Below are 57,050 nucleotides of genomic sequence, written 5' to 3'. Positions count from 1 at the left end.
TCGCCGACGTGCTCGGCGAGGCGCCGCGCTTGCCCGACGGTTCGGACGCGACCGCGCCGCGGGCTTCCGGCACGCTGAAGGCGCATTACGCGCCGCGCACGCCGCTGGCGTTATTGCCTTTCGGCGAGCTGGAGCCTTTGCTTGCCGCGCGGGAAGCCGGCGAGCGCGTGGCCTTGGTGGCGCGTTCGTCGCGCGCCGGACATTGGGTCGATGCCGACGGCGTGCATTTCGTCGCCGCGCCGGAAGATCCGCATGTCTATGCGCGTGAACTGTATGGCCTGCTGAGGGCGCTCGACCGCGCGAACGTCACGCGGATTCTGATCGAGAAGCTGCCGGATACGATCGAGTGGATCGCGGTCAATGACCGGCTAGGGCGCGCGGCTGCGGCGTTTGAAGCGCAGGGATAGCGCTTGCGTGCAGAGCCCGGCTGAATCCAGCCGCGTCTTCCATCATCGCAAAGAAAAACGGCGGATCGCCTGATCCGCCGTCTCGCTTGCTGCGTTGCCTGATTACTTGCCCAACCCCGTCGCCGCGATCTGCTGTTGCACGAATTGCGCGAACAACGCATTGGTGTGCGTGCTCGCGTGGACCGTGTCCGCGAAGATGTAGGTCTGGTCAGCGCCAGCCACCGTGTAAGTCTGCGGCGAGCAGAACAGCGACGAGCCGAACTGCTGGCCGTACTGGGCCGGGGTCAACCCGTTCGTTGCGCTCGGATTGGCGGTGGCGTACGCGGTTGCGTTGGCCTGCATTGCCTTCACGTTACACGCCGTGTCGGTGTTGGCCACCGTGAAGCCCAGCGCCTGATAGTTCGCCAACGTTTGATCGAACCACGTGAACGCATCGATCACGATGACTTTACCCGTACCCAGCAGGCCGAGGGCCGTCAGGTTCTGTACCAACAGGTAGTTATACGCCGCGGTGATCCCGGACAGCAGTGCGGCTGCGCCAGGCGAGCTCGCGTTAGCGGTGACACCGAGCGGTGTATTGCCGATGTCTGGCACCGTCGACACCACCACGTGAGTCGCGCCCGCGGCGACGATTTTCTGGACTTGCGCGGCGAGCTGGCTGGCGGCCGTCGCGATCTGCGGGTTGGCCAACTGCTGCAGATAGCCGACGATGAACGCGACCTGGCCTGCCTGCGAGTTCGGCAGTTTGCCGGCCTGCACGAGCAGCGGGTATTGCGTCTGCAGCGCGGTGCCGAGCGCTTGTAGATTGGCAGTGGTCGAGAACTGGAAGATGTCGTTTGCACCGCCGTTCATCAGCACGAGCTGGTTGCCGTTGAAGCTCGTATTCGTGCTCAGGTAGCTGGCCACCTGCGCCACGACCGGGACGGTCGTAGCGGCCATGCTGTTGGGCGCCCAGCCTATACCTTGAGCATTGACGACGTCAGAGCCGCCCTGCGCGTAGCCGAAGCCGCCCGTTGCCACCAGCGGCTGGCCGAAGCCCCCGAGGAACGCCGGTTTTAACGTGTCGCCGTAGTACTCCGCGACCTTCTGCGTCCACACTTCACCCGGGTTGGTCGTGAAGCGGCCACCGCCGAAGTTGCCCTGGATCACCGGCGAATACGTGCCGGCATCCGACAGGCTGTCGCCGAACGAGACGATCTGCAGCTTGACGCCGCCTGCCGGCGTGCTGCTGGAGTTGTTGTTATTGTCGCTACCACCGCCGCAAGCCGCGAGCAGGGCAAACGCCGTGCTGGCCATGGCGATCTGCGTGACGCGCAGCCAATGCTGTTTCCTCGATGCTGTTTGCTTCATGTTGACTACATCTCCTCGTATGTGTGGCCTTTGCGCCATGTGTTGCAGGCAGCGCCCGCCGCGTCGGCGGCGTGACGCCAGCTTACAGAATCTTCTACGGTCTGCGCGTTGTTTGCATCGCCGCCGTATGGTCTTCATTCACGCGAACGTCACCGCCCGAATGCCTGTTTGCCGCTCCATCCGCTCCATCAGCACCGGCTGAACCGAGCGAGCCGGCCGCCAGTCGCGCGTGATAGTCCGCGGCCCATGCGGGCGGCGCAAACAGCGCGCGCCACTTGTTGCGCCAGCCGCGCACGCTCGCGAAGTCGCGGGCCATCGACGCCCATTCGTGAAACGTCGCCTTCAGTGGGTTGTAAGTGTGAAGCGGTTCGACGATGCCGTACACCGGTGCGTCGCGCAGATCTTCTTCGACGTAGCTGCCGAACAGGCGATCCCAGATCACCAGCACGCCCGCATAGTTGCGATCGATATAGCGGTCGTTGCGCGCATGGTGCACGCGATGAATCGACGGCGTGTTGACCACATATTCGAGCCAGCCGAGCTTGCCGATGGCCTGCGTATGCACGAAAAACTGAAAGCCGAGATTGATCAGCACGATCGCGACGATCTGCTTTGGCGGAAAGCCGAGCACGGCCAGCGGAATCCAGAACAGCCACATGCCCGCGATCGGATACATCAGGCTCTGGCGGAACGCGGTCGAAAAATTCATGCGCTCCGACGAGTGATGCACGACATGCGCGGCCCACAGCCAGCGCACGCGGTGGCTGCAACGGTGAAACACGTAATAGAGCAGATCCTGAGCGACGAACAGCACGACGAACGATACCCAGTTCGCCTGCCACGTGGTGACGCGATAGTGATCGTAGAAGAACGCGTAGACCGGGATGATGGCGAGCCACGCGACTTTGTCCGCGGCCTGCTGCATCAACGCGAGCCCCGCATTGCAGAGCGTGTCGCGCCAGCTATAGATTTGCGCGCCCGGCCGCGTGCGCCTCAGATGCCACGCCTCCCAGCCGATGCATGCGAGAAAGACTGGCGCCATGGCGAGCAGCAGCAATTCGGCATCGAATTGCATGGTGTCTTCCTCCGTGGTCCCTGACCGCCGCGCGCTGCGCGGCGGGTGTTGTCGTTATCGTTCGGGCGGACTGCAACGGGTGCACGGCTCGTGCGTTCCCTATGGCGTTTTACGCGCGCCTCAAACACTGCCCGACAGCGTACACGCTTAGGAACGTTGCGGTGCGCGGCTTCGCTAGAAGGAACCCTCAGTGGGCGCCGCGCTTGTGCGGGTTTTTCCTGGGCTTGCTGGCGCGCGGTTCGGCGACGGAATCGGCAACCTTGGTGAAGCCCTGAGACGGCCCCTGATACACCCATTCGAGCAGCGCGTCGTGCGCGGCGCGCGCGGCTTCCGAATGCGGGTCGTTGATGAGGCTCACGACGATGTAGCTGTTGCCGTCCGCCGAGGCCACATAGCCGGCGATCGCGCGCACGTCGCGCAAGGTGCCGGTCTTGATGTGCGCGTTGCCGCCCGCGCCGTCGTTGGTCAGGCGGTTGCGCATCGTGCCGTCGACACCCGCGATCGGCAACGACTCCACGAACACCTGCGCGAGCGGGCTCGCATTGGCTCGCTGCAGCAGATCGGCGAGCGCGAGCGCGGTTACATGCTCGTCGCGCGACAGGCCCGAACCGTTGTCGAGCGTCAGGGATTCCATGTCGATGCTGTCGCGGCGCAGAAATGCCTTGATCGCGCGCGCGGATTTCGCGGGCGTGGCCGGCGGCTGGTCCTCGGTGGCGCCGATGGTCAGGAACAGATTGCGCGCCATCGTGTTGTTGCTGAACTTGTTGATGTCGCGAACGATGTCCGACAGCACCGGTCCCTGGTGTGTCGCAACCAGCCTGGCGCCGGCGGGCACGGCGCCGTCGCGCGTCGTGCCATTGAACGTGCCGCCGGTTTGCTGCCACAGCGCGAGAAAGCCGCCCGCAAAAAACGCGCTGTGATCGAGCACCGCCACGTTGATCGTGCGCGGGCCGCAGCGCTCCGAATACTCGCCGCTGAACGAGGCCACGACCTTGCCGTTCGGCTGTGGCGTGACGGTGGGCGACACGGTGGCCGCGTCCCCGCGGCACGGGCCGTTCACGGCGTGCATCTGATTGTCGATCTGCAACTGGCTGAGCGCCGGCAGCACGTCGATCGCCACGCTGCCGTCGGGCGACGGCGTCAGCGTGAACGACAGCGATTTGAACGCGTACAGCAGCGGATCGGGGCCGACGTTGTACGGCGCGGTGCTGTCGTCGTCGAACGGCGGCAGGTCGCGCGTGGAAGGGTCGAAATAGCGCTTGTCGAGCACCAGCGCGCCGTCGATGCCGGTGATGCCCGCCTTGTGGATTTTCTGCACCAGGTCGATCAGCTCTTCAGGCACGAGCTTCGGATCGCCCGTGCCCTGAATGTAGAGATTGCCGTGCAGCACGCCGTTGGCGTCGATGGTGCCGTCCGCGTAGGCGCTCGTGCGCCAGCGGTAGTCGGGCCCGAGAATCGACAGGCCCGAGTAGGTGGTGACGAGCTTCATCGTCGAGGCGGGCATCATCGGCTTGACGGCGTTCAGCGCGACGATCGGCGTGCGGTCGCCGACTTTCTCCACTACCACGCTGATCGACGACAGGGGCACGTGCGCGCGCTGCAAGCCCACCATCACCGGTTGCGGCAATACAGTGGTGACGTTGACCGCCGGATGCTTGGCCTTGAGGCGAGCCTGCGCGGCGAGCGGCAGCGATGCGCCGCAGCCGAGTGCGGCACAGGCGAGCAGCCAGGCGGCCGCACGCGGAGCGAACCGGCGAGGCAGGGAAGTGGCGCAATGCGGGGAGGCGGGAGATGAGCGTGAGCGCGACGGGAGCTGGGACAGCCTGCGTGCGAGAGAAGACAGAAAAGCGTGCGTCATGAACGGGCGAAAAAGCAAAATATCAGGGCGTGGGGCACGCTTCGCGCGAAATCCCGCGAACGGACGCGGCAATTCAGGCGACACCGGCACAGCGCGCTGCGGGCGGACCGATCCGGCCCGGCGCCGGCCGCGCGACGCAAAGCGCTCATTGTAGAGACATGCCGCGAGGCTGCGGTGGAAAAAGCGCCACGCGGCGCGCACGACGGGGGCGGGCGCTAGAATGCGGCATCATCGAACGTTTTGGAATGAAGAACCATGCGCATCTTGCTAGTCGAAGACGACCGGATGATCGCGGAAGGCGTGCGCAAGGCGCTGCGCGGCGAAGGCTTCGCGGTCGACTGGGTGGAAGACGGCGAAGCGGCGCTCAGCGCGGCGTCCAGCCAGCCTTACGATCTCGTGCTGCTCGACCTCGGCCTGCCCAAGCGCGACGGTCTCGACGTGCTGCGCACGCTGCGCGCGCGCAGTCTCGCGATGCCGGTGCTGATCCTCACCGCGCGCGATGCGGTGGCCGATCGCGTCAAGGGCCTCGACGCCGGCGCTGACGATTACCTTGTCAAGCCTTTCGATCTCGACGAACTCGGCGCCCGCATGCGCGCGCTGATCCGGCGTCAATCCGGACGCAGCGACTCGACCATCCGCCTCGGCAACCTGACGCTCGACCCCGCGTCGCACCAGGTCACGCTCGACGGCTCGCCGGTCGCCTTGTCGGCGCGCGAATTCGCGCTGCTCGAGGCGCTGCTCGCGCGGCCGGGCGCGGTGCTCTCGAAGAGCCAGCTCGAAGAAAAAATGTACGGCTGGGGCGAGGAGATCGGCAGCAATACCGTCGAGGTCTACATTCACGCGCTGCGCAAGAAGCTCGGCGCCGATCTGATCCGCAACGTGCGCGGCCTCGGCTACATGATCGCGAAGGACGCCTGAGCCAATGCGTTCGATTCGCCGTCAATTGCTGGTCTGGCTGCTGGCGCTGGTGCTGCTCGGCGTCGGTATCGCGGGTTGGCTGATCTACCGGCAAGCGCTTGCCGAAGCCAACGAACTCTTCGATTACCAGTTGGAACAGATCGCCGCGGCGCTGCCGTCGGAACCGTTCTCGCAGGTGCTCGGTTCGCGCGATACCGGCGACGAGGGCATCGTGCTGCAGATCTGGAATCGCAACGGCGTGCTGATGTACTACTCGCGTCCGCGTGCGCCGCTCGCGCCGCGTGCCGAAATCGGCTTTTCCACGGAGCACACCGAGCGCGGCGACTGGCGTGTGTATGGCGCGATCGTCGGCGATAACGTGGTGCAGCTCGCGCAGCCGGTGTCCGTGCGCAACCGCCTCGCGGCGAATGTCGCGCTGCGCACGCTGTGGCCGCTGATCGTGCTGCTGCCGCTGATGGGGCTGGCGGTGTGGGTGATCGTCGGACGCGGGCTGAGGCCGTTGCGGCGCGTGACCAGTGCGCTCGACACGCGTCATCCCGAGGCGCTCGATCCGCTGCCGGACCAGCGCCTGCCGCTCGAAGTGCAGCCGCTCGTGCGCGCGCTGAACGGTCTGCTCGAACGGCTCGCCACCGCGCTCGATATTCAGAAAGCCTTTGTCGCCGACGCCGCGCACGAGTTGCGCACGCCGCTCGCCGCCGTGCAGATTCAGGCGCAACTGGTGGCGCGCGCGAAAGACGAAGCCGGCCGCGGCGAAGCGCTCGCCGATCTGCAAGCGGGGGTGACGCGCGCCACGCGCCTCGCCGAACAGCTGCTCGCGCTCGCGCGCTCCGAACCGGACGGTCTCGCCGCCACCGACATGATCGATCTGCGCGCGCTGCTGCAGGATTGCGTGGTCGCTTATACGCCGCTTGCGGTGAATCGCGGCGTCGATCTCGGCATCGAGGCGACGGAAGCCGCTAGCGTCACCGGCGACGCGGAAGCGCTGCGCGTGCTGTTCAACAACCTCGTGGACAACGCAACCAAATACACGCCGCGCGGCGGACGCGTGGATGTCGCCCTGCATGTCGAGGAAGGGCGCCCGGTGGTGCGCATCGCCGACAGCGGCCCGGGGATCGACCCGGCCGAGCGCGATCGCGTGTTCGATCGTTTCTATCGCGTGGGCGCCGGTGCGAATCGCGCGCGCACCGACGTGGCGGGCAGCGGCCTCGGCCTCGCGATCGTACGCCGCATTGCCATGCAACATCATGCTAGCGTGTCGCTCGACGAGTCGCCGGCGGGCGGCTTGCAGGTCAACGTGCGCTTCTGAAGGAAGGTAAGGTTTTCTGTTCGCAAAGTGGCTTAAACGAGGCTTAACGGGCCCAAGCAGGGCTCGAAAATTGGGGAAAAGCGATCTGTCGCTGCTTAAGACTCTTTTAAGCGATGCCACGTACGCTTCGAGACATCCAAAGTCTCTTTCTCCCAGTCAGGAGTACACGATGAACGCGAAAACCTTGTCCCGCAGCGCTGTTGCAATAGCGGTCGCCGTGGCGCTCTCCGCCGGCTACGTGGCGGGGCATCGCGACGTGCCCACGCCGCAGGTGATCACGCAGGCGCAAGCCGCCGCGTTAATGCCCGCGGAAGCCGCCGCCAAAACCGGCATTCCCGATTTCTCCGGCCTCGTCGAAACCTACGGCCCGGCCGTCGTCAACATCAGCGCGAAGCACGTCGTCAAGCAGACGGCGCTCCGAGGTAACCCCGGCAACGGCGGCGGCAGCCAGTTGCCGATCGACCCGAGCGATCCGTTCTACCAGTTCTACAAGCACTTCTTCGGCGGCATGCCCGGCATGCAGGGCGGCGACGGCGGCGACTCGCCCGATCAGCCGAGCGCGAGCCTGGGCTCGGGATTCATCGTCAGCAGTGACGGCTACATCCTCACCAATGCGCACGTGGTGGACGGGGCGAACGTCGTGACGGTGAAGCTCACCGACAAGCGTGAATTCAAGGCAAAGGTGGTCGGCGCCGACAAGCAGTCCGACGTCGCCGTGCTGAAGATCGACGCCGGCAACCTGCCGACCGTGAAGATCGGCGATCCGCGTCAAAGCAAGGTCGGTCAGTGGGTGGTCGCGATCGGCTCGCCCTACGGTTTCGACAACACGGTGACCTCGGGCATCATCAGCGCGAAGTCGCGCTCGCTGCCGAACGAAAACTACACACCGTTCATTCAGACCGACGTGCCGGTGAATCCGGGCAACTCGGGCGGGCCGCTCTTCAATCTGCAAGGCGAAGTGATCGGCATCAACTCGATGATCTACTCGCAGACGGGTGGCTTCCAGGGTCTTTCGTTCGCGATCCCGATCAATGAAGCGATCAAGGTCAAGGACGATATCGTCAAGACCGGCCACGTGAGCCGCGGCCGTCTCGGCGTCGCGGTGCAGGGCATGAACCAGACGCTCGCCGACTCGTTCGGCATGAAGACGCCGCAAGGCGCGCTGGTCAGCTCGGTCGATCCGGGCGGCCCGGCCGCCAAGGGCGGTTTGCAGCCGGGCGACGTGATCCTGTCGGTGAACGGCGAAGCGGTCAGCGACTCGTCGGATCTGCCCTCGCAGATCGCGGGTCTCGCGCCGGGCAGCTCGGCCACCGTGCAGGTGTGGCGCGACAAGGCGACCAAGGACCTGAAGGTGACCATCGGCTCGCTGTCGGATGCCAAAGTCGCCGCGGACAAGGCCGATCAGCCGGCCCAGCTGCAAGGCCGTCTCGGCGTGGCGGTGCGCCCGCTGACGCCTGAAGAGAAGAGCGGCGCCTCGGTGTCGCACGGTCTGCTGGTGCAGCAATCGGGCGGCGCGGCGGAAAGCGCCGGCATCCAGCCGGGCGACGTGATTCTGGCGGTCAACGGCCGGCCGGTCACGAGCGTGGATCAGCTCAAGCAGATGATCGCCAGCGCCGGCAACAGCATTGCGCTGCTGATCCAGCGCGACAACGCGCAGATCTTCGTGCCGGTCGATCTCGGCTGACAGGCCGCCGGGCCGGCGCTCCGAGCGGGCGTCCGGCTGATCCGTCCACCTGATCCGCTCAACTATGGCAGTCAAGCTTGCCGGTCCGTTGCACTTACTGCCAACGGACCGGCATTTTTTTTGTCTGTGCGCAGGTTTGGAAATAGGGGGCCGTGCGCCGCATGGTGTGGCGCAGCAGCGATTCTTCAGACGACGTTATCCGCCATCTGGCACGCAGGTTGCGTGTCCTTTGATGGTCCCATCGAAAGCCCCCGGCCGGCAGGGCGAGGCAACTCAGTAAGGAGCGAACCGATGAAAACCCAACGCAATCAACGAAGGATCGCAGCCGTCGCAGTCTGCGCGGCGCTGACGCTTGGTCTCGCGGGCGGCGCGTACGCACAGGAGGCGAGCGGCGTCACCGGCGGCAACACCACCGACCAGACCAGCGCGGGCAATGCGAACGGTGGCGGCCTGCCGCAAATCCAGCAACAGGGTGACGTCTCGTTCGTGTCGGGCGGCGTCGGTCTCGACGAATCGACGGCGCTGCGGCAGGCCGAAAGCCAGTGGCCGTTGTCGCTGCGCTTCACGGGCCCCGGTTCGGACTTTCTCGCCGACATTCACGTGCGCGTGGTCGACGCGCACGACAGCGACGTGCTGAGCGCCACGTCGCGCGGGCCGTACATGCTGGTCAAGCTGCGGCCGGGCCGTTACACGGTGCATGCGCAGTACAAGGATCGCGACCAATCCAGATCGGTGACGATCCCGGCCAAGGGCTCAACCAAGGCCGCTTTTTACTGGAACACGCAGTAAGCGCCGCGCCGTTGCGCGTGCGGTCCCGTGGGTGAGACCGCACGCCGTGCAGGAAGGCCGCGCAATCCATCAGACTTTGGCTGATAATGAAGCCACGGGCGCGCCCCGTGGCTTGACTGTTTGCACGACCGCACACCATCACGGAGCCGTGACATGAGCGATGCCTCCACCCCTCACATAAGCCCTGGCGCAGGCACGGGCGGGCACACTGTCGCGGTCTCGGGCAACCGTCACCGGGTGCGCGTGATACACGGGGGCGTGACCATGGCCGATACTCAGGCAGCGCTCACGCTCACCGAAACCGGCATGCCTGACGTGTTCTATTTTCCGCGCGCGGACGTGAACATGGCCCGGCTCGAACGCTCCCCGCACACTTCGCACTGCCCGTTCAAAGGCGAGGCGTCGTACTTTCATTTGCGCACCGAAGACGGGCTGATCGAAAACGCCGTGTGGAGCTACGAAACGCCGCTCGAGCCGCTCAACAAGATCAAAGGGTATCTCGCGTTTTACGCATCGCGCGTCGACCGCATCGATCAGACGTCCTGATCCCGCTGTCACGCGTTTATCGGGGAGGCTGCCATGGAACTGAACCACGCGTTACGGATTCCGCTTGCGCCGTCCGACGTCTGGGAGGCGTTGCAAGATCTTGCGCTGTTGCGCGCCAGCCTCGACAACTGCGAGTCGTTCACGCGCCTCGCTCACGGCGAATATGCGCTGACCATGACGGTGCCGCTCGGCCCGTTGCGCGCGCATTACGCGGCGCGCGCCCATGTGGCGGGCCAGGATTCCGGGCCCGCCGACGCACAGCGCCGCACCATCAACTTCAAGGCCCGCGCCGAGGGGATCGGCGCATTGCGCGGGCAGATCGAAGTGCGCCTGCGCGCGGACGAGAGCGCGCTTGCCGCGGGCAAGGAGCGCGGCACACGGATTGATTACACGATCTGGGCGACTTCTTCCGGGCCGCTCGCCGAATTGCCGACGCGTCAGCTCGAAAACGCGCTGCGTCATCTGGCCGACGACTTTTTCACCGAATTCGACGCAGTGGTGCGCGCCAAGCATGGCCAGGGCCCGAATCGCGCGCGCAGTTCGGCGGTGCGCCGCCAGCATGTGTTTCTGCGGCCTATCACGCTTGGTGGCATGGCGCGCCGGGTGCGCACGGATCACGGCAGCGCGCTGACCGGTCGTGCGGCGAGCGCGTCGCATGGTGCCGCGCAAGGTGTCTCGCATGGCGTGTCACGTCACGAACCGAGTCCGCACGCCGTGCCGAATTGGGCGTGGGCGGCGATGATCTTTCTGGTAGCGCTGCTGCTGTATGTCGCGCGCTGGATCAGCGAGCACTGATTATTCTGTTTCGTTCCGGCATGGGCCTGACGGTTGTAGCGTCGGCGCGACTACGAAATCCTGGTGACCTGCTACGAAAGGCCGTCGATAAGGTTGGTCAAGCGGTGCGGCTCGCACGCCGTTCCGCCTCGCCGACCACTCTCACACGCCACGAAACTCACGCCGCCACGCGGATGGCGACGTGCGGAACGCTTGCGCGAAATGTTGCCGCAGCGAAGCGGTCGAGCCGAACCCCGCCAGTCCCGCGATCGCTTCCACCGGTTCGTCGGTGCTTTCCAGCAAATGCTGCGCGCGAGCGAGCCGCTGCGCCAGCAGCCATGCGCCGACGGTCGCGCCGGTGGCGAGCCGGAAACGTCGCGTGAACGTGCGGCGGCTCATCAACGCGCGGTCGGCGAGCGTGTCGAGCGTATGCGGTACGTCCAGATTGCCGCTCACCCAATCGAGCAGGCCCGACAGCCGGTCGCCCCGCACATTCGGCGGCATGGGCTGCTGAACAAACTGCGCCTGGCCGCCTTGCCGGTGCGGCGATACCACCAGTCTGCGCGCCACATGGTTGGCCACCTGCGCGCCGCAAATCTTGCGCATCACATGCAGACAGCAATCGAGTCCGGCGGCGGTGCCGGCCGAGGTCAGCACGTTGCCGTCGTCGACATAAAGGACGTCGGGGTCGAGCCGGACGCGCGGATAGCGGCGCGCGAAGTCGTCGGCCCACGCCCAATGGGTCGACGCCGGACGGCCGTCGAGAATGCCGGCCGCGGCCAGCACAAACGCGCCAAGGCACAGCCCGACCAGTTGCGCGCCGCGCGCATGGGCGGCGCGCAGGGCGTCGAGCAGCGCGGCGGGCGGTGTTTCAGCGGGATCGCGCCAACTCGGCACGATGATCGTACCGGCGTCGGCTAGCGCTTCGAGTCCATGCGTGACGGCGATGGAAAAACCCGCGGTGGTGGTTAGCACGCCCGTTTCGGCGGCGCAGACGCGGAAGTCGAATTCCGGCACGCCGCCGCCGCTGCGGTCCTCGCCGAACACCACACATGGCACGGAAAGATGAAACGGACTGATACGGTCGAACGCGACCACTGCGACGACATGGCGGGGTGCAGCGTCGTGCGCGGCGCCGGAGGCGGCGGGTGTTGCCATCAGTCACCTCGTGAAAGCCGATGATGGCCCGATTCTAGCGAATCTTGTCATTCGGGTCGCTGTCGTGGAAATGGCGGGGAGGGAACAATGCAGTCATCGCCGCTGCCCGTGCGGGGCAAATCCGCAGCGGGGCGTGCAGAGCGACGCTATCCCTTGATCCGAACCAGGAGTCTTGCCATGACCACACCGCGCCGTGCGCTGATTGTTATCGATGTGCAAAACGAATACGTGAGCGGCGATTTGCCGATCGAATATCCGGAGGTGCAGAGCTCGCTCGCCAACATCGGCCGCGCGATGGATGCGGCGCGGGCCACCGGCGTGCCGGTGGTGGTCGTGCAGAATTTCGCGCCGGCCGGCTCGCCGCTGTTCGCGCGCGGCAGCGCGGGCGCGGAGTTGCATCCAGTAGTGAGCTCCCGTGCTCACGATCATTACGTGGAGAAATCGCTGCCGAGCGCTTTCACGGACACGGATCTGGCTGACTGGCTGGCCGCGCGCCAGATCGACACGCTGACGGTCACCGGCTACATGACGCACAACTGCGACGCATCGACGATCAACCACGCGGTTCACTCGGGGCTGACGGTGGAATTCCTGCATGACGCGGCAGGCTCGGTGCCGTATGAGAACAGCGCGGGCTTCGCCAGCGCGGAGGACATCCACCGGGTATTCAGCGTGGTGCTGCAGTCGCGCTTCGCGGCGGTGGCGAGCACCGACGCGTGGCTGGCGGCCGTGGCGAGCGGCACGCCGCTGGAACGAGGCAATATCTATGCGTCGAATCAGAAGGCGCGCGCTGCGCGTGCCGCTGCCTGATATATATAGGTGGGGCGGATGCCGCGGCGCGGGCCGCGGCTCGCTAGACGGGCCGCTGAGCGCCGAACGCGCGCTGCGCATGCCCCTTGCGCAGCGCCGGGCTCAGCCTCAGCGCGTCGATCATGCCTTCGACCATCTGCGCGGCGTGCGCGCCGAAATCCGTGGCGTCGGGCAGGAACAGCATGTCGCGCAGCGAGCCGGTGACGAAGGCATGCATCATGGCCGCCGCCAGCTTCGAATCGAGATCGGCGGGCATCTGCCCCTTGGACATGGCATTGCGCAAACCGCCTTCGATCTTCGCGAGTCCTTCGCGCATGTTGGTCTGGTAACGGAGCATGACCGGACCCATTTCCTCGACCAGCTCGCATTTCAGAAACAGAATGTCGAACACGCGCCGGCGACGCGGATCGGTGGCGGTGTCGCGCAGGCAGACCGTGCAGATTTCCATCACGCGCCCGAGCGGATCCGGCTCGTTAGGGTCCAGCGTCGCGGCGATGAGCTCGTCCATAGGCAGCAGCACGCGGTCGAACATTTCCGTAAACAGATCGCTCTTGTGCGCGAAGTGCCAGTAGATCGCACCGCGTGTGACACCCGCGGCCTGCGCGATGTCGGCGAGCGACGTGCGCGAAACCCCCTTCTCGAAAAAGACCCGTTCGGCCGCGTCGAGGATGCTGTTGCGCGTCTCCTGCGCCTCTTCTTTGGTTCTTCTGACCATGTGGAATGACCTGCCCTGATTGTGGGGTTTTCCCGGGTATTTTTAAGTGCGCCCAGTGACATTCTGTCTGCCGTCAGGCAAATGACGAAGCGTTCTTGCGGGCCCCTTCCCCCAAGAGCGATAAATGTACTTTTACATGCATTCATGAATGTATATATAATAGCACCCCAGATCGGATAGCCCAAGCTGTGACGACCGGTTAATATCCGTCACTGTTGCCTTTCAAATCGCTATTTGCGTCGTGCCCGTCGGGCGGCGCCGTGCGGCATCTCCTCCGGTATGGCGCATTTCGCTCCGGTTGCCTGGCAGGTTCGGTTTGCATCCACGGGCATCAGGTCAAGCGTCGCAAGACGCATGTGTGCGCTGTCGTCCCCGGGGTAGGGATGCGCGCACTTTTTCATTCTCAGTCTTTGACAGAGGTCGCTCCATGCGCGTCGAACGGATTCCATTCCGCTTAATCAGTGCCGCGACGGCTGCCGTATTGCTGGCAGCGTGCGGACCAAAACAATCTGCCCCGCCGCAACAAACGCCCGAGGTCGCCATCATCACGGTTCAGCCGACCACGGTGCCGGTCGTCACTGAATTGCCGGGCCGTACCAATGCGTTCCTCGTCGCGCAGGTGCGTGCGCGGGTTGACGGCATCGTGCTGCGCCGCGAATTCGTCGAAGGCAGCCTCGTCAAGGCCGGCCAGCGCCTGTACAAGATCGATCCGGCGCCGTATATCGCCGCGCTGAACAGCGCCAAGGCTTCGCTTGCCAAGGCGCAGGCGAACCTCGCCTCGACCACCGCGCAGGCGAACCGCTACAAGGTGCTGGTCGCGGCCAATGCGGTCAGCAAGCAGGACTACGACAACGCCGTCGCATCGGAAGGACAGGCCGCGGCAGACGTCGCGTCGGGCAAGGCCGCCGTGGATACCGCACAGATCAATCTCGGCTATACCGACGTGATCTCGCCGGTGACCGGCCAGGTCGGCATTTCCCAGGTTACGCCGGGGGCGTACGTGCAGGCGAGCGCGGCCACGCTGATGTCGACGGTTCAGCAACTGGATCCGGTCTACGTGGACCTGACGCAATCGAGTCTCGACGGGCTCAAGCTGCGCCGCCAGATGCAGGAAGGGCGTCTGAAGACGAACGGTCCGGACGCCGCCAAGGTCACGCTGATCCTTGAAGACGGCCGTGCCTATTCGGAGCAGGGCAAGCTGCAGTTCACCGACGTGACGGTCGACCAGGGCACCGGCTCGGTCACGGTTCGCGCGATCTTCCAGAACAAGGACCGCGTGCTGCTGCCGGGCATGTTCGTGCGCGCGCGCATCGACGAAGGCGTGAACGACCGCGCGATCGTCGTGCCGCAAACGGGCATTACGCACGATCCAAAGGGTCAGCCGACCGCGCTCGTCGTCGACGAACACAACAAGGTCACGGTGCGTCAGCTCGTCACCGGGGCGACCTACGGTGCGAACTGGGTGGTCGAGAGCGGCCTGAACCCGGGCGATCGCGTGATCGTGCTCGGTACCGACAAGGTGCGTCCGGGCATGACGGTCAAGACGGTCCCCGCGCCGGCGCCCGCCGCCGACGCGGCGGCTAGCGGTGCACAGGTGGCACAGACTGCCTCTGCTGCATCGGCCGCGCAATAACAGGGAGCCTGCTTCATGGCAAAGTTCTTTATTGATCGCCCGATTTTTGCATGGGTGATCGCCATCATCCTGATGCTTGCGGGTATCGCGTCGGTGTTTACGCTGCCGATCGCGCAATACCCGACCATCGCGCCTCCGGCGGTGCAGATCAGCGCCGTGTACCCGGGTGCGTCGGCGAAGACGGTGGAAGACACCGTCACGCAGGTGATCGAGCAGCAGATGAGTGGTCTCGACCACTTGCTGTACCTGTCGTCCACCTCGGACGACTCCGGTACGGCAACCATCACGCTGACGTTCGCGGCCGGCACGAATCCGGACATCGCCCAGGTGCAGGTGCAGAACAAGCTGCAGCTGGCCACGCCGCTTCTGCCGACCATCGTGCAGCAGCAGGGGATTAACGTCACCAAGTCGAGCAGCAGCTTCCTGCTCGTTCTGGCGTTCAACTCCGAAGACGGCAGCATGAACAAGATCGACCTGGCGAACTACGTCGCGTCGAACGTCAAGGACCCGATCAGCCGTCTCGACGGCGTGGGTACCGTGACGCTGTTCGGCACGCAGTACGCGATGCGGGTCTGGCTCGATGCGACGAAGCTGAACAAGTTCAATCTGACGCCGGTCGATGTCCAGACCGCGCTGCAGGCGCAGAACGTGCAGGTGGCCGGCGGTTCGATCGGCGGTACGCCGTCGGTGCCGGGCCAGATGCTGCAGGCCACGATTACCGAGGCCACGCTGCTGAATACTCCTGAGCAGTTCGGCAACGTGCTGCTGAAGGTGAACACGGACGGCTCGCAGGTGCGTATCAAGGACGTGGGGCGTGTCGAGCTGGGTGGCGAGAACTACAACTTCGACACCCACTACAACGGCAAGCCGACCGCGGGTCTGGGCATTCAGCTCGCGACGGGCGCCAACGCGCTGCAGACGGCGAAGAACGTGAAGGCGAAGATCGACGAACTGTCGAAGTACTTCCCGCACGGCCTCGTCGTGAAGTATCCGTATGACACGACGCCGTTCGTGCGCCTGTCGATCGAAGACGTGGTGAAGACGCTGCTCGAAGGTATCGTGCTCGTGTTCCTCGTGATGTACCTGTTCCTGCAGAACCTCCGCGCGACGTTGATTCCGACGATCGCGGTGCCGGTGGTGCTGCTGGGTACGTTTGCGATCATGAGCGCGGTGGGCTTCTCGATCAACGTGCTGTCGATGTTCGGCTTGGTGCTCGCAATCGGTCTGCTGGTGGACGATGCGATCGTGGTGGTGGAAAACGTCGAGCGGGTGATGGCCGAGGAGGGCTTGTCTCCACGCGACGCCACCCGCAAGGCGATGGACCAGATCACCGGCGCGCTGGTCGGCGTGGCGCTCGTGCTGTCGGCGGTGTTCGTGCCGGTGGCGTTCTCGAGCGGTTCGGTGGGCGCGATTTACCGGCAGTTCTCGCTGACCATCGTGGCGGCCATGGTGCTGTCGGTGCTGGTCGCGTTGATTCTGACGCCGGCGCTGTGCGCGACGATTCTCAAGCCGATTCCGAAGGGCCACCACGAAGAAAAGAAGGGTTTCTTCGGCTGGTTCAACCGGACCTTCGAGTCGAGCCGCGACAAGTATCACTCCGGCGTGCACCACGTGATCAAGCGCTCGGGCCGCTGGCTCATCATCTACCTGGTGGTGATCGTCGCGGTCGGTCTGCTGTTCGTGCGTCTGCCGAAGTCGTTCCTGCCTGACGAAGACCAGGGGATCATGTTCGTGCTGGTGCAAACGCCGGCCGGCTCGACCCAGGAGCGCACGGCGCATGCCCTCTCGGATGTGTCCGACTACGTGCTGAACCAGGAAAAGGACATCGTCGAATCGGCGTTTACGGTGAACGGCTTCAGCTTCGCCGGCCGCGGCCAGAATGCCGGCCTCGTGTTTGTGAAACTGAAGGGCTACGCCGAACGCCAGCACGCGAACCAGAAGGTGCAGGCGCTGATTGGCCGGATGTTCATGCACTTCTCGACGTACAAGGATGCACTGGTGTATCCGGTGAATCCGCCGTCCATTCCGGAACTGGGTACGGCGTCGGGCTTCGACTTCGAGTTGCAGGACCGTAGCGGTCTGGGCCACGCGAAGCTGATGGAAGCGCGCAACATGCTGCTCGGCATGGCATCGAAAGATCCGACGCTGGCTCAGGTGCGTCCGAACGGCCTGAACGATACGCCGCAGTTCAAGGTCTCGATCGACCACGAAAAAGCGGCGGCGCTCGGCCTCTCGCTGGCGGCAGTCGACCAGACGTTCTCGATCGCATGGGCTTCAGTCTATGTGAACAACTTCCTCGATACCGATGGCCGGATCAAGAAAGTGTACGTGCAGGGCGATGCGCCGTTCCGGATGAATCCGGATGACCTCAGCAACTGGTACGTGCGTAACGCTTCGGGTGGGATGACGCCGCTCAACGCGTTCGCGTCGGGCAGCTGGAGCTATGGTTCGCCGAAGCTGGAGCGCTACAACGGTATTTCGGCGGTGGAAATCCAGGGTGCGGCCGCGCCGGGCAAGTCGACCGGTCAGGCGATGTCGGCCATGGAATCTATCGTGGCGAAATTGCCGCCGGGTATCGGTTACGAATGGACGGGCCTGTCGTTGCAGGAGCGCCAGTCCGGTTCGCAGGCGCCGATTCTGTACGGCATCTCGATCCTCGTCGTGTTCCTGTGTCTCGCGGCGCTGTATGAAAGCTGGTCGATTCCGTTCTCGGTGATCATGGTGGTGCCGCTCGGGGTGCTGGGCGCACTGCTGGCCGCTACGCTGCGCGGGCTCGAGAACGACGTGTTCTTCCAGGTGGGTCTGTTGACCACGGTGGGTCTGTCGGCGAAGAACGCGATTCTGATCGTGGAATTCGCCCGCGAGCTGCAGCAGAGCGAAGGGATGGGGCCGATCGAGGCCGCGCTGGAAGCAGCGCGTCTGCGGTTGCGTCCGATCCTGATGACCTCGCTCGCGTTCATTCTCGGCGTGATGCCGCTCGCGATCAGTAACGGCGCGGGTTCGGCCAGCCAGCACGCGATCGGTACGGGCGTGATCGGCGGGATGTTGACGGCGACCTTCCTCGCGATTTTCATGATCCCGATGTTCTTCGTCGTGATCCGCGCGAAATTCGGCGGTGAGAAGGAAGACCCGGATGTGGCGCTCGCACACTACAACGAGCACCATCCGCATGACGGCCAAGGCGGCGGTTCGGCCGGCGCGTCCACGGATGAAGGCTCGGGCAAGGACGGACATTGAGATGCAAAAACATTCTCTGATTGCAGTGGCAGTCGCGTTGTTCGCCGCGGGTTGCACGATGGCGCCGAAGTACGAGCGCCCGGCGCCGCCCGTGACGGCGACCTTCCCGACCGGCGGCGTGTACGACACGCAGCCGGGCGCGACCCAGCCGGACGCCGCCAGCGCACGCAGCGCGAACGGCGTGGCTGCGGCCGACATCGGCTGGCGCGAGTTCTTCGTCGATCCGCGCATGCAGCGGCTGATCGACATCGCGCTGAAGAACAACCGCGATCTGCGCGTGTCGGTGCTGAACATGCAGGCGTCGCAGGCGCAGTACCGGATCGTTCGCGCCGGTCTGCTGCCGACGCTCGACGCCGCGGCTTCGCAAAGCAAATCGCGTACGCCGAAGGACCTGTCGTTCGCTGGCCAGACGATTTCCAACCAGTACTCGGTCGGTCTGAACGCGTCTTGGGAAATCGACTTCTTCGGGCGGATTCAGAGCCTGAAGGATCAGGCGTTGGCGCAGTACCTGGCCACGGCTCAGGCGCGCAAGGCGGCGGAAATCTCGCTGGTCTCGCAGGTGGCGGATCAGTACCTGACGGTGCTCGAACTGGACGATCTGCTGAAGGTCACGCAGAACACGCTGACGACCGCGCAGGAGTCGTACCGGATCACCAAGCTGCAGTTCGACAACGGTACGGGTTCCGAGCTGGATCTGCGCCAGGCGCAGACCGTGGTCGAGCAGGCGCTCGCCAACCTGCAGCAGCAGGCGCGCTTGCGGGCTCAGGCTGAAAACGCGCTGGTGCTGCTGGTGGGCGAGCCGTTGCCGGCCGACTTGCCGCCGGGTCTGACGTTGAGCGACCAGAATCTCCTCACGGATATTCCGGCGGGCCTGCCGTCCGATCTGCTGACGCGTCGTCCGGACATCATGGAGGCCGAGGAGAATCTGCTCGCGGCCAACGCGAATATCGGCGCGGCGCGCGCAGCGTTCTTCCCGAAGGTCTCGCTGACCGGCAACTTCGGCACGCTGAGCCCGACGCTCGGTGGGCTCTTCAAGCCGGGTTCGGCGGCATGGGGCTTCTCGCCGTCGATCACGTTGCCGATTTTTGAAGGCGGCCAGAACAAGGCTAATCTCGATCTCGCCCACATCCAGAAGAACGTCCAGATCGCCACGTATGAAAAGGCGATCCAGACGGCCTTCCGCGAAGTGGCAGACGGCCTCGCGGCACGCGGCACGTACGATCAGCAGATCCAGGCGCTCGAGCGCAATACCTTTGCCGAGCAGCGCCGGCTGGATCTGTCGGATCTGCGTTATAAGAACGGCGTCGACAGCTATTTGTCGGTGCTGACCGCGCAGACCGATCTGTATTTGGCGCAGCAGTCGTTGATTACCGCGCGCATGCAGCGCCTGCAGAACCTGGTCGATTTGTATCAGGCACTCGGCGGCGGCTGGATCGAACACAACGGCGACCAGCCGCGCCCGGCCGACGCACCGGTTGACTACGGCGCGGCGAGTGCGCCGGTGGCGGCTTCGGCAGCCAAGGCGGGTTGAGTCTTGTAGCAGCTGGCGCTTAGGGCGGGTTTCTGTTTCAGGGAAACTTGCCTTGGCACTGCCTCAAAGCCCTTGGGACCGATGGTCCCAAGGGCTTTGTCTTATTTGAGCGAGCCAAAGCGACCCGCCAACAAAAAGCCCCTGTCAGTCGTCGACTGACAGGGGCTTTTTCTGGAACTCAAAAAGTGCCTATCGACAGATCAAGCGATAGGCTTGGGCAGGCAGTGGCATTTGTCCAGCCGCCGCGCCTGCCGAGGCTCGCTCAGTGCAGATCCGCCGAACGCAGCATATTGTCGCCTTGCTGCGACTCATTACCGCCGCGTCCGTCGAAGTCGTGGCCGGCGCTGCGGATTTCGCGGCGTGCCTTCCGCTCGCTCTTCACGCCGTTGAAGATCAGGTTCAGCACGACCGCCGACACCGACGCCGGCAGAATCCCGCTATGCAGCAGCGGCGAGAGCGCCGGCGGCAGTTGCGAGAAGAAGCGGGGCGACACCACCGGCACCAGCCCAAGGCCGATACTGACCGCGACGATGAACAGGTTGTGGTGGTTCTTCACGAAGTCGACTTTCGACAGCACCTTGATGCCGTTCGCCGCGACCATGCCGAACATCACGATACCCGCGCCGCCGAGCACGAAAGCCGGCACCGACGCGACCACTTGTGCCATCTTCGGGAACAGGCCGAGCAGCACCAGGATCACGCCGCCCATCGCGCAGACAAAACGGCTCTTCACACCGGTCACGCCGATCAGGCCGACGTTCTGCGAGAACGAGGTATGCGGGAACGAGTTGAAGATGCCGCCGATCAGCGTGCCGAGGCCGTCAACGCGCAGACCGCGCACCAGTGTCTTCTGATCGACCGGACGATCCACCATGTCGCCGACCGCGAGGAACATGCCGGTCGATTCGATGAACGTGACGAACATCACCGTGACCATTGTCGCGATCGACAGCGGATCGAAGTGCGGCATGCCGAAGTGGAACGGCATGACGAAGCCGACCCACGGTGCGTGCGTGACGCCGTCCATATTGACGCGGCCGAGCGCGAGCGCGATCACGAAGCCCGCGACAATGCCGAGCAGCACCGAGATATTGGCGAGGAAGCCCTTGGCGAACTTGTTGATCAGCAGAATCAGCATCAGCACGAGCAACGAGAGGCCGAGATAGACCGGATTTCCGTAATCCGGATTACCCACGCCGCCGGCCGCCCAGTTGATACCGACTTCCATCAGCGACAAGCCGATCACCGAGATCACCACGCCGATCACGACCGGCGGGAAGAAGCGCAGCAATTTACCGACCGCGGGCGCGAGCAGGATGCCGACCACGCCGGCCGCGATCGTCGAGCCGAAGATGTCGAGAATGCCAAGCGAGGGATTGGTGCCGATCGCCACCATCGGACCGACGGCTGCGAACGTGCAGCCCATGATGACCGGCAGACGGATGCCGAAGATCCACAAACCGAGCGTCTGGATCAGCGTGGCGATACCGCAGGAAAACAGATCGGCGCTGATCAGGAACGCGATCTGGTCTTTCGGCAGCTTGAGCGCCGCGCCGATGATCAGGGGCACTGCGACAGCACCGGCATACATCACCAAAACGTGCTGAATGCCGAGGGTCAGCAACTGGCCCGCGGGCAGTCGCTCGTCGCACGGGTGAACCGTGTTCGCTTGCATATCGTCTCTCTCCACCATCTAGTTTTGGGATGGCTCCAAGTTATAGGGGATGAAATAGTGCAACAAGACCACTGGGGCCTATTCCGGCATTTGCGGTGACGATATGCGCGAGGGTCATTTGAAAGCCAAAATTAAGGTGCATCCCCGGTTGATGGCCGGTAGGTCCCTTGCAGCAGCGATCCGAAGGCGCGCGCCGCGCGAACCCGGCTCATCGAGATATGTGTGAGAATCAATGAGGTGTATCTCGTTTTGCGCATAGTGCTGTTTTGACGTTGCTCGCGGCGTAGGCGGGTTAACCCGCGATTCGGGGTTTTCGGCGTGCGTTCGGACGCGTTCCCCGCATCTCGCTCCGGCGAGGAAAATCTGGCCGCTCCGGCAACTTTCGCGCGCTCGTACGCGTCTCCCAATTTGATGCTTTTTCGTCCATGAGTTTTCTTGGTATAGACCTTGGGACCGGTTCCCTCAAAGTAGCAATCGTCGACGAAAACGGCCACGAGCGAGCGGTGGCGAGCGTCGCGTATGCACTCGACACGCCGCACTCGGGTTGGGCGGAAACGGATGTGCAAACCTGGTGGCACGCGCTGTGCGATGCGGCGGCGCGCTTGCCCGAAGCATTGCGCCGCGACGTGCGGGCGATTGGCTTCTCCGGGCAGATGCACGGTGTCGTGCTGATCGATGCCGCGGGCGAAGCGGTGCGGCCTGCCATGCTGTGGCCCGACACGCGCGCGCTGGGCTTGCTCGACGCTTGGCCCGACCCGCAGCCGAATCCGGTTGCGCCGGGCATGGCCGGTCCGTTGTTGCGCTGGATCGTGCTGCATGAACCGCACTCCGCGAGCCGCACGCGCTGGGCGCTGCAGCCGAAAGACTGGCTGCGCGTCGCGCTCGGCGGCGCGATCGTGACCGATCCTTCCGATGCCTGTGCAACCGCGCTCGCCGATCCCGCCGGTGTGTGGGACACGGCGCTGCTCGAGCGGCTCGAGATCCCGCCTGAGTGGTTCGCGCCATTGGCGCCGTCGTATGCGGCGGGGGGCGTGCTCTCGCAACAGGCGGCGCAAGCACTCGGCTTGCGTGCCGGCATCGTGCTCGCGACCGGCGCCGCCGACACGCCCTGCGCCGCGCTCGGCAGTGGACTGGCGCGCGACGGCGACGCCTTGCTCACTACGGGCACAGGCGGCCAGATCGTCGTGCTTGCCGGGCAGGCGCCCGCGCCGGTGAAGGGGTTGCATCGCTACCGGGCGGCGAGCGATCACTGGTACCGGATGGCGGCGATGCAAAACGTCGGCATAGCACTCGAACGCGCACGCGGGTGGCTGTCGTATGAATGGGCGGAGGCTTATGGAGATGCATTCGGCGAAGCGTTCGGCGACGCGTCCGGCACACCCGCCGCGGCTGCGACCGGTCTCACGTTCCTGCCGTACCTCACCGGCGAGCGCACGCCCTGGCTCAACCCGATGGCGCGCGGCGGCTGGCTGGGTCTCGCGCTCGAGCACACGCGCGGCACGCTGATGCGCGCCGCGTTCGAAGGCGTCGCGTTCTCGCTGCGTGCCGGGCTCGATGCGATTCGCGCGAGCGGCGCGCTGGTGACGTCATTGAAGCTCGCCGGCGGCGGCTCCGTCGACGCGCGCTGGCGGCAGTTGCTCGCCGACGCGCTGAACGTCGAGCTGCATGCGGTCGATTGTCACAATGCGGCGCCGCGTGGCGCGGCTATTCTTGGCGGCCTCGCGAGCGGACACTGGCACGCGCGCGATCTCGCCGCACTCGCGCCGGGCGCGACGCGGGTCGCGGCGCCGCAAGGCGATGCGGCCATCGCCGAACGCTACGCGCGCTTTCTCGATCTGTACGGCCGGGTTGAAACCTGGTTTGCCGAAACACCGCATCAATGATCCTCCCGATGTCCGATTCAGACCATGCCGTGACGCGCTTTGCAATACCATGACGTTTCTCGCCCGCTAAGGTAGAGCTTGGCGTCTTGCGTCGTGGCAGCAATGACAACGCCGGCGCCTTGCGCGACATATCCATCGCCCGCGGCACCGACCCTCAACACGCGCGCGCCGCCATGCATGCCACGGCGACGCGCCTCGCACTGACAGACTCACAGGAGCATTCACGATGAAGACCAAAGCAGCCATCGCATGGAAAGCCGGCGCGCCGTTGACGATCGAAGAAGTCGATCTGGAAGGGCCGCGCGCCGGTGAAGTGCTGATCGAAGTGAAAGCCACGGGCATCTGCCACACCGACTACTACACGCTTTCCGGCGCGGACCCTGAAGGCCTCTTCCCGGCGATTCTCGGCCATGAGGGCGCAGGCGTGATCGTCGATACGGGTCCGGGCGTCGGCACGCTGAAGAAGGGCGATCACGTGATTCCGCTCTACACGCCGGAATGCCGCCAGTGCAAGTTCTGTCTCTCGCGCAAGACCAATCTGTGCCAGGCGATCCGTTCGACGCAAGGCAAAGGGCTGATGCCCGACGCCACCTCGCGTTTCTCGCTGGACGGCAAGCCGCTCTTTCACTACATGGGCACGTCCACGTTTTCGAACTACATCGTCGTGCCGGAAATCGCGGTCGCGAAGGTGCGTGAAGACGCGCCGTTCGACAAGATCTGCTACATCGGCTGCGGCGTGACGACGGGCGTGGGCGCCGTGGTGTATTCGGCCAAGGTCGAGGCCGGCGCGAACGTGGTGGTGTTCGGTCTCGGCGGCATTGGCCTGAATGTGATTCAGGGTGCGAAGATGGTCGGCGCTGACAAGATTATCGGCGTGGATATCAATCCGGGCCGTGTCGAGCTGGCGAAGAAATTCGGCATGACGCACTTCATCAACCCGAACGAAGTGGAGAACGTGGTCGATCACATCGTGCAACTCACCGATGGCGGCGCGGACTATTCCTTCGAATGCGTCGGCAACACGAAGCTGATGCGCCAGGCGCTGGAGTGCACGCACAAGGGCTGGGGCCAGTCGTTCATCATCGGCGTGGCAGCGGCGGGCGAGGAGATCAGCACGCGCCCGTTCCAGCTGGTGACGGGCCGCCAGTGGAAGGGTTCGGCCTTCGGCGGCGCGCGCGGCCGCACGGACGTGCCGAAGATTGTCGACTGGTACATGGAAGGCAAGATCAATATCGACGACCTCATCACGCACCGTCTGCCGCTCGAACGCATCAACGAAGGCTTCGATCTGATGAAGAAGGGCGAGTCGATCCGCTCGGTCGTGCTGTACTGATGCCGCACAACGAGGAGCATGGCGATGCTTGAACTACTGTCGTCGCACGCCTGTCATGGCGGCGAGCAGCGCTTCTACAAGCACGACTCGTCCACCATCGGCCTGCCGATGCGCTTTTCCGTGTATCTGCCGCCGCAAGCCTTGCAGGCCGGCGCGAAAGTGCCCGCGCTGTTCTATCTCGCAGGCCTCACCTGTACGGAAGAAACCTTCGCGATCAAGGCCGGCGCGCAGCGCTTCGCGGCGCAGCACGGCATTGCGCTGATCGCGCCGGACACGAGCCCGCGCGGTGCGGGTGTGCCGGGCGAAAGCGCGGCATGGGACTTCGGCGTGGGCGCGGGTTTTTACGTCGACGCGACGCGCGAGCCGTGGGCGCGGCACTACCGGATGTACTCATACGTGCGCGACGAGCTGCGCGAAACGGTGCTCGCGAATCTGCCGGTGGACGGCGCGCGCCTCGGTATCTTCGGGCATTCAATGGGTGGGCACGGCGCGTTGATGCTGGCGCTGCGCAATCCTTCGATCTACCGGTCGGTGTCGGCGTTCGCGCCGATTGCCGCGCCGATGCGCTGTCCGTGGGGCGAGAAAGCGTTCAGCGGTTATCTGGGCGAGGACCGTGAAGCGTGGAAGCAGTACGACGCGAGCGAGCTGGTGGCGCATGCGTCGCACAAATTCGCTGCGGGGATTCTGGTCGATCAGGGGCTCGCGGATCAGTTCCTCGCGGAGCAGTTGAATCCGGATGTGTTCGAAGCCGCTTGCCGGGTTGCCGAACAGCCGCTCACGCTGCGCCGTCACGCAGGATACGACCACGGCTACTACTTCATCCAGACCTTCATCGAAGATCATCTCGCGCATCACGCGAAGGTGCTGCTCGGCTGAGGTCTGGCAGTCCTGCAGGATGATGGCGGCGGCATGCCGCCATCATCGCTTCAATGCCGCTTCAACAAACTCCCGCCGTACACCACTGCCGAGAGCACGGTGATCCAGAAGCTGGTCGGCCAATCCGTATAGAACGCGAGCGTCAGACCGAGCCACGCCTGCAGCAGCGCAAACGCCGCCGCGAGCACGAGGCCGGTCGACAGCCGCGTGGTCATGTTCTGCGCGGCGGCCGCCGGGCCGACCATCAGTGTGAACACCAGCAGCACGCCGACGATCTGCGTGCACGCCGCCACGGCCAGTGCGGCAATGGCGAGAAACAGCACCGACACGAGACGCAGCGACACGCCCTTGGCTTCGGCCAGTTCCGGCTGCAACGAGGCAAACAGCAGCGGCCGCATGATCGCCGCGAGCGCCAGCAAGCTCACGACGCCCAACGCCGCCAGCACACCGAGCGTCGACGCATTCACGCCGAGCACGTTGCCGAACAGCAGAGCAGTGACCTGGGTCGCGTAGGCGGTGAAGAAGTGCAGAAACAGCAAGCCAAAGCCGAGCGACAGCGAGAGGATCACGCCGATCGCCACATCGCGTCCGGCGAGGCGCTCGCCGAGCGCGCCCATGCCGACGCCGGCCGCCAGCGTGAAGCCGATCATCCCCCAGATCGGCGAGATGCCGATCAGCACCGCGCCGGTCGCGCCGGTGAAGCCGACGTGCGAGAGCGCGTGGCCGGCGAAGGTCTGTCCGCGCATCACCAGAAAGTAGCCCACCACGCCGGACAGCACCGCGACGATCCCCGACGCCGCGAATGCGTTCACCATGAAGTCGTATTCAAACATCGTGCGTGTGTCCGTCGTGCGAGTCGTGCGGGTGTGAGTGGCCATGTGAGTGGCCGTGCGAATGTGAATGACCGTGGCCGCCGTCTTCGTCCTGTTCGTGCTCGTGATCGTGCTTTTCGACTTCGACGCCGCCCGACATCACGAAGATGCGCCCGTTCACGCGCATCACGTCGATCGGCGAACCGTAGAGGCGCGACAGCACCGGCCGCGTAATCACCTCGTCGACGGTGCCGAGCGCCGCCACGCCGCTGCCGAGATACAGCACGCGGTCGAGCGAGTTGAGCAGAGGATTCAGTTCATGCGCCGAAAACAGCACGGCAATGCCGAGCTCCTGCTGCACGCGCCGCACCAGTTCGACGACGCTCTTCTGATGATGCGGGTCGAGGCTGATCAACGGTTCGTCCAGCAGCAGGAGTTTCGGGTTGCCGAGCAGGCATTGCGCGAGCAGCAGCCGCTGACGCTCGCCGCCCGAGAGTTCCGACAACGGCCGCTTCGCCAGTGTGCTGCCGCCCACCAGGTCCAGTACGCGGTCGACCTCCGCACGGGTTGAGGCGCTCGCAAGCGGTAGGCCCCAGTGGTGACCGTCGGCGGCCATGGCGACGAAGTCGCGCCCGCGCACGCGCCGTCCGGCGAGCGCGCTGCGCGTCTGCGGCATATAACCGATCGATGCATGCCCGCGCTCGACCGGCTGCCCCAGCACGCGGATCGCACCGCTCGATGCGGGCACGAGGCCGAGCACCGCGCGCATCAACGTGGTCTTGCCGGCGCCGTTCGGTCCGAGCACGCCGATAAATTCGCCCTGGTTCACCACGAAACCGGCGTCGCGCAGAATCGTGCGGCCGCCGAGCTCTAGCGTGACGTGCTCGAGTTCGAGGACGGGCGCACGATCCGGCGCGCTGCTGCCAGTCTGTGTCATTGAGTTTTCCCTTTCGCGGCGCCGGCATCGCCCGAGGCCAGCGCCGCGGCCAGCGCGTCGAGCTGCGTCAGCATCCACGTCTGATAGGTCTTGCCGGCCGGTTCGGTCTCGGTAACGCTCATGGTCGGCACCTTCGATTGCTGGGCGAGCTTCAACATGCGTTTGGTCAGGGCCTCGGTTGCCTGGCTGTTATAGATCAGAACACGCACCCGCTTCTCGCGCAGATCGCGTTCGAACGCGGCGATATCGGCCGCGCTGGCTTCAGTGTCGTTCATCGTGGCGAGCTGGAAGCGCAGATTGCGCATCGTCAGGCCCACCGCCTCAGACATATAGCCGAACACCGGCTCGGTCGCCGTGACCGGCACGCCCGCGTAGCGGCTGCGCAGCTCGGCCACCTTGGCGTCGACCGGTTTCAGCGAATCGAGAAACTTCGCGAGGTTCGCATCGTACGCCGACTTGTGCGCCGGGTCAGCCGCGGCGAGCGCTTCCCTCACCGCGCGTGCCACCTTCGGCATGGTCGCCGGGTCGTACCAGAGGTGCGGATTATCGCCGCCTTTCTTACCCGTGAGGTCGGCGGCGACGATCGTGACGCGCTGCGTACCCTTCGACGCGGCCAGCAATTTTGCCATCCACGGATCGTAGTCGGCGCCGTTGTAGACCACAAGGCTCGCATGCTGCAACGCGCGCGCCGTCTTCTGGCTGGCTTCGAACAGATGCGGATCCTGATCCGGATTGCTCAGGATGCTCGTTACCTCGACGCGATCACCGCCCAATTGTTGCACCACGTCGCCGTAAAAATTCTCCGCCGCAACCACCGGAATTTTCGCGTCGGCGGCCATCGCGCCTTGGCCGAACGCGAGCACGGCGGCGCTGACGGCGACATATTTCGACAGCCTCAGTGCGCGTCGCGCGGCGTTCAACATCGAGCCGATTCTGTTCATTGTCCTGTCCTGTTGCGGGAGGGTTGGGGCCATCGAGCGGCGAAGGCCTCGAAGTGAAGCGAGGTCGAAATGATATAACGTATCTCGATTTTTTGGCAGCGGTGCGTGCCGCAAGCGGGTCGGCGCTCGTGGATCGATTCGTGCTCGTGCCGTGTGGGGCAGGGCGCCGCCGCATGTGGCCTTCCGCGCTGCAACATCGAAATCTGGTTGCGCGCCTTGACATGACCCGGCTCGTATCCGATCATTCGATCACAAACAGAGCAATTGTTCGCGTGATGAGCGTTCGCTCACCGCGACTCAAAAGTCGGACCGAACCGGAGACAAGCAGTGGCGGCACGATTACAAGACAAGGTGGCCATTCTGACGGGCGCGGCAAGCGGCATCGGCGAAGCCGTGGCGCGCCGCTATCTGGACGAAGGCGCGCGCTGCGTGCTGGTCGACGTAAAACCGGCCGACAGTTTCGGCGACGCGTTGCGCACCACCTACGGCGAGCGCGTGCTGACCGTGAGCGCCGACGTCACGCGCCGCGACGATATCGAGCGCATCGTGGCGAGCACCCTGGCGCGTTTCGGCCAACTCGACATTCTGTTCAACAACGCGGCGCTCTTCGATATGCGCCCGATTCTCGACGAATCCTGGGACGTGTTCGACCGCCTCTTCGCGGTCAATGTGAAGGGCATGTTCTTCCTGATGCAAGCGGCGGCGCGACACATGGTCGAGCAGGGCCGCGGCGGCAAGATCATCAATATGTCATCGCAGGCCGGGCGGCGCGGCGAGGCGCTCGTCTCGCACTACTGCGCGACCAAGGCGGCGGTGCTCAGCTATACGCAATCGGCGGCACTGGCGCTTGCACCGCACAAGATCAACGTGAACGGCATTGCGCCGGGCGTGGTCGATACGCCGATGTGGAATGAAGTCGACGCGCTGTTTGCCCGCTATGAAAACCGGCCGCTTGGCGAGAAGAAACGCCTCGTGGGCGAAGCGGTGCCGCTTGGCCGCATGGGTGTGCCGGACGACTTGACCGGCGCCGCCCTGTTTCTCGCGTCGGCGGATGCCGACTACATCACCGCGCAAACCCTGAACGTCGACGGCGGCAACTGGATGAGCTGAGTCCGCCAGATTCACTGAACTTCATCGTTACTCTTTGTCATTTTCGCAAAACAAACGCAGCACGATATAACGCACGAGAAAAGGAGACAACACATGAAACCCGTCCTCAAATCCGCGCTAAAGGCGGTCAGTGCCGGCGCTGTTGCATGCTTTGCATTGCACGCGTCGGCGGCCACGGTCACGATCGCCACGTTGAACAATCCGGACATGATCGAGCTGAAGAAACTCTCGCCCGAGTTCGAAAAGGCCAATCCGGACATCAAGCTGAACTGGGTGATTCTCGAAGAAAACGTGCTGCGTCAGCGCGCCACGACCGACATCACGACCGGCAGCGGCCAGTTCGACGTGATGACGATCGGCGCGTACGAAACGCCGCAATGGGGCAAACGCGGCTGGCTCACGCCGCTCACCAACCTGCCCGCCGATTACGATCTGAACGACGTCGTCAAGACGGCCCGCGACGGCCTGTCCGCCGGCGGCCAGCTGTATGCGCTGCCGTTTTACGTCGAAAGCTCGATGACGTATTACCGCAAGGATCTGTTCGCGGCCAAGGGCCTGAAGATGCCCGATCAGCCGACCTACGACCAGATCGCCCAATTCGCCGACAAGCTCACCGACAAGGCCAACGGCATCTACGGCATCTGTCTGCGCGGCAAGGCGGGCTGGGGCGAAAACATGGCGTACGGCACGACGGTGGTGAACACCTTCGGCGGCCGCTGGTTCGACGAGAAGTGGAACGCGCAGCTCACCTCGCCGGAATGGAAGAAGGCAATCACGTTCTATGTCGATCTGCTGAAGAAAGACGGCCCTCCGGGGGCGAGCTCGAACGGCTTCAACGAGAACCTCACCCTGATGTCCTCGGGCAAGTGCGGGATGTGGATCGACGCCACGGTGGCCGCCGGCATGCTCTATAACAAGCAGCAGTCGCAAATCGCGGACAAGGTCGGTTTTGCCGCCGCGCCGATCGCGGTCACGCCGAAGGGCTCGCACTGGCTGTGGGCATGGGCGCTGGCGATTCCGAAGTCGTCAAAGCAGGCTGATTCGGCGAAGAAGTTCATCGCGTGGGCCACCTCGAAGCAGTACATCGAACTGGTCGCGAAGGACGAAGGCTGGGCGTCGGTGCCCCCGGGAACGCGTCAATCCACTTACGCGCGTCCTGAATACAAGCAGGCTGCACCGTTCGGCGACTTCGTGCTGAAGGCGATCGAAACGGCGGACCCGGATCATCCGACGCTCAAGCCGGTGCCGTACACCGGTGTGCAGTTCGTCGGGATTCCTGAGTTCCAGTCGTTCGGCACCGTGGTCGGCCAGAGCATCTCCGGCGCGATTGCCGGTCAGATGACGATCGATCAGGCGCTGGCAGCGGGCAACGCCACCGCGGATCGCGCGGTGAAGCAGGCCGGCTATCAGAAGTAGGAGAAGTCAGCCACGTGAGTGACGTGGCACGCGCCGGCTGACGCCCGTCAGCCGGCCCACGCAGCACAGCGGGCCGTTCCCGCCGCGCCTCTTGCCGCGCAGCGTCGTGCCATGTCCCGGCGGCTCTCACGCGGCGACAGCGGCTGGCCCGCGCTTTACCGAACAGGTGGTCAATCATGCGTCCTTTGCGCCTGCCTCTCATGCATGCCCATCCTCAGACTGAAAAAGAACGCGAAATCCGCAAAGCCAATTCCGCCCGCTGGCTAGTCTCGCCATCGGTCGCGATCTTGGTGTTGTGGATGGCGATCCCGCTCGCGATGACGATCTGGTTTTCGTTCTCGCGCTACAACCTGTTGAATCCGGATCTCAAAGGCTTCGCCGGTCTCGACAACTACAAGTTTCTCGCCGGCGATCCGTCGTTCGGCCCTTCGATCGGACACACGCTCGAACTGATCATCTCGGTGCTGGTGATCACGGTGGTGGGCGGCGTGCTGATGGCGATCCTGTTCGACCGCAAGTTCTACGGCCAGGGGATCGCGCGGCTGCTTGCCATTGCGCCGTTCTTCGTGATGCCGACCGTGAGCGCGCTGATCTGGAAGAACATGATCCTGCACCCGGTGTATGGGCTGATCGCGCAGGGCATGCGCGCGCTAGGGATGCAGCCGATCGACTGGTTCGCCGACTACCCGCTCACGGCGGTGATCATGATCGTCGCGTGGCAGTGGCTGCCGTTCGCGTTCCTGATTCTGTTCACCGCGATCCAGTCGCTCGATCAGGAGCAGAAGGAAGCGGCGAAGATCGACGGTGCGGGTCCGTTCTCCATGTTCTTCTACATCACGCTGCCGCACCTGAAACGGGCGATCGCGGTGGTGGTGATGATGGAAACGATTTTCCTGCTGTCGATCTTCGCCGAAATCTACACGACCACGGGCGGCGGTCCCGGCACGGCGACCACCAATCTGTCGTACCTGATCTATTCGCTGGGCCTGCAACAGTTCGACGTGGGGCTCGCATCCGCGGGCGGGATTCTCGCTGTCGTGCTGGCCAACATCGTGTCGTTCTTCCTCGTGCGGATGCTCGCGAAGAACCTGAAAGGGGAGTACGAAAAATGAGCCAGATTGCCTCCACCTCGGCGTCGAGCGCGACGCCCATGACCGTGCCCACCAAGTCGCCTTTCGAAGGCATTCGCCGTGGCATTCCCGGCGTGATCGCCTGGCTGGTTGCACTGCTGCTGTTTTTCCCGATCTTCTGGATGACGATCACGGCATTCAAGACCGAGCAGCAGGCGTACGCGTCGTCGCTCTTTTTTATTCCGACACTCGATAGCTTTCGCGAGGTGTTCGCGCGCAGCAATTACTTTTCGTTCGCGTGGAATTCGATTCTGATCTCCGCGGGCGTCACGGTGCTGTGCCTGATTCTCGCGGTGCCGGCGGCCTATGCGATGGCGTTCTTCCCGACGCGACGCACGCAGAAAGTGCTGCTGTGGATGCTGTCGACCAAGATGATGCCGTCGGTCGGCGTGCTGGTGCCGATCTATCTGCTGTGGAAGAACAGCGGCCTGCTCGATACGGTGTCCGGTCTCGTGATCGTCTACACGCTGATCAATCTGCCGATCGCGGTGTGGATGTCGTTCACGTACTTCGCTGAAATTCCGCGCGACATTCTTGAAGCCGGCCGGATCGACGGTGCGGCGACGTGGCAGGAAATCGTCTATCTGCTGATGCCGATGTCGCTGCCGGGGCTTGCCTCCACCGCGCTGCTGCTCGTGATTCTTTCGTGGAACGAAGCGTTCTGGAGCATCAACCTGTCCAGTTCGAACGCTGCGCCGCTGACGGTGTTCATCGCGTCGTATTCGAGTCCTGAAGGGTTGTTCTGGGCCAAGCTGTCCGCGGCATCGCTGCTGGCGGTGGCGCCGATCCTGATCGTCGGCTGGCTGTCGCAGAAGCAACTGGTGCGCGGCCTCACGTTTGGGGCGGTCAAATGACGGCAGGCACGAGTGCGGCTCAATTCGCGCTGATCTGCGATTGCGACGGCGTGCTGATCGACAGCGAGGCCGTGGCGGCGGGCATGCTGGTGCACGAACTCGAAGCGCGCTGGCCGGGCGTCGAGGTCGAACCGGTGGTGATGCCGCTGCTGGGATTGCGCATCGAGAAGGTGTTGGAAGGCACGGCGGCGCAGCTCGGCAAGACCCTCGCTGCTGAAGACATCGACGCGATTCGCCGCGCAGTCGAGGCGGCGGCGATACAGGCGCCGACGGTCGAGGGTATCGAAACCGCGCTCGCCCAGGTGCCGCTCATCAAAGCGTGTGCGAGCAACAGCTTCCGGCCGTACGTGGAAACCGTGCTGACTCGCACCGGGCTCGTGAGGTTTTTCGGCGACCGCCTGTTCTGCGCCGACGCGGTGCCCAATCCTAAGCCCGCGCCCGATGTTTATCTGGCTGCGGCCAAGGGGCTTGGTCTTGCACCGTCTGCCTGCCTCGTGGTTGAAGACAGCGTCACGGGCGTGACAGCGGCAGCGGCGGCAGGCATGACGGTGCTCGGGTTTATCGGCGGCGGCCACGCGAGCGATGCGCAGATCGACAAGCTGCATGCAGCCGGCGCGCGTCATGTGTTCGACGACATGCAGCAACTGCCGGAGCTGGCCGCGCAATGGACGCTGAGCGCGACGGCGGCCGCGCCGTAAGCAGGCGAACCGGATCAGCTCAACGCAACTCGAGTTCCTGAAGCAACGAACACGCGAACACGCAACACACAGCATTACACGGAGACACATCATGGCAAGCGTAACCCTGCGCAACATCAGAAAGGCCTACGACGACAACGAAGTGATGCGCGACATCAACCTCGATATCGCGGACGGCGAGTTCGTCGTGTTCGTGGGCCCGAGCGGTTGCGGTAAATCCACGCTGATGCGGATGATCGCCGGCCTCGAAGACATCAGCGGCGGCGATCTGACCATCGACGGCATGCGTGTGAACGACGTTGCACCAGCCAAGCGCGGCATCGCGATGGTGTTCCAGTCGTACGCGCTGTATCCGCACATGACGCTGTACGACAACATGGCATTCGGTCTGAAACTCGCCGGCACCAAGAAGCCGGAAATCGACGCGGCAGTGCGCAATGCGGCGAAGATCCTGCACATCGACCATCTGCTCGATCGCAAGCCCAAGCAGCTCTCCGGCGGTCAGCGCCAGCGCGTGGCGATCGGCCGCGCGATCACCCGCAAACCGAAGGTGTTCCTGTTCGACGAGCCGCTGTCGAACCTCGACGCCGCCCTGCGCGTGAAAATGCGCCTCGAATTCGCGCGCCTGCATGACGAGCTGAAGACCACGATGATCTATGTGACGCACGATCAGGTCGAGGCCATGACGCTCGCGGACAAGATCGTCGTGCTGTCCGCGGGCAATCTCGAGCAGGTGGGCAGCCCGACCATGCTGTATCACGCGCCGGCCAACCGCTTCGTCGCCGGCTTTATCGGCTCGCCGAAGATGAACTTCATGGAAGGCGTCGTGCAGTCGGTCACGCGCGACGGCGTCACGGTGCGCTACGAAACCGGCGAGACGCAGCGTGTCGCGGTGGAGCCGGGCACGGTCAAGCAGGGCGACAACGTGACGGTCGGCATTCGCCCCGAGCATCTGCACGTAGGCATGACCGAAGACGGCGTGTCGGCCCGCACCATGGCGGTCGAATCACTTGGCGACGCGGCATACCTATATGCGGAATCGAGCGTTGCGCCGGATGGACTGATCGCGCGGATTCCGCCGCTCGAGCGGCATGCCAAGGGCGATACGCAAAAACTCGGCGCCACCCCGGAACACTGTCACCTGTTCGACAGTGCGGGCAAAGCGTTCCAGCGCAAGATCGTCGAGGTGCTGGCAGCCTGAGGATGGGAGTAAGCGGTGCTCGCGTGAATCGCGAGCCCGCTCAGGCTTCGAGCGCGGCCCGCGCGCAGGACTCGTCGGTGACGAGCCCGGACAGCCAGCCGCCTTTGAGCACCGCGATCAGCGCTTCACGCTTGCGCTGGCCGCCGGCGAACCCGATAGTGGGGCGCCGGGGCGGCGAGTCGAGCGCGATGCTCGTCACGCGCCGGCCGGTCGGCGATTCGACATGGGCGCCGGCGGAATCGATTGGCAGTCCGAGCATTTCCGCCACGGCGCCGTTCTGCATCAACTCATCCACTTCCGCCGATGTAATGAAGCCGTCTTCGTGCAGCGGGCATTGCAGCCCGATATTGCCGATGCCGACGAACGCGACATCGGCCTGCGCCGAGAGCGATTCGACGATCCGGTACAGCCGGTGATTGCACCATTGCGCGCGCTCCGTCTCGCTATCGGCGAGCAGCGGCGCGGGCAGCAGGAAATGCTTGCCGCCGGTCTTCTCCGAAATGTGCAGGGCGACGTCATAGCGGTTCGAGGAGCCGTCCTGGGCGATCGCCCCGACCATCGATACCAACCGATGCTGTGGACGGTCAAGCTGCGCGATCTGATCGACCGCGGCCTTCAGCGTCCGGCCGCTGCTCACGGCGACCACCATCGGTTTCTCTTCGCCGAGATAGCGTTCCATCACCTGCGCGCCGGCCACCGCGAGCTTGCGGTCGACTTCCTCGGAGGTGTCGCTGTCGACCGGCACCACTTCGCACATGCTCAGGCCGTAGCGCTTCGACAGTTGATCGGCGAGCGCGAGGCAGTCGGCCAGCCGATGATCGACTCGCACGCGAATCAGGTTCTTTTCCACCGCGAAGGCAACCAGTCGTTGCGCAACCGGCCGCGACACCTGCAGCTTCTCGGCGATTTCGTTCTGGGTATTGCCGGCGACGTAGTACAGCCAGGCGGCGCGGGTAGCAAGATCTAATTTTTCTGTGGACTTGGGCACGGTGACGGCTCGCTTGAAGTGCGCCGATGATAGCAGCCGGTCCGCGCGCGCTAACTCAAATCCGCGCGGACACCGGCTGCGGTTTGCCGGTCAGGCGAGCGGTTGCCGCGCGGGGTCGAACAGCGGCCGCACGTGGCGATAGAGCGCGCGATAGGCTTCGAGCCGCGCGCGCAGTTCGGCATGGCGGCGCGGGTTCGGTGTGAATTCCTTTTCGATTGGCGGCTTGGTCAGCACCGTGGCCGGATCTCCGCCCGCGGCGAGCCAGCCAAGGCGCGCCGCACCGAGCGCCGCGCCGGTCTCGCCGCCGCCGTGCTTGCGGGTGGCGGTGTCGAGCGCGTCGGCGAGCAACTGCGCCCAGTAATCGCTGCGTGCGCCGCCGCCGAGCAGGGATAGCGCCTTCGCCTCAGTGCCGGCCGCGCGCAGCGCGTCCAGGCCGTCGGTGAGCGCGAGCGTCACGCCTTCGAGCACCGCGTAGCCGAGCAGCGCGCGATCGGTGGCGTGGTTCATGCCGAAGAAGACGCCTTGCGCATACGGGTCGTTGTGCGGCGTGCGTTCACCGGACAGATAGGGCAGGAAAAGGGGGGCGGTGTTCAGCGCTTCAGCCGGGAGCGCCTCGATTTCGGCGAGCAGGGTGGGCTCGTCGGTCGAGGTGAGCTTGCAGACCCAGCGCAGACAGCTCGCGGCGGACAGCACCACGCTCATCTGATGCCAGCGATCCGGAATCGCGTGACAGAACGCGTGCACGGCGGAGGCCGGATTCGGCCGGAAGCTGTCGCCGACCACGCACAGCACGCCTGACGTGCCGAGCGAGACGAAGCCGTCGCCCGGTTGCGTTGCGCCGATGCCGATCGCACTGGTGGCGTTGTCGCCGCCGCCGGCCGCGACGATGACGCCGTCGCTCAGGCCGAATTCGCGCGCCACCTCGGGTAGCAGCGTGCCGGACGGCGCGCTGCCTTCGCACAGGCTGGGCATTTGCGCGCGCGTCATGTTGCAGGCGGCGAGGAGGGACTCGGACCAGTCGCGCTGAGCGACGTCGAGCCACAGCGTGCCGGCGGCATCCGATGGATCGGACACCTTGCCGCCCGTCAGTTGCAGGCGCAAGTAATCTTTCGGCAGCAGCACGCAGGCGGTCTGCGCGAAAATCTCGGGCTCGTGGCGTGCGACCCAGAGCAGCTTTGGCGCGGTGAAGCCGGGCATGGCGAGATTACCGGCCACGCTATGCAAGTCCGGCGCGCGCTCGGTCAGTTCTGCGCACTCCTTGTCGCTGCGCATGTCGTTCCACAGGATCGCGGGCCGCAGCACGCGGTTCTGCGCATCGAGCAGCACGGCGCCGTGCATCTGGCCCGACAGGCCGATGCCGCGAATTTGCGCGAACTCGTCGGGATGTTTCGCGCGCAATGCCGCGAGCGCGGTGCGCGTGCCTGTCCACCAATCTTCGGGATTCTGTTCGGCCCAGCGCTGATGCGGACGCGATACGGTGAATGGCGAGCCTGCTGTGCCGATCACGCGTCCGGTGGGGGCGAGCAGCAGGACTTTCACTTCGGACGTGCCGAGGTCGATGCCGAGATACATGGGCGCGAAACCTTCGTCGTTAGAGATGCGCTACTTTAGCCTCACATCACGCGCTGTGCCATGCGCATTAAGCCTGGCAACGCGGGTACTTCGATGCCGTGCGGCGCGCTTGATGCGTGGCGCAGGCGGCGCTCAGTCCGCGCCGCGTTTGACGAGCCACGCATCGACGCGTGCTACCGCGTCCGCCAGCGCCGCCTCAAGTCCCGCCGTTTGCGCCATGCCGCCCCACAGTAGCCGGTCCGCGGCGAACGCCTTCAGCGGATCGTCTGCCGCGAAGAAGCCGCGCGCGACGCGCTCGTCCATCACGCCATCCTGATACGCATACGGCAGTTTGCCTGCTTGCCAGCGTTCGAGAAAACGGAAGAACAGGGCGGGCAGCATCGCCGTGGCGGCGGGCGTGACACCACGCTCGAAACATTCGCTCAGCGTGGGCGCGATGAAACCGGGCAGCTTCGAAAAGCCGTCCGCCGCGACACGTTGATTCGTGTCCTGGATGTAGGGATTGCTGAAGCGCTCGAGCACCACATCGCGATAACGTTCGAGATCGAGCGGACTCGGTGTCAGGCAGGGAATCACGTCTTCGGTGACGTAATCGAAGGCGAACTTGCGGATGTCCGCGTCGAGCGTGCCTTCGTGAATATAGTTCAGGCCGACGAGCGTGCCAGCCCACGCAATGCAGCTATGCGTCGCGTTGAGAATGCGGATCTTGGCTTCCTCGTACGGCATGACCGAGTCGACCAGTTCCGCGCCGACCTTCTCCCACGCTGGGCGTGCCGTGATGAAGCGGTTTTCGATCACCCATTGGATGAAAGCCTCGCCCATCACCGGGCAGGCGTCGTCGACGCCGGTGGCGGCCTTGACGCGTTCACGCACGTCCGGCGTGGGCCGCGGCGTGATGCGGTCGACCATCGAACTCGGGCAGGCGGCGTAGTCATCGAACCATTGCGCCAGTTCGTCGTCGCCGCGCCTTGCGAGGAATTCGCTCATGCCCGCATGGAATCGCTCGCCGTTGCTGCGCAGGTTGTCGCAGGTTTGCAGCGTGACCGGGCCCGCGCCCCGTTGCATGCGTGCCGCGAGAATTGCCGCCAGTGCGCCGTAGATGGTGGTGTGGCCGCCCTTGAGGTCGGCAGCCAGATCGGGGTTGGCCGTGTCGAGCTTGTCCTGTTCGTCGAGGTAATAGCCACCTTCGGTGACGGTGAACGCGATGATCTTGCAGGCGGAATCGGCGCCTGCTTCGATCAGCGCGTCAAGGCTTTCGGTCCATGGGACTACGCGCTCGATTGAGCGAATCGTTTCGTATGCGCGCTCGCCTTGGGGCGTGACGGTTTCGAGTGTGTACACGCCGTTTTGCGCGGTGAGCGCGTCGAGTACGGCGTTCATGTCGCTGCGGATGTTGCCGACTGTTAGCGACCAGTGCGGCTCGCCGGGCAATTTGGCTTCGTTCAGGCGGTGGAGATACCACGCCTGATGCGCGCGATGAAACGATCCCGCGCCGATGTGCAGGATTGTGTGGGTGGCTGCGCCGCTGCCTTGCACGCTGTTCATGTGCGTCTCCTGGGTGTTTTTGCCTGCACGGCGTTGGCGTGCGATTTTTTTTGCAGTTTGGAGCATTTGCTCTGTGTGTGAGCGAATGATCTTACCCGGTGATGCGAATGTCAAGGCGAGGGGAGAGGGTTTTTTTGGCGCGGCGCGGCGTGAAGGTTGGGTTTTTTCTGGGTTTATCGTGGGTTTTTACGGTATGGAGGCGTGTCGTCGTGTGTGGTGCGGTGCGGAAAATTGGTGTGGATGTGGTGGTTGGCTGCATGCCGCTTTGTCTGTGCTCTGCAAGGTGTTGGCCTTTCCTTGAATTCACGGTGGTCTATTAGCGTTGCCCCTGTGCGGGGCGGCACCTACTTTCTTTGCCGCGGCAAAGAAAGTAGGCAAAGAAAGCCGCTTCACACCGCAAATTCTTAAGCGGGTCCCCTGGCTTGGAGGGGGTAGTGGTGCATCTGGAATCTGTCATCTCGCACACTCCGCGTGAGTGACAAGGCACTCATTTTTCCCGCCTCGCGCTGCGCGCTCGCCGGAGCGGTCCGCCTGGAAAACCGGTGGCTTTGCCTCGGCGTAGCGCGGCCATTGGCTTCGCCTCGGCGACGTGCCGAAATTGTTAATGGATTGGGAGGCGGCCAGTGGCTTGATGAAATGCCGCGGGCGCAAGAAGTGGCGAACGGTGTAATGAAGTACCGCTGCGGAGCGCGCAGCGCCGCCGGAAGTATGACTGCCTTGTCACTGGCGCTGAATGTGCGAGGGCACGGATTCCAGATGCACCACTACCCCCTCCAAGCCAGAGGACCCGCTTAAGAATTTGCGGTGTGAAGCGGCTTTCTTTGCCTACTTTCTTTGCCGCGGCAAAGAAAGTAGGTGCCGCCCCGCACAGGGGCAACGCCAATAGACCACCGTGAATTCAAGGAAAGGCCAATACATTAGGATCACAAACAAAACCGCCGGGCAGGCAAAAAAAGCGTCCTAGAGCATCGTCCTAACATGCCAAAGCTCAGGAAACAAAACCACATCAAGCATCTTGCGGAGATAAGGCGCCCCACTAGTCCCCCCAGTCCCTTGCTTAAACCCAATAATCCTCTCAACGGTAGTGACATGCCTGAACCGCCACTGCCTGAAAGCATCTTCAAGATCAACAAGCTCCTCAGCCATCTCATACAACTCCCAATGCTGGGACGGATTCCGATAAACCTCCAACCAGGCGGCCTCAACAGAAGCATCATGAGCAGTAGGCTGAGTCCAATCCCTCTCCAACCTGGAAGGCGAAATAGCAAACCCGCGCCGCGCCAGCAACCTCACAACCTCATCATAAAAAGAAGGCGCCTCCAACGAAGCCTTCACCTCGGCGAACACATCAGCCCGATGCGCATGCGGCTTAAGCATCGTCTCGTTCTTGTTGCCGAGCAAAAACTCAATCTGCCGATACTGATAAGACTGAAACCCGGAGGAACTGCCCAAGTAAGGCCGCATCGCTGTGTACTCAGACGGCGTCATCGTCGCGAGAACGCTCCATGCCTGAACGAGTTGTTCCATAATCCGCGAAACACGCGCGAGCATCTTGAACGCCGGCGGCAACTCATCGCGATGCACGGCCTTCAACGCGGCACGCAATTCATACAGCGCGAGTTTCATCCACAACTCGCTCGTCTGATGCTGAATGATGAACAGCATCTCGTTGTGATCCGGCGATAAGGGATGCTGAGCATCCAGCACTTTCCCCAGCGACAGATAATCGCCGTAGCTCATCGATTCCGAAAAATCGAGCTGCGCATCATGCCAGCCCTCACCGGCAGCCGTGGCGCCGGCCACGCCGGAATCAGCCGCAGAGGCAGCAGGCGCCGCCGCCCGCCCATGCCCAAACGGACATCCCTGCGACGCCTGTTCTTCCGGCAACCCCGGCGTTTGCATATGATCGGTCATCGCGCGCTCCTCAGGTCACAGCGCCGCGTGCGGCAAATTCAGGGGCCCGCCAGGTCTCATGCACCAGCACCTCGCGCAACGTCTCCACGGCATCCCATACATCGACGAAACGCGTGTAAAGCGGCGTAAAGCCAAAGCGCAACACATGCGGTTCGCGATAATCGCCAATCACACCTCGCGCGATCAGCGCCTGCATCACCTCATAACCATGCGGATGCTCAAAGCTCGCATGCGAACCGCGTTGCGCATGGTCGCGTGGCGTGACGAGCGTCAACGGAAACTCGCTGCAACGCGTTTCGACCAGCTCGATAAAGAGATCAGTCAGCGCGAGTGACTTCTTGCGGATGGCCTGCATGTCGGTTTGCAGGAACACGTTGAGTCCGCATTCGACCAGCGACATCGACACCATGGGCTGCGTGCCGCACAAGAAGCGGCCGACGCCGTCATCGGGCTGATAGGTCGGGTCCATCTTGAAGGGCGCGCGATGCCCCCACCAGCCAGACAGCGGTTGAGAAAAATCATTCTGATGGCGCTTGGGCACCCAGACAAACGCGGGCGAACCCGGGCCGCCGTTCAGGTACTTGTACGTACAGCCGACCGCGTAGTCCGCGCCGACGCCGTTCAGATCGACCGGCACCGCGCCGGCCGAATGCGCGAGGTCCCACAGCGCGAGCGCGCCTTTCTCGTGAATCAGCTTCGTGAGAGCGGCCATGTCGTGCATGTAGCCCGTGCGGTAGTTCACGTGCGTAATCATCGCAATGGCGGTGTCGTCGCCAATCGCGGTGGGCAGTTCGGACGGATCGTCGACGAGGCGCAGTTCATAACCGCGGTCGAGCTGCTCGATCAAACCCTGCGCAATGTACAGGTCCGTAGGGAAATTCGAGCGCTCGGAGACGATCACGCGACGCTTCGGGTCGCGTGCATTCGCCAGCCGCAGTGCAGCCGACAGCAGCTTGAACAGATTGATCGAAATCGTATCGGTGACGACCACTTCGTTTTCGGCCGCGCCGATCAGCGGAGCCAGTTTGTTGCCGAGTCGCCGCGGCAGCGTGAACCAGCCGGCGGTGTTCCAGCTGCGGATCAGGCCTTCGCCCCATTCGGCGGCGATCACGGTCTGCGCATGCTGCGCGGCAGCCGCGGGCGGCACGCCCAGCGAATTGCCGTCGAGATAGATGGTGGTCGGCGACAGCGCAAACTGGTCGCGCAGTGTCGCCAGCGGGTCGGCGCTGTCGAGCGCCAGTGCTTCGTCACGATGGTTCATGTCGATTCCGTTAGTCAAAACAATTCAATCAATCAGATCAGGAGCGCTCAGTGCGCGTCTGGCAGCGCGCGCAATACCGCGCGCACTGGACTTGCGTCGAGTGAGGTCAGCTTCAGCGGCAGCGCTATCAATTCGTAGTCGCCGGGCGCGACATCGTCGAGCACGATGCCTTCGAGAATTGCCATTCGGTGCGCGCGAACCCGATGATGGGCGTCCATCGTCTTCGATTCCTGCGGATCGAGCGACGGCGTGTCGATACCGATCAGCTTCACGCCGTGCGCCGCGAGCAGATCGATCGTCTCCGCCGCGACCGCGCAGAATGCGCTGTCCCACGCGGCGGCTGGCGCCTCGCTGTAAGTGCGCAGTAAGACTCGCGGCGGCAGTTGCTCGAGCGAGCCGTTCAGGTGTTGTGGCGTCACAACAGGCGACGCGCCGATGCAATGAATCACGCGGCATAGACCGAGGTACGCGTCGAGCGGCACCATGCCGATCGCGGCGCCTTCGGCGTCGTAATGCAGCGGAGCGTCGGTGTGCGCGCCGGTGTGCGGCGACAAGGTCAGCCGCGCGACGTTGACCGGCGAGCCCGCCTCCATGCGCCAGACGCGCTCGATGCCGACCGGCGTATCGCCGGGCCACACGGGTGTCGCGGTATCGACGGCGGGGGTGATGTCCCAGAGTGTTTGCATGTCTCCATCTGCGCTTTGTGTCTATCAGGGAATGATAGGTGGCTTGCCGCGAAATGTGATTGCGAAAAAATCTTCTTTTAAGCCGTGTCTTGGAACATAATTTGATATAAATGGAAAAGGGAGACCGAATATGAATGCGATCTCGCTCGACGCCACCGATTGCCGTATCTTGACGGTGCTTCAGCAAGAAGGACGGATCAGCAATCTCGACCTCGCGGAGCGCATTTCGCTCTCGCCGTCAGCCTGTCTGCGACGCCTGCGCCTGCTCGAGGAGCAGGGCGTCATCGAACATTACCGCGCGTGTCTGAACCGGGAAGTGTTGGGTTTTGAACTGGAAGCGTTCGTGCAGGTGTCCATGCGCAACGACCAGCAGAACTGGCACGAAATCTTTGCGGAAGCGCTGCGCGACTGGCCGGAAGTGGTCGGCGCGTATGTCGTGACCGGCGAGACGCATTATCTGCTGCGGGTCCTCGCGCACAACCTCAAACACTATTCGGATTTCGTGCTGCAGCGCCTCTACAAGGCGCCGGGCGTGATGGACATTCGTTCGAATATCGTGCTGCAGACGCTGAAGGAAGATTCGGGCGTCCCGGTCTCGCTGGTGACGAAATCCAGCGGGCACAGCACCGCCCACAACGACCGCTGAGCCACCGCTGAGCGCGGACGGCGGCCGTGCTTACAGCGGTTTGAGTCCGTGGAACTTGCCGTGCTGGAAGATCAGCGGCGCGATTTCCGCGGCCTGTCCGTGCACGCCGCAGCGTTCCACTTCGCCGACGAATATCACGTGGTCGCCTTCGTCGTAACGGCTGCGGTTATGGCACTCGAACCAGGCGAGCGCACCATCCAGCACCGGCATGCCGCTGTCACCCTCCGCGTGCGACACGCCTTCGAAGCGATCGCCCTTCACCGTCGCGAAGCGCTTGCACAAATCGAGCTGCGACGAGGCCAGCACATTCACCACGTAGTGACTGTTGGCGCGGAACACCGGCATCGACGCTGAGCGTGTGGCAAGACTCCACAGCACCAGCGGCGGATTGAGCGAAACCGAATTGAATGAGCTGGCCGTGATGCCGATCAATTGGCCGGATGCCGCACGCGTTGTAATGACGGTGACGCCGGTGGCAAACTGGCCAAGCGCCTGTTTGAAGGCGGTCTGGTCGAAATTGGGTGGGCTGGCGCGCGTCATTGGGTGCAAGCCTCTGGCGCAAAGCGGGTGAACCCTTGGCCGACCCCGTTGCGCATGTAACTGGAAACAAATGATTCGAAAGTCATAGTGAAAATCGTCGATTTGTCCCAATTTTAACTGCAATCGCGGCGCATTGGCCGCGGTCCCAGCCGGTAAGCGGAAAACCCGCTAAGCTGGAAAGCTCGAGGATGATGTGAGCGTGGCGGTGAACCGACGACCGGCATCGGCCGACTATGAGTTTCAAGGAGCGAGCAGCATGAGTCAGACAGGCGAAGTCGCCACTCTCGGTGGCGGGTGTTTCTGGTGTCTCGAAGCGGTGTATCTGGGCGTCGAGGGCGTGAACTCGGTGGAATCCGGCTATGCGGGCGGCCAGACGCGGCAGCCGACGTATGAACAGGTGTGCGACGGCGTGACGGGCCATGCCGAAGTCGTGAACGTCGACTTCGATCCGGCGAAGATCAGCTACCGCGAGATTCTCGATATCTTTTTCGCCATCCACGATCCGACGCAGTTGAACCGGCAGGGCAACGACGTCGGCACGCAATACCGGTCGGTGATTTTCACGCACTCCGAGGCACAGCGGGAAACGGCGTTGCAGGCGATCCGCGAGATCGGCGAGCAAGGTATCTACGACGGCCAGATCGTCACTCAGGTGCTGCCGCTCGACGGCAATTACTGGCCGGCGGAGGCGTACCACCAGAACTATTTCGCGCAGCATCCGAATCAGGGGTACTGCTCGTTCGTGGTCGCGCCGAAAGTGGCGAAGTTTCGTCAGAAGTTTGCTCACCGGATCAAGGCGAGCTAAACGCACGAACGGGTGGCCGGCCTGGCTGGCGGCTGCCTGTTGTTCCGCGTCGGCGGGCTGCCGGTTGAATGCGCTTACGGCGCCACCGGGTCCGGCTCGCCGTTACCGGCGTTGCCACCTGCGGGCTGGTCTTCCTCGTCGGGCGGCGAGGGCTCGCCGTCGTTCTCGTCCTCGTCCTCGTTCTCGTGCTCATGCTCGTGCGCCAGTCGCGCATAAGCCTCGATGATCTCCCGGGCCAGCTCCACGCAGCTCAACGGCGCTGAACCTTCCGCTTTGTTGTTGATCGCGATCACCACCGGCTGGCCGGCCAACGCATAACGCGCGGCCAACTCGGCGAGCGAAGCGCGTGTGGCCGGGTCGTGGTCGACCAGCTGGTTGAACGGTTCGTACTTGGCCTTCGCCTGTTCGTATTTGAAGCCGCCGTGCAGGCTCCAGCGCACGATCAGCGGCCCCGCCGGATCGCCGTCCAGCAGCGCGAGCGCCGCGGCCTGGCGAAGCGGGTCCGGCATCCGCGCATGAATCCCGACGCAATAGCGCACCCCCGCCGTCTTGAGCGTGCGAATGAAGCGCGGCGTGAGCAGGCTCGCGTCGCGGATTTCGATCGCGTAGCAGGTGCGGTCCGGCAGCGCCGGCAAGGCGCTCAGGAATTCGGCGAGCCGCTCGATGAAGGCTGCGGGCTGCGCGAGCATCTGATCCGGCAGCGGTGAAAGCTGGAACACCAACGCGCCGGCCTTGGCGCCGAGGCCTTCGAGACAGGGCGTCACGAAGTCGTCGATCGCCATTTGCGCGTTCAGAAAGCACGGGTTCAGCGAGACCGGCTCGCCGCGTTCGGCGCGCACGGTGGCGTCGGTGATCGTCATCGGCGCCTTGACGATGAAGCGGAAGTGCTCAGGCACCTGCTGCGCGTAGCGCAAATACTCGGTGACCGTCAGCGCCTGATAGAACGACCGGTCGATGCTGACCGTCGTCAGCAGCGGATGCGCGCCGTAGGCCGTGAGACCTTCGCGCGAGAGCTTGCTGTTGCTGTATTCGTCGCCGTAGACAATGCCGTTCCAGCCGGGAAACGACCAGGTGGAGGTGCCGAGGTGGACCTGCGGCGGCAACTGGGCCGCGAGGGCGAGCAGTTCGGGGGTGGGCGTGGCGGCGAGAATCTCGCGGGTACGGCGTTTTTTGGGGGTGTCGGCGGGGGCCGGTGTGGTCTCGGCCTCGTGCGCCGCCTCCCGGCGTGCCTTCACGCGGGGCTCGGCCCTGGCGGGGGCGGAAGCCGGCGTCGACTCGAGCGCCACCGGCATTCCAAACAGATCGAACTGCACCGCTTCACCGCCGGCGCCGGTCTCGCCTTCGACCGGCTGTTCAACTTCGCTTGTCCCGCTCTTGTCCATCAATGTCCGACCTGCTGTTCAAGGATTGCGCCGAAGCGGGCCGCTCATGCACGGCGCCGCGGCGCAACCGTATCACAGCGGTTTGTCGTACATATAACGGCGCGACCACGGCAAGGTTTTCGCGCTGCGGCCGGCTTTGCGGCACACCACCTGATAGATCGAGACGTCGTCGTTTTCGAACGCATACGCGCAGCCGGCGAGGTACACACGCCAGATGCGGAATTTTTCGTCGTCGACCAGTTTGCGGGCTTCGTCCGCATGGGCTTCGAATTGTTCTGCCCACAAATTCAGCGTGTGCGCATAGTGACGGCGCAGGCTTTCCACGTCAACCGCTTCGAGCCCGCCGCGCTGCATCGATTCAAGCGCGAGGCTGATGTGCGGCAGCTCGCCGTCCGGGAACACGTAGCGGTCGATGAATTCGCCCCCGCCGAGCGCGGTTTCACCACTGTCCGAATCGCTCGACGTAATGCCGTGATTCATGGCAATGCCGTCGTCGGCCAGCAAATCGTGCATCTTTTCGAAGTAGCCCGGCAGATTCTTGCGGCCGACGTGCTCGAACATACCGACGCTGGTGATGCGGTCGAATTGCCCTTGCACGTCGCGGTAATCCTGCAGACGAATCTCGATCTGATTTTCCAGACCTGCGGCCTTCACGCGCGCGGTGGCGAGATCGAACTGATTCTGCGAGAGCGTGATGCCCACGCATTTCGCACCGAATTTCTGCGCCGCGCGCAGCACGAGCGCACCCCAGCCGCAACCGATGTCGAGCAGGCGCTGCCCGGGTTGCACCTGGATTTTGGTGAGAATGTGGTCGATTTTCTTGAGCTGCGCGGTCGCGAGGTCTTCGTCGCCGTTCTCGAAGTACGCGCACGAGTACACCATGTTCTCGTCGAGCCACAGCTTGTAGAACTCGTTCGAGACGTCGTAGTGGTACTGAATCGCTTTCTTGTCTGACGTTTTCGAGTGATTGAAATAGCGCCGTACGCGCGCCAGCTTGCCGGCGCTGGTGACCGTGTTGCGCGCCAGCTGGTAGCTGACATTGATGATGTCCGACAGCTTGCCCTCGATGTCGATCTTGCCCTTCACGTACGCCTCGCCGAGATTGTCGAGGCTCGGTTCGAGCAGATAGGGCAGCGCCGTCGCGCTTTTGACGTGTAGCGTGACCGAAGGCGCGGCAAACTGCCCGAAGTCGTGCTGCTGACCGTCCCACAGCACGAGGCGTGCAGGCAGATTAGCCTTGGTTTTTACTTCTTCAACCCACTGCGCCAGCTTCTTCTCCCAGAACATGTGATCTCTCCGTGTCCGATGAATTAAAGCAAAGCTTGTGTGGACCGCAACTCAGTGCGGCGCGACTCCTATGCCGCGAGTGCCATCCTGCCGGCGCGCGCTGCTGCGATGGCAACGCGCGGGCGGCGTTGTGTTCCGACTCAGGGCGACAGGCGGGAGATTTGCCAGCCGCTGTGTTCGCTTGAACGCGTATAAAGGAGGCGATCGTGCAGACGCGATGGCCGCCCTTGCCAGAATTCAATTGCTTCGGGTACCAAACGATACCCGCCCCAATGCGGCGGGCGCGGAGGCTCGTCGCCGTATTGCAGGCTGAATTCGCGTTCGCGTGTTTCGAGCTGCGAACGGCTTTCAATTACCTGACTCTGATTGGACGCCCACGCGCCGATACGTGAACCGAGCGGACGCGACGCGAAATAAGCATCGCTTTCTTCCGCGCTGGTTTTGACAATGCGCCCCTCGACGCGCACCTGGCGTTCGAGCTCGATCCAGTAGAACAGCAGGCTCGCGTACGGATTGGCGGCCAGTTCACGGCCTTTGCGGCTTTCGTAATTGGTGAAGAAAACAAAGCCGCGCTCGTCGACGCCCTTGATAAGCACGATACGAGCCGACGGCCGGCCGCGCGAATCCACCGTGGCCAGCGTCATGGTATTTGGTTCGGGGAGTTGGGCGTCTACCGCTTGCTTAAACCACGTATCGAATTGACGAAACGGGTTGTGGTCAACGTCGGCCACGTCCAACGAACCCAGCGAATAGTTTTTTCGAAGTTCGGCGAGTGAGGTCATGTTCTTATGCGAACGCTACAGTTCATTTAAGTATAGCTAAGCCGCTGGATTTTTGCCTGCAGCCAGGTCAAGGCCTTGCGCTGTCAGTTGCGCGTTTGTGCCGGTGGCAGCGGCGGACTTTGGTGTTGCAATGCAAATTGGCGCGTTCAGGCAAAATACAGGGCTGTGCGCGCCCGGACCCGTCATCCCGGTCGAGCGTCGCCGTTTTACGTATGCCTGATTTCAACGAGTCCCGCCACCATGTCCAGCACCCCAGTGCAATCCGATCATACAGCCGGCCTTGACGGCGATGAAACCGCCGACCGCGCACGGCGCTTCGGCGGCATCGCCCGCCTGTACGGCGCGCCGGCGCTTGCCGCGTTCGAAGGCGCGCACGTCGCGGTCATTGGCATTGGCGGAGTCGGTTCGTGGGTCGCCGAGGCATTGGCGCGCAGTGCGATTGGCTCGCTGACGCTGATCGATCTCGACAACGTCGCAGAGAGCAACACTAACCGGCAGATCCATGCGCTCGACGGCAACTACGGAAAACCGAAGGTCGAAGCCATGGCTGAGCGCATCGCGGCGATCAATCCGTTTTGCGACGTGCGGCTAGTGGAAGACTTTGTTGAGCCGGATAACTTTGAGGCGACGCTCGGTGGTGGCTTCGACTATGTGATCGACGCGATCGACAGCGTGCGCACCAAGACCGCGTTGATCGCATGGTGCGTCGAAAAGAAACAGCCGTTGATCACGGTCGGCGGCGCCGGTGGCCAGCTCGATCCCACGCGCATTCGCATTGACGATCTGGCGCTGACGATCCAGGACCCGCTGCTGTCGAAAGTGCGTGGGCAACTGCGCAAGCTGCACGGCTTTCCGCGTGGTCCGAAGGCCCGCTTCAAGGTGAGTGCGGTGTATTCCGACGAGCCGCTGATCTACCCGGAAGCCGCCGTGTGCGATATCGACGAAGAAGCCGAACACGTGAGCACGTCGCCGGGTCACACCGGGCCGGTGGGATTGAACTGCGCGGGATTTGGTTCAAGCGTGTGCGTGACCGCGAGCTTTGGATTTGCCGCGGCCGCGCATGTGCTGCGTGCGTTGGCGAAGCAGGCAACGGCCTGAGGTGATGAGTTGAGGCACGCCGCCGCATTTGCCACGGCGTGCCGGGATGCGGCCTGGAAGCCGCATCTGGATACCGCGCGGATCAGAACAACGACGCGCTCAACTTGCGCCGCCATTGCGACACCAGCTCCGGCTGATGCGCCGCCAGATCGAACACCGAGAGCATCGTCTTACGGCCGATATCGTCGCGGAACGTGCGGTCGCGCTGCACGATCGCCAGCAGATGTTCGAGCGCGCCCGCGTAGTTGCGGCGGGCAATCAGCGCGCTGGCCAGATCGAAACGCGCTTCGAGATCGGCCGGGTTGGCGGCGACGGCCGCTTCCAGTGCATCCGTGGGCGGCAGATCGGCAGCGGCGTCCACTGCATCCAGCCGTGTCTTGATGGCGTTGAAGCGCGCGTCGATGCCTTGCGTCGTTTTCGGCGAAAGCAGATCGACTTCGTTACGAGCTTCGTCGATGCGGTGGTCTTCGAGCAGCATCTCGATGCGGTCCATGCGTGCCTCGTCGAAGCCGGGGTCGTAGGCGAGGGCGGCTTGCAGCGCGTCGTAGGCGTCTTCGCGGCGGCCTTCGGCCAGCGCGGTTTGCGCCTCGAGGCGAGCAGCGTCCGCGCCTTGCGGCACGAGCCGGTCGATGAATTCGCGCAACTGCCCTTCAGGCAGCACGCCGACAAACTGGTCGACCGGGCGGCCGTCGGCAAACGCCATGACGTGCGGAATGCTGCGCACCTGGAAGTGCGCGGCCAGTTCCTGATTCTCGTCCACGTTGACCTTCACCAGCTTCCATTTGCCGGCGGCTTCGGCCTCGAGCTTTTCCAGCATCGGGCCGAGGCTCTTGCACGGGCCGCACCATGGCGCCCAGAAGTCGACCAGCACGGGCGCCAGTGTCGACGCCGTGATGACGTCCTGTTCGAAAGTGGCCAGAGTGGTGTCCATTGCGTCCTCGTCGATAAAACGGTTTGCCGGCTAGTTGGGGCCGATCGTCGCGGATTCAATGCCGCCTGAACCCGCCCGCAATTATTTGCGCGTGGGGAGCGGGATCCATTCGGTTTCGCCCGGCACCGTGCCCATTTCCTGGTTGGTCCAGGCGAGTTTCGCGGCTTCGATTTTCTCGCGTGAACTCGCGACGAAATTCCATTCGATAAAGCGCTCGCCATCCAGCTTCTCGCCGCCGAGCAGCATGACACGCGCGCCGTGCGTGCTGGCGAGCGTGACTGTTTCGTCGAGCGCGAGCACCGCCATCTGGCCGACTTCGAGCGGCGTGCCGTCGATTTCCAGGTCGCCCTCCGCCAGATAGACGCCGCGTTCCTCGTGCTCCGGTTCGAGCGCGAAGGCGCCGCCTGGCGCGAACTCGGCGGCGACGTACAGCGTGCCCGAGAAGGTGGCGACCGGCGAGGTTTCGCCGAACGCCGTGCCGGCGATCACGCGCAGCGTGACGCCGTTGCGCTCGACCACCGGCAACGTGTCCGCCGCGTGATGCGCGAACGACGGTTCGATCTCTTCGTCTGCGAGCGGCAGCGCGACCCACGTCTGGATGCCGTGCATGGTCTGGCCTTTCGCGCGGTCTTCGTCCGGCGTGCGCTCCGAATGGACGATGCCGCGTCCCGCGGTCATCCAGTTGACGTCGCCGGGGACGATCTTCTGCAGCGACCCGAGGCTGTCGCGATGCATGATCGCGCCTTCGAACAGATACGTCACTGTGGCGAGGCCGATGTGCGGATGCGGGCGCACGTCGAGGCCGACACCGGGTTCGAGGACGGCCGGACCCATGTGATCGAAAAAGATGAACGGACCGATCAGGCGTGCGGCCATGGCGGGCAGCACACGTCGCACCATCAGGTTGCCGACGTCACGCAGATGGGGTTTGAGGACCGCTTTGATCGAGGTAGACATGGTCGGGCTCGGCTAGAAGAGTGAGTGGGGATCCTGCTTAATGGACGATTCTACTGCGGCGGGCGCAACGACGACGGTTAGGGGCACGTCCATGCTCCGGGAATTCGTGGCGCGGGCGCGCACGCGCTGTTGCCGGCTCCGCTAAACTGGCGGATCAGCCCATCAACCGGAGACCGGGATGTCGCCCAAGGATTTACTGCTCGCGCTGGTCGTCGTCGTGGCGTGGGGCGTCAATTTCGTCGTGATCAAGGTGGGCCTCCACGGCGTGCCGCCCATGCTGCTCGGCGCGCTGCGTTTTACGCTTGCCGCGGTGCCGGCGGTGTTTTTCGTCAAGCGGCCGAATTTGCCGTGGCGCTGGCTGCTCGCGTACGGCGTGACGATCTCGCTGGGACAGTTCGCTTTTCTGTTTTCGGCCATGTATGTCGGCATGCCCGCGGGTCTTGCCTCGCTGGTATTGCAGGCGCAGGCATTTTTCACGTTGATTTTCGCGGCCGCTTTCCTGCATGAGCGGTTTCGCGCGCAGAACGTCGTGGGCTTGCTAATCGCGGCGGCAGGCCTTGCCGTGATCGGCATGCAAGGCGGCCATGCCATGACGTTGGCGGGTTTTGTGCTGACGTTGTGCGCCGCCTGTTCGTGGGCGCTCGGCAACATCGTCACGAAGAAAGTCGGCAAAGTCGATCTGGTCGGACTCGTGGTGTGGGGCAGCCTGATTCCGCCGCTGCCGTTCTTCGCGCTGTCGTATGCGTTCGAGGGGCCGCAGCGCATCGTTGCGGCGCTGTCCGGCATCAGCGCCATGTCGATCTTCGCTGTCGTGTATCTGGCCTTCGTGGCCACGCTGGTCGGCTACGGGTTGTGGAGCCGCCTGCTGTCGCGCCATCCGGCGAGCCAGGTCGCGCCTTTTTCGTTGCTGGTGCCGATTGTCGGTCTGGCGTCGGCGTCTCTGTTTCTCGGTGAGCAGTTGTCCGCGGCGCAGGTCGGCGGCGCTGCGCTGGTGATGGCGGGACTCGCCGTGAACGTATTCGGCGGCTGGGCCGTGCAGCGCTTTTCCCTGGCGCGTTGAGCCGAGCGGCTCGCCCGTCTGAAGGGAGACGAAACAACGGCCGCATCGAGCGGCCGTTTTTCATTGCAGCGCTGCGTGCACGCGCATCACGTCATGCGGTTTTTCGCCAGCGGCGGATTCGCCGCGAAATAGCGCTTGATGCCGCTCATGATCGCATCGGCCATCTTGTCGCGGTAGGCATCATCGTTCAGCTTGCGCTCTTCATCCGGGTTGCTGATGAAGGCCGTTTCGACGAGGATCGACGGAATGTCCGGCGCTTTGAGCACCGCGAACCCGGCCTGTTCGACCGAGCCCTTGTGCAGCTTGTTGATCCCGCCGATTTCCTTCAGCACGAAGTTGCCGTAACGCATCGAATCGCGGATCTGCGCGGTGGTCGACATATCGAACAGCGCGCGATTGACCGTGGCGTCGGTGGACTTGATGTTGATCCCGCCGATCTGATCCGACGAGTTCTCCTTGTTGGCCATCCAACGCGCCGCGGCGCTCGATGCACCGTGCTCGGACAGCGCGAACACCGACGAGCCCTTCGCGTCGGGTGTGGTGAACGCGTCCGCGTGGATCGACACGAACAGGTCCGCACCGACGCGCCGCGCCTTCTGCACGCGCACGTTGAGCGGCACGAAGAAGTCGGCGTCGCGCGTCATCATGGCGCGCATGTTCGGCTGCGCGTCGATTTTCGCGCGCAGCTTCTTCGCGATGTCGAGCGCGACGTGTTTCTCGTACGTGCCCGAGCCGCCGATCGCACCCGGGTCTTCGCCGCCGTGGCCCGGATCGATGGCGACGGTCAGCAGACGCACCGTGTTGCTCTTGCCGGACTTGGGGTTGGTGAAGGCGTAGGTATCGTCGTCGCCGGCGTCGTCCGAGCCCAACGCGCTCGCGCCGTTGCTGTTGCCGTTCTTGTTGCGCGCAATTGCCGTGGGCGGCGCCACCGGCGGCACCGGTACGGCAGGCGCGGGCGCCTTCCCGATGATCGGCGGCGCGGGCGGCGGCACGACATGCACCGGCGGATGCGGCACGCCAGACGAGGCGCCGCTGCCGCCGTTCTGCGCGTACCGCTCGAAGAACGCCTCGCTGTTGTCGGGCGTGGGCGGCGTGGTGCCCGGTCCGCTCAGCGTGGCAGGCGGCGCGCTGTTTTCTTCGTTCAGGGTTTGCTGCTTGCGCTCCGTCTGAGCGAGCAGATCCATCAACGGATCAGGCGCGACCGCCGGATACAGGTCGAACACCAGCCGGTACTTGTACGCGCCGACCGGCGGCAGCGTGAACACCTGCGGCTTCACCGAGCCCTTCAGGTCGAACACCATGCGCACCACGTGCGGCTGATATTGCCCGACCCGCACCGACTGAATCTGCGGGTCGTTCGGCGTGATCTTCGACACGAGGTCCTTGAGCGCCTGGTCCAGGTCGAGGCCGCTCAGATCGACCACCAGCCGGTCCGGTCCCTGCAGCAACTGCTGCGTGTTCTGCAATGGTTGATCGGATTCGATCGTTACGCGCGTATAGTCGCGCGCCGGCCAGACGCGCACGCCGAGCACCGAGCTGGCCCACGCGAGACGCGGAGCGACGAGGCCGAGCACGAGCGTGGACGCACCCGCGCGCAGAATCTGCCGGCGCCGCCAGTTATGCGTTGCGGTAGCGGCCGATTCGATCGAGCGGAACGGTTTGATTAACATCTTTCGAGACATGCCTTTCCTGATTCGCTGTATGCCAGTGCAACGAGTACGCGGCCGTCACCCTCGTTGTCCAGGTCGAGCGAGAAGACGAGATCCGGCACGCCCAGCAGGGCCCCCGCGCGTTGCGGCCACTCGACGAGGCAGATTGCGCCGCTGTCGAAGTATTCGCGAAAGCCCGCGTCGGCCCATTCGGCCGGATCGGTAAATCTGTACAGATCGAAGTGATAGAGCGCGAGTTCCCCGCCGGCCCGTTCGAGCACATAGGGTTCGACGAGCGTGTAGGTGGGACTGCGCACGCGGCCGGTGTGGCCGAGACCGCGTAAGGTCGCACGCACGAGTGTGGTTTTGCCGGCGCCGAGGTCGCCGACCAGTTGCACTTGCAGTCCGTGGAATGCCTGGCCTTCCGGTGCGGGTGACGACGCTTCGCGCACGCTTTCGATAGCGTGCGCGAAGCGCTCGCCGAATGCCAGCGTGGCGGCTTCGTCCGCGAGCGCGAAAGTGCGTTCGAGCAGGACAGGAGCGGGCGGTTGGATCGCGAGATCAGGATTGGCAGGCATTCTCGTAAAATGGCGTGATGAACCGAAGTCCGGAGTCCCCTGTTTCCTGCACGCCTGCGTCTGTTGACGATGCGCGTGCCGAGCGTCATTTCGATGAAGCGGCGCTGAAGGCGCTCGCGCTGAATATCAAAACCTGGGGCCGTGAACTGGGATTTGGAGCGATCGGCATTAGCGACACGGACCTCTCCGCCGCCGAAGCGCCGCTTGCAGCCTGGCTGGAAGCGGGTTGTCACGGCGAGATGGATTATATGGCGAAACACGGCATGAAACGCGCGCGTCCCGCCGAGCTTGTGGCCGGTACGCGACGTGTGATTACCGCGCGCATCGCCTATTTGCCCGCTCATGCATCGAGTGGAAAGCCGCACGAAAGCGCTTCGCAGGACTGGCAGGACTGGCGTTTGGCCGAGCATGCGCGGCTAGCGGACCCGTCGGCGGCCGTGGTGTCGATCTACGCCCGCGGCCGCGATTATCACAAGGTGATGCGTAACCGTCTGCAACATCTGGCCGAGAAAATCGAAGCGGAGATCGGTGCGTTCGGCTACCGCGTATTTACCGATTCGGCGCCGGTGCTGGAAGTCGAGCTCGCCCAGAAAGCCGGGATCGGCTGGCGCGGCAAGCACACACTGCTGCTGCAGCGCGACGCCGGTTCAATGTTCTTTCTCGGCGAGATTTACGTCGACGTGCCTTTGCCGACCGACGCCGAGACCGTCCCCGAAGCCGCGCCCGAAACGCCGGGCTCGCATTGCGGCAGTTGCACCCGCTGCATCGGCGCCTGCCCGACCGGCGCGATCGTCGCGCCTTACAAGGTCGACGCGCGGCGCTGCATTTCGTACCTCACGATTGAATTGAAGGGCAGGATTCCCCTGGAAATGCGGCCGCTAATCGGCAATCGTGTGTATGGCTGCGACGATTGTCAGCTCGTGTGTCCGTGGAACAAGTTCGCGCAGGCCGCGCCGGTCGACGATTTCGACGTCAGGCATGGGCTCGATCGCGCGTCGCTGGTCGAACTCTTCGCGTGGAGCGCGCACGAGTTCGATACGCGCATGCAGGGCAGCGCGATTCGCCGCATCGGCTACGAGAGCTGGCTGCGCAATCTCGCAGTCGGCATGGGTAACGCGCTGCGCGCGTCGCCGGAAAGTTTGAGTGTGCCGGCGCGCGAGGCGATCGTGCAGGCGCTGAGATCGCGTGCCGACGATCCGTCCGCGATCGTGCGAGAGCACGTGGAATGGGCCCTGGAAGCGGCGTAAAGTAGCGGCAATCGGGCGGGCTGTCGGGTTGTTGGGTTATGGCGTTATTGGGCGGCGCATCTGGAATGCGCGCCGTGGAACTCAATCGAAAACCGGCACGCCGCGCCAGCGAGGAGCAGGCAACCATGTTCAATGCAGTGATCGATGCACCGTTTGGCAAGGTCGGCATTCGCCTCGAAGGCGAGGCCGTGCGCGAGATCGTCTATCTGCCGGATTCGATACCCTGCGTCGAGCCCGATACGCCGTTAGCCCGGCAAGCGGTTGAGCAGATCGAGCGCTATTTCGAAACCGCGTCGGCGACCTTCGAGTTGCCGCTCGCGCCGGTCGGCACCGCGTTTCAGCGGCGCGTCTGGCAGGCGATCCGCGATATTCCGCCGGGTGTCGTGCTCACCTACGGGCAACTGGCAAAGCAGGTGGGCAGCGTGCCGCGCGCAGTCGGCCAGGCCTGCGGCTCCAATTACTTTCCGATCGTGATTCCGTGTCACCGGGTTGTGAGCTCGAGCGGCATCGGCGGCTTTGCGCATCACGCCGGCGACGGTTTCTTCCGCAACGTCAAACGCTGGCTCTTGACCCACGAAGGCATTCCCTACGCATGAGCGACACCTTGATTGACGACGCGCCCGCCGCGTCACCGCTGTTCATCGCCAGCTCGGCGTCGATCGATGCATTCTGCGACGCGCTCTGGCTCGAGCACGGCCTGTCACGCAACACGCTCGATGCGTACCGCCGCGATCTGCGGCTCTTCTGCGAATGGCTCGCGCAGACTCGTAACACCTCGCTCGACACCGCCAGTGAGGCCGATCTCAACGCCTATAGCGCGGCGCGGCAGGGCGACAAATCGACCTCGGCGAACCGGCGGCTTTCGGTGTTTCGGCGCTACTACGGCTGGGCGGTGCGTGAGCATCGGGCGAAGGTGGACCCGACGGTGCGCATCCGTTCGGCGAAGCAGCCACCGCGGTTTCCGTCCACGCTCAGCGAAGCGCAGGTCGAAGCGCTGCTTGGCGCGCCCGACATCGACACGCCGCTGGGCCTGCGCGACCGCACGATGCTGGAACTGATGTACGCGAGCGGCTTGCGCGTGACCGAACTCGTCACGCTGAAAACGGTGGAAGTCGGGCTGAACGAAGGCGTAGTGCGCGTGCTAGGCAAAGGCTCGAAAGAGCGCCTGATTCCGTTCGGCGAAGAGGCGCACGGCTGGATCGAGCGCTATCTGCGCGAGGCTCGCCCCGCGTTGCTCGGCGCGCGCGCGGCGGATGCGCTGTTCGTCACGAACCGCGCGGAGGGCATGACGCGTCAGCAGTTCTGGAACATCATTAAACGACACGCGGCTGCGGCCGGCGTGCATGCGCCGCTGTCGCCGCACACCCTGCGGCACGCGTTCGCGACGCATCTGCTCAATCACGGCGCCGATCTGCGCGTGGTGCAGCTGCTGCTGGGCCACACCGATATTTCGACCACGCAGATC

Annotated in this window: 50 protein-coding genes (1 of these 50 running past the window's edge); 27 read left to right on the top strand and 23 right to left on the bottom strand. The window is 64.1% G+C overall.

Annotated features, from left to right (window positions below):
- A protein-coding gene (locus A6V37_RS01320; protein ID WP_064268757.1) for an L-threonylcarbamoyladenylate synthase crosses the window boundary here: on the top strand, window positions 1-407 show its 3' end. The gene continues 643 nt to the left of window position 1, outside the view; the window shows 407 of its 1,050 coding nt (coding positions 644-1,050); the start codon falls outside the window, past its left edge; it ends in the stop codon at window positions 405-407.
- 102 nt (window positions 408-509) lie between these two features.
- Here A6V37_RS01320 and A6V37_RS01315 read toward each other — a convergent pair whose 3' ends face one another.
- From A6V37_RS01315 to dacB, 3 genes are all read right to left on the bottom strand, one after another.
- Window positions 510-1,757, bottom strand: a complete 1,248-nt coding sequence (locus A6V37_RS01315) for an SGNH/GDSL hydrolase family protein (protein WP_064268756.1) — start codon at window positions 1,755-1,757, stop codon at window positions 510-512.
- A gap of 94 nt (window positions 1,758-1,851) precedes the next feature.
- Window positions 1,852-2,832, bottom strand: coding sequence for a sterol desaturase family protein (locus A6V37_RS01310; protein ID WP_064268755.1), 981 nt, complete (start codon window positions 2,830-2,832; stop codon window positions 1,852-1,854).
- A 187-nt stretch (window positions 2,833-3,019) separates the two neighbouring features.
- Window positions 3,020-4,690: a D-alanyl-D-alanine carboxypeptidase/D-alanyl-D-alanine endopeptidase gene (dacB, locus tag A6V37_RS01305; protein WP_064268921.1), complete on the bottom strand. Its 1,671-nt coding sequence runs from the start codon at window positions 4,688-4,690 to the stop codon at window positions 3,020-3,022.
- 255 nt (window positions 4,691-4,945) lie between these two features.
- On the opposite strand from dacB, the gene A6V37_RS01300 reads away from it, so the two are divergent.
- From A6V37_RS01300 to A6V37_RS01275, 6 genes are all read left to right on the top strand, one after another.
- On the top strand, window positions 4,946-5,608 hold the full coding sequence (locus A6V37_RS01300; RefSeq protein ID WP_064268754.1) for a response regulator: 663 nt from the start codon (window positions 4,946-4,948) through the stop codon (window positions 5,606-5,608).
- 4 nt (window positions 5,609-5,612) lie between these two features.
- Entirely contained in the window at window positions 5,613-6,914 is a 1,302-nt protein-coding gene (locus tag A6V37_RS01295) for an ATP-binding protein (protein WP_064268753.1), read from the top strand.
- Between the two features lie 169 nt (window positions 6,915-7,083).
- Complete coding sequence (locus A6V37_RS01290; protein ID WP_064268752.1) at window positions 7,084-8,598, top strand: DegQ family serine endoprotease; 1,515 nt, start codon at window positions 7,084-7,086, stop codon at window positions 8,596-8,598.
- 291 nt (window positions 8,599-8,889) lie between these two features.
- Window positions 8,890-9,387, top strand: a complete 498-nt coding sequence (locus A6V37_RS01285; protein WP_064268751.1) for a hypothetical protein — start codon at window positions 8,890-8,892, stop codon at window positions 9,385-9,387.
- Between the two features lie 153 nt (window positions 9,388-9,540).
- On the top strand, window positions 9,541-9,933 hold the full coding sequence (locus A6V37_RS01280; RefSeq protein WP_064268750.1) for a DUF427 domain-containing protein: 393 nt from the start codon (window positions 9,541-9,543) through the stop codon (window positions 9,931-9,933).
- 33 nt (window positions 9,934-9,966) lie between these two features.
- On the top strand, window positions 9,967-10,728 hold the full coding sequence (locus A6V37_RS01275; protein WP_064268749.1) for an SRPBCC family protein: 762 nt from the start codon (window positions 9,967-9,969) through the stop codon (window positions 10,726-10,728).
- Between the two features lie 141 nt (window positions 10,729-10,869).
- Here the strand turns inward: A6V37_RS01275 and A6V37_RS01270 are convergent, their stop codons facing one another.
- Complete coding sequence (locus A6V37_RS01270; RefSeq protein ID WP_064268748.1) at window positions 10,870-11,865, bottom strand: helix-turn-helix domain-containing protein; 996 nt, start codon at window positions 11,863-11,865, stop codon at window positions 10,870-10,872.
- Window positions 11,866-12,042: 177 nt separating this feature from the next.
- Between A6V37_RS01270 and A6V37_RS01265 the strand changes: the two genes are divergently transcribed.
- Entirely contained in the window at window positions 12,043-12,675 is a 633-nt protein-coding gene (locus tag A6V37_RS01265; protein ID WP_064285698.1) for a cysteine hydrolase family protein, read from the top strand.
- 43 nt (window positions 12,676-12,718) lie between these two features.
- Here the strand turns inward: A6V37_RS01265 and A6V37_RS01260 are convergent, their stop codons facing one another.
- Entirely contained in the window at window positions 12,719-13,390 is a 672-nt protein-coding gene (locus tag A6V37_RS01260; protein WP_064268746.1) for a TetR family transcriptional regulator, read from the bottom strand.
- A gap of 427 nt (window positions 13,391-13,817) precedes the next feature.
- On the opposite strand from A6V37_RS01260, the gene A6V37_RS01255 reads away from it, so the two are divergent.
- From A6V37_RS01255 to A6V37_RS01245, 3 genes are read left to right on the top strand one after another with little or no spacing between them, the layout of a single operon-like run.
- Entirely contained in the window at window positions 13,818-15,023 is a 1,206-nt protein-coding gene (locus tag A6V37_RS01255; protein WP_064268745.1) for an efflux RND transporter periplasmic adaptor subunit, read from the top strand.
- A 15-nt stretch (window positions 15,024-15,038) separates the two neighbouring features.
- Window positions 15,039-18,260, top strand: coding sequence for an efflux RND transporter permease subunit (locus tag A6V37_RS01250; RefSeq protein ID WP_064268744.1), 3,222 nt, complete (start codon window positions 15,039-15,041; stop codon window positions 18,258-18,260).
- A gap of 1 nt (window position 18,261) precedes the next feature.
- Window positions 18,262-19,791 (top strand): efflux transporter outer membrane subunit, encoded by a 1,530-nt coding sequence (locus A6V37_RS01245; protein WP_064268743.1) that lies wholly within the window; start codon window positions 18,262-18,264, stop codon window positions 19,789-19,791.
- A 262-nt stretch (window positions 19,792-20,053) separates the two neighbouring features.
- On the opposite strand, the gene A6V37_RS01240 is transcribed toward A6V37_RS01245, so the two are convergent.
- Window positions 20,054-21,466: a nucleobase:cation symporter-2 family protein gene (locus tag A6V37_RS01240; protein WP_064285696.1), complete on the bottom strand. Its 1,413-nt coding sequence runs from the start codon at window positions 21,464-21,466 to the stop codon at window positions 20,054-20,056.
- A 425-nt stretch (window positions 21,467-21,891) separates the two neighbouring features.
- On the opposite strand from A6V37_RS01240, the gene A6V37_RS01235 reads away from it, so the two are divergent.
- The 3 genes from A6V37_RS01235 to fghA all read left to right on the top strand — a co-directional run bounded on the left by A6V37_RS01235 (window position 21,892) and on the right by fghA (window position 25,558).
- The gene (locus A6V37_RS01235; RefSeq protein WP_064285694.1) at window positions 21,892-23,349 is read left to right on the top strand and encodes a xylulokinase; all 1,458 of its coding nucleotides are present in this window, start codon (window positions 21,892-21,894) and stop codon (window positions 23,347-23,349) included.
- A gap of 226 nt (window positions 23,350-23,575) precedes the next feature.
- Window positions 23,576-24,682 carry an S-(hydroxymethyl)glutathione dehydrogenase/class III alcohol dehydrogenase gene (locus A6V37_RS01230; protein WP_064268740.1) on the top strand — a complete coding sequence of 369 codons (1,107 nt, stop codon included), beginning with the start codon at window positions 23,576-23,578 and terminating at the stop codon, window positions 24,680-24,682.
- Window positions 24,683-24,706: 24 nt separating this feature from the next.
- Window positions 24,707-25,558, top strand: a complete 852-nt coding sequence (gene fghA, locus A6V37_RS01225) for an S-formylglutathione hydrolase (RefSeq protein WP_064268920.1) — start codon at window positions 24,707-24,709, stop codon at window positions 25,556-25,558.
- A gap of 50 nt (window positions 25,559-25,608) precedes the next feature.
- On the opposite strand, the gene A6V37_RS01220 is transcribed toward fghA, so the two are convergent.
- The 3 genes from A6V37_RS01220 to A6V37_RS01210 are packed head-to-tail and all read right to left on the bottom strand — an operon-like array spanning window position 25,609 to window position 28,248.
- Window positions 25,609-26,391 carry a metal ABC transporter permease gene (locus A6V37_RS01220; protein WP_064268739.1) on the bottom strand — a complete coding sequence of 261 codons (783 nt, stop codon included), beginning with the start codon at window positions 26,389-26,391 and terminating at the stop codon, window positions 25,609-25,611.
- Window positions 26,384-27,307, bottom strand: coding sequence for an ABC transporter ATP-binding protein (locus A6V37_RS01215; RefSeq protein ID WP_064268738.1), 924 nt, complete (start codon window positions 27,305-27,307; stop codon window positions 26,384-26,386). Before A6V37_RS01215 ends, A6V37_RS01220 begins: the two co-directional genes overlap by 8 nt.
- Complete coding sequence (locus tag A6V37_RS01210) at window positions 27,304-28,248, bottom strand: metal ABC transporter solute-binding protein (protein ID WP_064285692.1); 945 nt, start codon at window positions 28,246-28,248, stop codon at window positions 27,304-27,306. The genes A6V37_RS01215 and A6V37_RS01210 overlap by 4 nt, the downstream gene beginning before the upstream one ends.
- Before the next feature lie 327 nt (window positions 28,249-28,575).
- On the opposite strand from A6V37_RS01210, the gene A6V37_RS01205 reads away from it, so the two are divergent.
- The 6 genes from A6V37_RS01205 (at window position 28,576) to A6V37_RS01180 (ending at window position 34,657) form a co-directional block, all read left to right on the top strand.
- Window positions 28,576-29,358 (top strand): L-iditol 2-dehydrogenase, encoded by a 783-nt coding sequence (locus A6V37_RS01205; RefSeq protein WP_064268736.1) that lies wholly within the window; start codon window positions 28,576-28,578, stop codon window positions 29,356-29,358.
- Window positions 29,359-29,451: 93 nt separating this feature from the next.
- The gene (locus tag A6V37_RS01200) at window positions 29,452-30,774 is read left to right on the top strand and encodes an ABC transporter substrate-binding protein (RefSeq protein ID WP_064285690.1); all 1,323 of its coding nucleotides are present in this window, start codon (window positions 29,452-29,454) and stop codon (window positions 30,772-30,774) included.
- 176 nt (window positions 30,775-30,950) lie between these two features.
- Window positions 30,951-31,886, top strand: a complete 936-nt coding sequence (locus A6V37_RS01195; protein WP_064268734.1) for a carbohydrate ABC transporter permease — start codon at window positions 30,951-30,953, stop codon at window positions 31,884-31,886.
- A gap of 38 nt (window positions 31,887-31,924) precedes the next feature.
- Complete coding sequence (locus A6V37_RS01190) at window positions 31,925-32,758, top strand: carbohydrate ABC transporter permease (RefSeq protein WP_207547641.1); 834 nt, start codon at window positions 31,925-31,927, stop codon at window positions 32,756-32,758.
- Window positions 32,755-33,456, top strand: coding sequence for an HAD family hydrolase (locus A6V37_RS01185; RefSeq protein WP_064268732.1), 702 nt, complete (start codon window positions 32,755-32,757; stop codon window positions 33,454-33,456). The genes A6V37_RS01190 and A6V37_RS01185 overlap by 4 nt, the downstream gene beginning before the upstream one ends.
- A gap of 91 nt (window positions 33,457-33,547) precedes the next feature.
- Window positions 33,548-34,657 (top strand): ABC transporter ATP-binding protein, encoded by a 1,110-nt coding sequence (locus A6V37_RS01180; RefSeq protein ID WP_064268731.1) that lies wholly within the window; start codon window positions 33,548-33,550, stop codon window positions 34,655-34,657.
- 40 nt (window positions 34,658-34,697) lie between these two features.
- Here A6V37_RS01180 and A6V37_RS01175 read toward each other — a convergent pair whose 3' ends face one another.
- The 6 genes from A6V37_RS01175 to kynB all read right to left on the bottom strand — a co-directional run bounded on the left by A6V37_RS01175 (window position 34,698) and on the right by kynB (window position 42,623).
- A complete protein-coding gene (locus A6V37_RS01175) occupies window positions 34,698-35,645 on the bottom strand; it encodes a sugar-binding transcriptional regulator (protein ID WP_064268730.1) in 948 nt (315 codons plus the stop codon).
- A gap of 90 nt (window positions 35,646-35,735) precedes the next feature.
- The gene (gene xylB, locus A6V37_RS01170) at window positions 35,736-37,217 is read right to left on the bottom strand and encodes a xylulokinase (RefSeq protein WP_064268729.1); all 1,482 of its coding nucleotides are present in this window, start codon (window positions 37,215-37,217) and stop codon (window positions 35,736-35,738) included.
- Window positions 37,218-37,349: 132 nt separating this feature from the next.
- On the bottom strand, window positions 37,350-38,762 hold the full coding sequence (dalD, locus tag A6V37_RS01165) for a D-arabinitol 4-dehydrogenase (protein ID WP_064268728.1): 1,413 nt from the start codon (window positions 38,760-38,762) through the stop codon (window positions 37,350-37,352).
- A gap of 960 nt (window positions 38,763-39,722) precedes the next feature.
- Window positions 39,723-40,676 (bottom strand): tryptophan 2,3-dioxygenase, encoded by a 954-nt coding sequence (gene kynA / locus A6V37_RS01160; RefSeq protein ID WP_064268727.1) that lies wholly within the window; start codon window positions 40,674-40,676, stop codon window positions 39,723-39,725.
- Between the two features lie 10 nt (window positions 40,677-40,686).
- Window positions 40,687-41,937, bottom strand: coding sequence for a kynureninase (gene kynU / locus A6V37_RS01155; protein ID WP_064268726.1), 1,251 nt, complete (start codon window positions 41,935-41,937; stop codon window positions 40,687-40,689).
- A 47-nt stretch (window positions 41,938-41,984) separates the two neighbouring features.
- Window positions 41,985-42,623: an arylformamidase gene (kynB, locus tag A6V37_RS01150; protein WP_064268725.1), complete on the bottom strand. Its 639-nt coding sequence runs from the start codon at window positions 42,621-42,623 to the stop codon at window positions 41,985-41,987.
- A gap of 130 nt (window positions 42,624-42,753) precedes the next feature.
- Here kynB and A6V37_RS01145 point away from each other — a divergent pair, with 130 nt between their 5' ends.
- Window positions 42,754-43,269, top strand: coding sequence for an Lrp/AsnC family transcriptional regulator (locus A6V37_RS01145; RefSeq protein WP_064268724.1), 516 nt, complete (start codon window positions 42,754-42,756; stop codon window positions 43,267-43,269).
- A gap of 30 nt (window positions 43,270-43,299) precedes the next feature.
- Here A6V37_RS01145 and A6V37_RS01140 read toward each other — a convergent pair whose 3' ends face one another.
- The gene (locus A6V37_RS01140; protein WP_064268723.1) at window positions 43,300-43,809 is read right to left on the bottom strand and encodes a flavin reductase family protein; all 510 of its coding nucleotides are present in this window, start codon (window positions 43,807-43,809) and stop codon (window positions 43,300-43,302) included.
- A 256-nt stretch (window positions 43,810-44,065) separates the two neighbouring features.
- On the opposite strand from A6V37_RS01140, the gene msrA reads away from it, so the two are divergent.
- Complete coding sequence (gene msrA, locus A6V37_RS01135) at window positions 44,066-44,614, top strand: peptide-methionine (S)-S-oxide reductase MsrA (RefSeq protein ID WP_064268722.1); 549 nt, start codon at window positions 44,066-44,068, stop codon at window positions 44,612-44,614.
- Window positions 44,615-44,688: 74 nt separating this feature from the next.
- On the opposite strand, the gene A6V37_RS01130 is transcribed toward msrA, so the two are convergent.
- The 3 genes from A6V37_RS01130 to pdxH form a co-directional block, all read right to left on the bottom strand.
- Window positions 44,689-45,996: a DUF72 domain-containing protein gene (locus A6V37_RS01130; protein WP_064268721.1), complete on the bottom strand. Its 1,308-nt coding sequence runs from the start codon at window positions 45,994-45,996 to the stop codon at window positions 44,689-44,691.
- Between the two features lie 72 nt (window positions 45,997-46,068).
- Window positions 46,069-47,283 carry an SAM-dependent methyltransferase gene (locus tag A6V37_RS01125; protein ID WP_064268720.1) on the bottom strand — a complete coding sequence of 405 codons (1,215 nt, stop codon included), beginning with the start codon at window positions 47,281-47,283 and terminating at the stop codon, window positions 46,069-46,071.
- A gap of 140 nt (window positions 47,284-47,423) precedes the next feature.
- Window positions 47,424-48,065 carry a pyridoxamine 5'-phosphate oxidase gene (gene pdxH / locus A6V37_RS01120; protein WP_064268719.1) on the bottom strand — a complete coding sequence of 214 codons (642 nt, stop codon included), beginning with the start codon at window positions 48,063-48,065 and terminating at the stop codon, window positions 47,424-47,426.
- A gap of 240 nt (window positions 48,066-48,305) precedes the next feature.
- On the opposite strand from pdxH, the gene tcdA reads away from it, so the two are divergent.
- Window positions 48,306-49,163: a tRNA cyclic N6-threonylcarbamoyladenosine(37) synthase TcdA gene (tcdA, locus tag A6V37_RS01115; protein WP_064268718.1), complete on the top strand. Its 858-nt coding sequence runs from the start codon at window positions 48,306-48,308 to the stop codon at window positions 49,161-49,163.
- 82 nt (window positions 49,164-49,245) lie between these two features.
- On the opposite strand, the gene trxA is transcribed toward tcdA, so the two are convergent.
- Complete coding sequence (gene trxA, locus A6V37_RS01110) at window positions 49,246-50,094, bottom strand: thioredoxin (protein WP_064268717.1); 849 nt, start codon at window positions 50,092-50,094, stop codon at window positions 49,246-49,248.
- Between the two features lie 81 nt (window positions 50,095-50,175).
- A complete protein-coding gene (locus A6V37_RS01105; RefSeq protein WP_064268716.1) occupies window positions 50,176-51,051 on the bottom strand; it encodes a pirin family protein in 876 nt (291 codons plus the stop codon).
- Window positions 51,052-51,229: 178 nt separating this feature from the next.
- Here A6V37_RS01105 and A6V37_RS01100 point away from each other — a divergent pair, with 178 nt between their 5' ends.
- The gene (locus A6V37_RS01100) at window positions 51,230-52,111 is read left to right on the top strand and encodes an EamA family transporter (RefSeq protein WP_064268715.1); all 882 of its coding nucleotides are present in this window, start codon (window positions 51,230-51,232) and stop codon (window positions 52,109-52,111) included.
- An 86-nt stretch (window positions 52,112-52,197) separates the two neighbouring features.
- On the opposite strand, the gene A6V37_RS01095 is transcribed toward A6V37_RS01100, so the two are convergent.
- Together A6V37_RS01095 and tsaE are read right to left on the bottom strand one after the other, a co-directional pair.
- Window positions 52,198-53,793, bottom strand: a complete 1,596-nt coding sequence (locus tag A6V37_RS01095; RefSeq protein ID WP_064268714.1) for an N-acetylmuramoyl-L-alanine amidase — start codon at window positions 53,791-53,793, stop codon at window positions 52,198-52,200.
- The gene (gene tsaE, locus A6V37_RS01090) at window positions 53,775-54,338 is read right to left on the bottom strand and encodes a tRNA (adenosine(37)-N6)-threonylcarbamoyltransferase complex ATPase subunit type 1 TsaE (protein ID WP_064285688.1); all 564 of its coding nucleotides are present in this window, start codon (window positions 54,336-54,338) and stop codon (window positions 53,775-53,777) included. Before tsaE ends, A6V37_RS01095 begins: the two co-directional genes overlap by 19 nt.
- Before the next feature lie 17 nt (window positions 54,339-54,355).
- Between tsaE and queG the strand changes: the two genes are divergently transcribed.
- The 3 genes from queG to xerD form a co-directional block, all read left to right on the top strand.
- Window positions 54,356-55,585 carry a tRNA epoxyqueuosine(34) reductase QueG gene (queG, locus tag A6V37_RS01085; protein ID WP_064268712.1) on the top strand — a complete coding sequence of 410 codons (1,230 nt, stop codon included), beginning with the start codon at window positions 54,356-54,358 and terminating at the stop codon, window positions 55,583-55,585.
- A gap of 125 nt (window positions 55,586-55,710) precedes the next feature.
- On the top strand, window positions 55,711-56,181 hold the full coding sequence (locus A6V37_RS01080) for a methylated-DNA--[protein]-cysteine S-methyltransferase (protein WP_064268919.1): 471 nt from the start codon (window positions 55,711-55,713) through the stop codon (window positions 56,179-56,181).
- Window positions 56,178-57,050, top strand: an 873-nt coding sequence (xerD, locus tag A6V37_RS01075) for a site-specific tyrosine recombinase XerD (RefSeq protein WP_064285686.1), incomplete at its 3' end; no start/stop codon positions are given. The genes A6V37_RS01080 and xerD, both read left to right, overlap by 4 nt.

Source organism: Paraburkholderia ginsengiterrae, assembly GCF_001645125.1.
Taxonomy (GTDB): domain Bacteria; phylum Pseudomonadota; class Gammaproteobacteria; order Burkholderiales; family Burkholderiaceae; genus Paraburkholderia; species Paraburkholderia ginsengiterrae.
The sequence above is the reverse complement of the archived record's forward strand: the minus strand, read 5'-3'. Positions and strand labels throughout refer to the sequence as shown.

Coding starts and splice junctions, on each gene's coding strand:
- A6V37_RS01315 (WP_064268756.1), bottom strand. CDS start 1,757: ATGAAGCAAACAGCATCGAGGAAACAGCATTGGCTGCGCGTCACGCAG.
- A6V37_RS01310 (WP_064268755.1), bottom strand. CDS start 2,832: ATGCAATTCGATGCCGAATTGCTGCTGCTCGCCATGGCGCCAGTCTTT.
- dacB (WP_064268921.1), bottom strand. CDS start 4,690: ATGACGCACGCTTTTCTGTCTTCTCTCGCACGCAGGCTGTCCCAGCTC.
- A6V37_RS01300 (WP_064268754.1), top strand. CDS start 4,946: ATGCGCATCTTGCTAGTCGAAGACGACCGGATGATCGCGGAAGGCGTG.
- A6V37_RS01295 (WP_064268753.1), top strand. CDS start 5,613: ATGCGTTCGATTCGCCGTCAATTGCTGGTCTGGCTGCTGGCGCTGGTG.
- A6V37_RS01290 (WP_064268752.1), top strand. CDS start 7,084: ATGAACGCGAAAACCTTGTCCCGCAGCGCTGTTGCAATAGCGGTCGCC.
- A6V37_RS01285 (WP_064268751.1), top strand. CDS start 8,890: ATGAAAACCCAACGCAATCAACGAAGGATCGCAGCCGTCGCAGTCTGC.
- A6V37_RS01280 (WP_064268750.1), top strand. CDS start 9,541: ATGAGCGATGCCTCCACCCCTCACATAAGCCCTGGCGCAGGCACGGGC.
- A6V37_RS01275 (WP_064268749.1), top strand. CDS start 9,967: ATGGAACTGAACCACGCGTTACGGATTCCGCTTGCGCCGTCCGACGTC.
- A6V37_RS01270 (WP_064268748.1), bottom strand. CDS start 11,865: ATGGCAACACCCGCCGCCTCCGGCGCCGCGCACGACGCTGCACCCCGC.
- A6V37_RS01265 (WP_064285698.1), top strand. CDS start 12,043: ATGACCACACCGCGCCGTGCGCTGATTGTTATCGATGTGCAAAACGAA.
- A6V37_RS01260 (WP_064268746.1), bottom strand. CDS start 13,390: ATGGTCAGAAGAACCAAAGAAGAGGCGCAGGAGACGCGCAACAGCATC.
- A6V37_RS01255 (WP_064268745.1), top strand. CDS start 13,818: ATGCGCGTCGAACGGATTCCATTCCGCTTAATCAGTGCCGCGACGGCT.
- A6V37_RS01250 (WP_064268744.1), top strand. CDS start 15,039: ATGGCAAAGTTCTTTATTGATCGCCCGATTTTTGCATGGGTGATCGCC.
- A6V37_RS01245 (WP_064268743.1), top strand. CDS start 18,262: ATGCAAAAACATTCTCTGATTGCAGTGGCAGTCGCGTTGTTCGCCGCG.
- A6V37_RS01240 (WP_064285696.1), bottom strand. CDS start 21,466: ATGCAAGCGAACACGGTTCACCCGTGCGACGAGCGACTGCCCGCGGGC.
- A6V37_RS01235 (WP_064285694.1), top strand. CDS start 21,892: ATGAGTTTTCTTGGTATAGACCTTGGGACCGGTTCCCTCAAAGTAGCA.
- A6V37_RS01230 (WP_064268740.1), top strand. CDS start 23,576: ATGAAGACCAAAGCAGCCATCGCATGGAAAGCCGGCGCGCCGTTGACG.
- fghA (WP_064268920.1), top strand. CDS start 24,707: ATGCTTGAACTACTGTCGTCGCACGCCTGTCATGGCGGCGAGCAGCGC.
- A6V37_RS01220 (WP_064268739.1), bottom strand. CDS start 26,391: ATGTTTGAATACGACTTCATGGTGAACGCATTCGCGGCGTCGGGGATC.
- A6V37_RS01215 (WP_064268738.1), bottom strand. CDS start 27,307: ATGACACAGACTGGCAGCAGCGCGCCGGATCGTGCGCCCGTCCTCGAA.
- A6V37_RS01210 (WP_064285692.1), bottom strand. CDS start 28,248: ATGAACAGAATCGGCTCGATGTTGAACGCCGCGCGACGCGCACTGAGG.
- A6V37_RS01200 (WP_064285690.1), top strand. CDS start 29,452: ATGAAACCCGTCCTCAAATCCGCGCTAAAGGCGGTCAGTGCCGGCGCT.
- A6V37_RS01195 (WP_064268734.1), top strand. CDS start 30,951: ATGCGTCCTTTGCGCCTGCCTCTCATGCATGCCCATCCTCAGACTGAA.
- A6V37_RS01190 (WP_207547641.1), top strand. CDS start 31,925: ATGACCGTGCCCACCAAGTCGCCTTTCGAAGGCATTCGCCGTGGCATT.
- A6V37_RS01185 (WP_064268732.1), top strand. CDS start 32,755: ATGACGGCAGGCACGAGTGCGGCTCAATTCGCGCTGATCTGCGATTGC.
- A6V37_RS01180 (WP_064268731.1), top strand. CDS start 33,548: ATGGCAAGCGTAACCCTGCGCAACATCAGAAAGGCCTACGACGACAAC.
- xylB (WP_064268729.1), bottom strand. CDS start 37,217: ATGTATCTCGGCATCGACCTCGGCACGTCCGAAGTGAAAGTCCTGCTG.
- dalD (WP_064268728.1), bottom strand. CDS start 38,762: ATGAACAGCGTGCAAGGCAGCGGCGCAGCCACCCACACAATCCTGCAC.
- kynA (WP_064268727.1), bottom strand. CDS start 40,676: ATGACCGATCATATGCAAACGCCGGGGTTGCCGGAAGAACAGGCGTCG.
- kynU (WP_064268726.1), bottom strand. CDS start 41,937: ATGAACCATCGTGACGAAGCACTGGCGCTCGACAGCGCCGACCCGCTG.
- kynB (WP_064268725.1), bottom strand. CDS start 42,623: ATGCAAACACTCTGGGACATCACCCCCGCCGTCGATACCGCGACACCC.
- A6V37_RS01145 (WP_064268724.1), top strand. CDS start 42,754: ATGAATGCGATCTCGCTCGACGCCACCGATTGCCGTATCTTGACGGTG.
- A6V37_RS01140 (WP_064268723.1), bottom strand. CDS start 43,809: ATGACGCGCGCCAGCCCACCCAATTTCGACCAGACCGCCTTCAAACAG.
- msrA (WP_064268722.1), top strand. CDS start 44,066: ATGAGTCAGACAGGCGAAGTCGCCACTCTCGGTGGCGGGTGTTTCTGG.
- A6V37_RS01130 (WP_064268721.1), bottom strand. CDS start 45,996: ATGGACAAGAGCGGGACAAGCGAAGTTGAACAGCCGGTCGAAGGCGAG.
- A6V37_RS01125 (WP_064268720.1), bottom strand. CDS start 47,283: ATGTTCTGGGAGAAGAAGCTGGCGCAGTGGGTTGAAGAAGTAAAAACC.
- pdxH (WP_064268719.1), bottom strand. CDS start 48,065: ATGACCTCACTCGCCGAACTTCGAAAAAACTATTCGCTGGGTTCGTTG.
- tcdA (WP_064268718.1), top strand. CDS start 48,306: ATGTCCAGCACCCCAGTGCAATCCGATCATACAGCCGGCCTTGACGGC.
- trxA (WP_064268717.1), bottom strand. CDS start 50,094: ATGGACACCACTCTGGCCACTTTCGAACAGGACGTCATCACGGCGTCG.
- A6V37_RS01105 (WP_064268716.1), bottom strand. CDS start 51,051: ATGTCTACCTCGATCAAAGCGGTCCTCAAACCCCATCTGCGTGACGTC.
- A6V37_RS01100 (WP_064268715.1), top strand. CDS start 51,230: ATGTCGCCCAAGGATTTACTGCTCGCGCTGGTCGTCGTCGTGGCGTGG.
- A6V37_RS01095 (WP_064268714.1), bottom strand. CDS start 53,793: ATGTCTCGAAAGATGTTAATCAAACCGTTCCGCTCGATCGAATCGGCC.
- tsaE (WP_064285688.1), bottom strand. CDS start 54,338: ATGCCTGCCAATCCTGATCTCGCGATCCAACCGCCCGCTCCTGTCCTG.
- queG (WP_064268712.1), top strand. CDS start 54,356: ATGAACCGAAGTCCGGAGTCCCCTGTTTCCTGCACGCCTGCGTCTGTT.
- A6V37_RS01080 (WP_064268919.1), top strand. CDS start 55,711: ATGTTCAATGCAGTGATCGATGCACCGTTTGGCAAGGTCGGCATTCGC.